This window comes from Dyella sp. A6, from assembly GCF_036320485.1.
GTDB classification, from domain to species: domain Bacteria; phylum Pseudomonadota; class Gammaproteobacteria; order Xanthomonadales; family Rhodanobacteraceae; genus Rhodanobacter_A; species Rhodanobacter_A aluminiiresistens.
In genome coordinates, this window is the sequence record NZ_CP132911.1 from 2061048 (window position 1) to 2118718 (window position 57671).

Annotated in this window: 47 protein-coding genes, 10 tRNA genes and 3 pseudogenes (2 of these 60 cut by a window edge); 23 read left to right on the plus strand and 37 right to left on the minus strand. The window is 64.6% G+C overall.

Annotation, left to right across the window (positions count from 1 at the left end; translation table 11 throughout):
* Positions 1–81 carry the end of a hydroxyacylglutathione hydrolase gene (gene gloB, locus RA164_RS09120; RefSeq protein ID WP_329743522.1) on the plus strand. Its footprint begins 684 nt before the window's first position, so the window shows 81 of its 765 coding nt (coding positions 685–765); its start codon lies off the left edge, out of view; it ends in the stop codon at positions 79–81.
* Positions 78–1337, plus strand: coding sequence for a LysM peptidoglycan-binding domain-containing protein (locus tag RA164_RS09125; RefSeq protein ID WP_329740551.1), 1260 nt, complete (start codon positions 78–80; stop codon positions 1335–1337). Before gloB ends, RA164_RS09125 begins: the two co-directional genes overlap by 4 nt.
* A 121-nt stretch (positions 1338–1458) precedes the next feature.
* Here the strand turns inward: RA164_RS09125 and RA164_RS09130 are convergent, their stop codons facing one another.
* The 8 genes from RA164_RS09130 to tig all read right to left on the minus strand — a co-directional run bounded on the left by RA164_RS09130 (position 1459) and on the right by tig (position 10403).
* Positions 1459–3378 carry a SurA N-terminal domain-containing protein gene (locus RA164_RS09130; RefSeq protein ID WP_329740552.1) on the minus strand — a complete coding sequence of 640 codons (1920 nt, stop codon included), beginning with the start codon at positions 3376–3378 and terminating at the stop codon, positions 1459–1461.
* Positions 3379–3482: 104 nt separating this feature from the next.
* Positions 3483–3559 (minus strand) — tRNA-Asp (locus tag RA164_RS09135).
* 9 nt (positions 3560–3568) lie between these two features.
* Positions 3569–3643 (minus strand) — tRNA-Val (locus RA164_RS09140).
* Between the two features lie 21 nt (positions 3644–3664).
* Positions 3665–3937: an HU family DNA-binding protein gene (locus tag RA164_RS09145; protein WP_017461157.1), complete on the minus strand. Its 273-nt coding sequence runs from the start codon at positions 3935–3937 to the stop codon at positions 3665–3667.
* Between the two features lie 348 nt (positions 3938–4285).
* A complete protein-coding gene (gene lon, locus RA164_RS09150) occupies positions 4286–6820 on the minus strand; it encodes an endopeptidase La (protein ID WP_329740553.1) in 2535 nt (844 codons plus the stop codon).
* Between the two features lie 167 nt (positions 6821–6987).
* Complete coding sequence (gene clpX, locus RA164_RS09155) at positions 6988–8286, minus strand: ATP-dependent Clp protease ATP-binding subunit ClpX (protein ID WP_329740554.1); 1299 nt, start codon at positions 8284–8286, stop codon at positions 6988–6990.
* Between the two features lie 106 nt (positions 8287–8392).
* A complete protein-coding gene (gene clpP / locus RA164_RS09160) occupies positions 8393–9016 on the minus strand; it encodes an ATP-dependent Clp endopeptidase proteolytic subunit ClpP (protein ID WP_329743523.1) in 624 nt (207 codons plus the stop codon).
* Positions 9017–9110: 94 nt separating this feature from the next.
* On the minus strand, positions 9111–10403 hold the full coding sequence (gene tig, locus RA164_RS09165; RefSeq protein WP_329740555.1) for a trigger factor: 1293 nt from the start codon (positions 10401–10403) through the stop codon (positions 9111–9113).
* Between the two features lie 392 nt (positions 10404–10795).
* Here tig and RA164_RS09170 point away from each other — a divergent pair.
* The 4 genes and pseudogenes from RA164_RS09170 to RA164_RS16605 form a co-directional block, all read left to right on the plus strand.
* A pseudogene (locus RA164_RS09170) lies at positions 10796–11059 on the plus strand (KilA-N domain-containing protein); the annotation flags it as partial.
* 50 nt (positions 11060–11109) lie between these two features.
* Positions 11110–11226: pseudogene (locus RA164_RS09175) on the plus strand (integrase core domain-containing protein); the annotation flags it as partial.
* Positions 11227–11281: 55 nt separating this feature from the next.
* Positions 11282–11362, plus strand: a complete 81-nt coding sequence (locus RA164_RS16600) for a DNA-directed RNA polymerase (RefSeq protein ID WP_412731098.1) — start codon at positions 11282–11284, stop codon at positions 11360–11362.
* Between the two features lie 17 nt (positions 11363–11379).
* A complete protein-coding gene (locus RA164_RS16605; protein ID WP_412731099.1) occupies positions 11380–11493 on the plus strand; it encodes a hypothetical protein in 114 nt (37 codons plus the stop codon).
* A 281-nt stretch (positions 11494–11774) separates the two neighbouring features.
* On the opposite strand, the gene RA164_RS09180 is transcribed toward RA164_RS16605, so the two are convergent.
* Together RA164_RS09180 and RA164_RS09185 are read right to left on the minus strand one after the other, a co-directional pair.
* Positions 11775–12227: a hypothetical protein gene (locus RA164_RS09180; RefSeq protein ID WP_329740556.1), complete on the minus strand. Its 453-nt coding sequence runs from the start codon at positions 12225–12227 to the stop codon at positions 11775–11777.
* A gap of 165 nt (positions 12228–12392) precedes the next feature.
* Positions 12393–13501, minus strand: a protein-coding gene (locus RA164_RS09185; RefSeq protein ID WP_329740557.1) for an IS3 family transposase whose coding sequence is annotated in 2 segments (ribosomal slippage) — positions 12393–13240 and positions 13240–13501 — 1110 coding nt in all. Because the reading frame shifts where the segments join, the coding sequence is not laid out codon by codon here.
* Between the two features lie 570 nt (positions 13502–14071).
* Here RA164_RS09185 and RA164_RS09190 point away from each other — a divergent pair.
* Together RA164_RS09190 and RA164_RS09195 are read left to right on the plus strand one after the other, a co-directional pair.
* A pseudogene (locus RA164_RS09190) lies at positions 14072–14586 on the plus strand (transposase); the annotation flags it as partial.
* Positions 14587–15300: 714 nt separating this feature from the next.
* The gene (locus RA164_RS09195; protein ID WP_329740558.1) at positions 15301–16110 is read left to right on the plus strand and encodes a tyrosine-type recombinase/integrase; all 810 of its coding nucleotides are present in this window, start codon (positions 15301–15303) and stop codon (positions 16108–16110) included.
* A gap of 99 nt (positions 16111–16209) precedes the next feature.
* On the opposite strand, the gene RA164_RS09200 is transcribed toward RA164_RS09195, so the two are convergent.
* The 9 genes from RA164_RS09200 to RA164_RS09240 form a co-directional block, all read right to left on the minus strand.
* Positions 16210–16295, minus strand: a tRNA-Leu gene (locus RA164_RS09200).
* Positions 16296–16510: 215 nt separating this feature from the next.
* Positions 16511–16586: transfer RNA gene (locus tag RA164_RS09205), tRNA-Lys, on the minus strand.
* A gap of 14 nt (positions 16587–16600) precedes the next feature.
* Positions 16601–16677, minus strand: a tRNA-His gene (locus RA164_RS09210).
* Positions 16678–16698: 21 nt separating this feature from the next.
* Positions 16699–16775: transfer RNA gene (locus RA164_RS09215), tRNA-Arg, on the minus strand.
* Between the two features lie 23 nt (positions 16776–16798).
* Positions 16799–16875: transfer RNA gene (locus RA164_RS09220), tRNA-Pro, on the minus strand.
* 150 nt (positions 16876–17025) lie between these two features.
* Positions 17026–17102: transfer RNA gene (locus tag RA164_RS09225), tRNA-Arg, on the minus strand.
* A 134-nt stretch (positions 17103–17236) separates the two neighbouring features.
* A complete protein-coding gene (locus RA164_RS09230; RefSeq protein WP_329740559.1) occupies positions 17237–18040 on the minus strand; it encodes an amidohydrolase in 804 nt (267 codons plus the stop codon).
* Positions 18028–19173 carry a pyridoxal phosphate-dependent aminotransferase gene (locus RA164_RS09235; protein WP_329740560.1) on the minus strand — a complete coding sequence of 382 codons (1146 nt, stop codon included), beginning with the start codon at positions 19171–19173 and terminating at the stop codon, positions 18028–18030. Before RA164_RS09235 ends, RA164_RS09230 begins: the two co-directional genes overlap by 13 nt.
* A gap of 41 nt (positions 19174–19214) precedes the next feature.
* Positions 19215–20180, minus strand: a complete 966-nt coding sequence (locus RA164_RS09240; protein ID WP_329740561.1) for a LysR substrate-binding domain-containing protein — start codon at positions 20178–20180, stop codon at positions 19215–19217.
* Positions 20181–20530: 350 nt separating this feature from the next.
* Between RA164_RS09240 and RA164_RS09245 the strand changes: the two genes are divergently transcribed.
* Positions 20531–21226, plus strand: coding sequence for a VIT1/CCC1 transporter family protein (locus tag RA164_RS09245; RefSeq protein WP_329740562.1), 696 nt, complete (start codon positions 20531–20533; stop codon positions 21224–21226).
* A gap of 57 nt (positions 21227–21283) precedes the next feature.
* Here the strand turns inward: RA164_RS09245 and RA164_RS09250 are convergent, their stop codons facing one another.
* Positions 21284–23149, minus strand: coding sequence for a sensor histidine kinase (locus tag RA164_RS09250; protein WP_329740563.1), 1866 nt, complete (start codon positions 23147–23149; stop codon positions 21284–21286).
* Positions 23146–23892 carry a response regulator transcription factor gene (locus RA164_RS09255; RefSeq protein ID WP_329740564.1) on the minus strand — a complete coding sequence of 249 codons (747 nt, stop codon included), beginning with the start codon at positions 23890–23892 and terminating at the stop codon, positions 23146–23148. Before RA164_RS09255 ends, RA164_RS09250 begins: the two co-directional genes overlap by 4 nt.
* A gap of 315 nt (positions 23893–24207) precedes the next feature.
* Between RA164_RS09255 and RA164_RS09260 the strand changes: the two genes are divergently transcribed.
* Positions 24208–24570: a hypothetical protein gene (locus RA164_RS09260; RefSeq protein WP_329740565.1), complete on the plus strand. Its 363-nt coding sequence runs from the start codon at positions 24208–24210 to the stop codon at positions 24568–24570.
* Between the two features lie 150 nt (positions 24571–24720).
* Here the strand turns inward: RA164_RS09260 and RA164_RS09265 are convergent.
* The 4 genes from RA164_RS09265 to RA164_RS09280 all read right to left on the minus strand — a co-directional run bounded on the left by RA164_RS09265 (position 24721) and on the right by RA164_RS09280 (position 27869).
* Positions 24721–24807, minus strand: a tRNA-Leu gene (locus RA164_RS09265).
* 6 nt (positions 24808–24813) lie between these two features.
* A tRNA-Ser gene (locus RA164_RS09270) sits at positions 24814–24903 on the minus strand.
* Positions 24904–25133: 230 nt separating this feature from the next.
* The gene (gene serS / locus RA164_RS09275) at positions 25134–26414 is read right to left on the minus strand and encodes a serine--tRNA ligase (RefSeq protein WP_329740566.1); all 1281 of its coding nucleotides are present in this window, start codon (positions 26412–26414) and stop codon (positions 25134–25136) included.
* A gap of 114 nt (positions 26415–26528) precedes the next feature.
* Positions 26529–27869: a replication-associated recombination protein A gene (locus RA164_RS09280; protein ID WP_329740567.1), complete on the minus strand. Its 1341-nt coding sequence runs from the start codon at positions 27867–27869 to the stop codon at positions 26529–26531.
* A 100-nt stretch (positions 27870–27969) separates the two neighbouring features.
* On the opposite strand from RA164_RS09280, the gene RA164_RS09285 reads away from it, so the two are divergent.
* The gene (locus RA164_RS09285) at positions 27970–31122 is read left to right on the plus strand and encodes a diguanylate cyclase (protein WP_329740568.1); all 3153 of its coding nucleotides are present in this window, start codon (positions 27970–27972) and stop codon (positions 31120–31122) included.
* Between the two features lie 27 nt (positions 31123–31149).
* Here the strand turns inward: RA164_RS09285 and RA164_RS09290 are convergent, their stop codons facing one another.
* The 4 genes from RA164_RS09290 to ald form a co-directional block, all read right to left on the minus strand.
* The gene (locus RA164_RS09290; RefSeq protein WP_329740569.1) at positions 31150–31827 is read right to left on the minus strand and encodes a YoaK family protein; all 678 of its coding nucleotides are present in this window, start codon (positions 31825–31827) and stop codon (positions 31150–31152) included.
* A gap of 6 nt (positions 31828–31833) precedes the next feature.
* Positions 31834–32490, minus strand: coding sequence for an outer membrane lipoprotein chaperone LolA (lolA, locus tag RA164_RS09295; RefSeq protein WP_329740570.1), 657 nt, complete (start codon positions 32488–32490; stop codon positions 31834–31836).
* Between the two features lie 85 nt (positions 32491–32575).
* Positions 32576–34903 (minus strand): DNA translocase FtsK, encoded by a 2328-nt coding sequence (locus RA164_RS09300; RefSeq protein ID WP_329740571.1) that lies wholly within the window; start codon positions 34901–34903, stop codon positions 32576–32578.
* A 32-nt stretch (positions 34904–34935) separates the two neighbouring features.
* Positions 34936–36000, minus strand: a complete 1065-nt coding sequence (ald, locus tag RA164_RS09305; protein ID WP_329740572.1) for an alanine dehydrogenase — start codon at positions 35998–36000, stop codon at positions 34936–34938.
* 201 nt (positions 36001–36201) lie between these two features.
* Here ald and trxB point away from each other — a divergent pair, with 201 nt between their 5' ends.
* The 3 genes from trxB (at position 36202) to aat (ending at position 39111) form a co-directional block, all read left to right on the plus strand.
* Positions 36202–37167, plus strand: coding sequence for a thioredoxin-disulfide reductase (trxB, locus tag RA164_RS09310; RefSeq protein ID WP_329740573.1), 966 nt, complete (start codon positions 36202–36204; stop codon positions 37165–37167).
* Positions 37168–37243: 76 nt separating this feature from the next.
* Positions 37244–38383: a GNAT family N-acetyltransferase gene (locus RA164_RS09315; RefSeq protein WP_329740574.1), complete on the plus strand. Its 1140-nt coding sequence runs from the start codon at positions 37244–37246 to the stop codon at positions 38381–38383.
* Complete coding sequence (gene aat / locus RA164_RS09320) at positions 38380–39111, plus strand: leucyl/phenylalanyl-tRNA--protein transferase (RefSeq protein ID WP_329740575.1); 732 nt, start codon at positions 38380–38382, stop codon at positions 39109–39111. The genes RA164_RS09315 and aat overlap by 4 nt, the downstream gene beginning before the upstream one ends.
* Positions 39112–39123: 12 nt before the next feature.
* On the opposite strand, the gene RA164_RS09325 is transcribed toward aat, so the two are convergent.
* From RA164_RS09325 to RA164_RS09335, 3 genes are all read right to left on the minus strand, one after another.
* On the minus strand, positions 39124–39921 hold the full coding sequence (locus tag RA164_RS09325; RefSeq protein WP_329740576.1) for an HD-GYP domain-containing protein: 798 nt from the start codon (positions 39919–39921) through the stop codon (positions 39124–39126).
* Positions 39922–40011: 90 nt separating this feature from the next.
* Positions 40012–41271, minus strand: a complete 1260-nt coding sequence (gene ispG / locus RA164_RS09330; RefSeq protein WP_329740577.1) for a flavodoxin-dependent (E)-4-hydroxy-3-methylbut-2-enyl-diphosphate synthase — start codon at positions 41269–41271, stop codon at positions 40012–40014.
* Positions 41272–41374: 103 nt separating this feature from the next.
* Positions 41375–43309 (minus strand): acetyl-CoA hydrolase/transferase C-terminal domain-containing protein, encoded by a 1935-nt coding sequence (locus RA164_RS09335; protein ID WP_329740578.1) that lies wholly within the window; start codon positions 43307–43309, stop codon positions 41375–41377.
* 92 nt (positions 43310–43401) lie between these two features.
* On the opposite strand from RA164_RS09335, the gene RA164_RS09340 reads away from it, so the two are divergent.
* A complete protein-coding gene (locus RA164_RS09340) occupies positions 43402–44844 on the plus strand; it encodes a phospholipase D-like domain-containing protein (protein ID WP_329740579.1) in 1443 nt (480 codons plus the stop codon).
* A gap of 55 nt (positions 44845–44899) precedes the next feature.
* Here the strand turns inward: RA164_RS09340 and RA164_RS09345 are convergent, their stop codons facing one another.
* Positions 44900–45511: an NAD(P)-dependent oxidoreductase gene (locus RA164_RS09345; RefSeq protein WP_329740580.1), complete on the minus strand. Its 612-nt coding sequence runs from the start codon at positions 45509–45511 to the stop codon at positions 44900–44902.
* 168 nt (positions 45512–45679) lie between these two features.
* On the opposite strand from RA164_RS09345, the gene RA164_RS09350 reads away from it, so the two are divergent.
* The 4 genes from RA164_RS09350 to RA164_RS09365 all read left to right on the plus strand — a co-directional run bounded on the left by RA164_RS09350 (position 45680) and on the right by RA164_RS09365 (position 50738).
* On the plus strand, positions 45680–46075 hold the full coding sequence (locus tag RA164_RS09350) for a winged helix-turn-helix transcriptional regulator (RefSeq protein ID WP_329740581.1): 396 nt from the start codon (positions 45680–45682) through the stop codon (positions 46073–46075).
* A gap of 88 nt (positions 46076–46163) precedes the next feature.
* Positions 46164–47525 carry an exodeoxyribonuclease VII large subunit gene (gene xseA, locus RA164_RS09355; RefSeq protein ID WP_329740582.1) on the plus strand — a complete coding sequence of 454 codons (1362 nt, stop codon included), beginning with the start codon at positions 46164–46166 and terminating at the stop codon, positions 47523–47525.
* Positions 47526–47647: 122 nt separating this feature from the next.
* On the plus strand, positions 47648–49291 hold the full coding sequence (locus tag RA164_RS09360) for an acetolactate synthase large subunit (RefSeq protein ID WP_329740583.1): 1644 nt from the start codon (positions 47648–47650) through the stop codon (positions 49289–49291).
* Positions 49292–49307: 16 nt separating this feature from the next.
* On the plus strand, positions 49308–50738 hold the full coding sequence (locus RA164_RS09365; RefSeq protein WP_329740584.1) for an aldehyde dehydrogenase family protein: 1431 nt from the start codon (positions 49308–49310) through the stop codon (positions 50736–50738).
* Positions 50739–50822: 84 nt separating this feature from the next.
* Here the strand turns inward: RA164_RS09365 and RA164_RS09370 are convergent, their stop codons facing one another.
* On the minus strand, positions 50823–51587 hold the full coding sequence (locus RA164_RS09370; protein ID WP_329740585.1) for a YdcF family protein: 765 nt from the start codon (positions 51585–51587) through the stop codon (positions 50823–50825).
* Positions 51588–51759: 172 nt separating this feature from the next.
* Between RA164_RS09370 and RA164_RS09375 the strand changes: the two genes are divergently transcribed.
* Positions 51760–52272: a VOC family protein gene (locus RA164_RS09375; protein WP_329740586.1), complete on the plus strand. Its 513-nt coding sequence runs from the start codon at positions 51760–51762 to the stop codon at positions 52270–52272.
* A 126-nt stretch (positions 52273–52398) separates the two neighbouring features.
* Here RA164_RS09375 and RA164_RS09380 read toward each other — a convergent pair whose 3' ends face one another.
* The 3 genes from RA164_RS09380 to RA164_RS09390 all read right to left on the minus strand — a co-directional run bounded on the left by RA164_RS09380 (position 52399) and on the right by RA164_RS09390 (position 56459).
* Positions 52399–52866, minus strand: coding sequence for a DUF3761 domain-containing protein (locus RA164_RS09380; RefSeq protein WP_329740587.1), 468 nt, complete (start codon positions 52864–52866; stop codon positions 52399–52401).
* Between the two features lie 171 nt (positions 52867–53037).
* Entirely contained in the window at positions 53038–54684 is a 1647-nt protein-coding gene (locus RA164_RS09385; RefSeq protein WP_329740588.1) for an alpha/beta hydrolase, read from the minus strand.
* A 119-nt stretch (positions 54685–54803) separates the two neighbouring features.
* A complete protein-coding gene (locus RA164_RS09390; RefSeq protein WP_329740589.1) occupies positions 54804–56459 on the minus strand; it encodes a serine hydrolase in 1656 nt (551 codons plus the stop codon).
* Positions 56460–56633: 174 nt separating this feature from the next.
* Here RA164_RS09390 and RA164_RS09395 point away from each other — a divergent pair, with 174 nt between their 5' ends.
* The 3 genes in view from RA164_RS09395 to RA164_RS09405 are tightly spaced (each overlapping or abutting the next) and all read left to right on the plus strand, a layout consistent with a single transcriptional unit that may run on beyond the window.
* On the plus strand, positions 56634–57056 hold the full coding sequence (locus RA164_RS09395; protein WP_329740590.1) for a guanyl-specific ribonuclease: 423 nt from the start codon (positions 56634–56636) through the stop codon (positions 57054–57056).
* On the plus strand, positions 57053–57487 hold the full coding sequence (locus RA164_RS09400) for a barstar family protein (RefSeq protein WP_329740591.1): 435 nt from the start codon (positions 57053–57055) through the stop codon (positions 57485–57487). The genes RA164_RS09395 and RA164_RS09400 overlap by 4 nt, the downstream gene beginning before the upstream one ends.
* Positions 57484–57671, plus strand: partial view of an RNA-binding S4 domain-containing protein gene (locus RA164_RS09405; protein ID WP_329740592.1) — the 5' portion only. It continues 52 nt past the right edge of the window; 188 of the gene's 240 nt are visible here — the first part of the coding sequence; the start codon lies at positions 57484–57486; the stop codon falls past the right edge of the window. Before RA164_RS09400 ends, RA164_RS09405 begins: the two co-directional genes overlap by 4 nt.

Below are 57671 nucleotides of genomic sequence, written 5' to 3' on the forward strand. Positions count from 1 at the left end.
TGTCAGCAACAGGGCGCGTCCCCAAACGACCGGATCGCCCACTTCGCCGCGCTGCGTGCAGCCAAGGACCAGTTCAAATGACGCGCTACTGGCGGGCTGTCCTGCCGGCTGCACTGGTCGCCTTGATGAGTGCCTGCGCCACGGCACCGCACGTCGGACCATTACCGCTGATTACCCCGCCTAGCACTGCTGTACCGAAGCCGAAGTCGGTGGTCAAGGCGGTGATTCCGTCAGCCATCCAGGCACCGGACATCTGGAGCAAACTGCGCCAGAGCTTTGCCATGGCCGACTGCGATGCTGATGCCGGCATCCTCGCATGGGCTCATCGCTACACGCAGGACCCGCAACACTTCGAAGCCACGCTCCGCGATGCCATGCCCAGACTGGTCTACGTGCAGCAGGTTGCTGCCAGACACGATGTCGCCGGCGAATTCGTTCTGCTGCCCTGGGTCGAAAGCCACTATCAGCCGGTCACCAGCCGGCACTACCAGCATGCAGCCGGCATGTGGCAGATCGTGCCGGCGACAGCGCGCACGATGGGCCTGGAGGTCAGCCGGAGCTACGACGCCCGCTTCAGTGTGCCGGCTGCGACCGATGGCGTGATGACACTGCTCGAACGCTACTACCGGGACCTGCACGACTGGCGTCTGGTCGACTATGCCTACAACGCCGGTGAGTTCGCCGTGCAGCGAGTGCTCAAGCAGCATGGAATGCCACCGGCCGAACCGGTGATTCCAAACCTGCCCGTGCCGCGGATCACCCGCGAGCACCTCACCAAGTTGCTGGCGATTGCCTGTGTCATTCGTGAGCCCGCCCGCTTCCACGTCGACCTGCCGTTGCTGCCGCCCAGCAAGCGGCTAGAAACCGTAACGGTGAAGCACCCGATGCGACTGGAGAAAGTCGCCAAGTACGCCGGCATGCCGTTGCACAAGCTCAAGCACCTGAACTCGGCTTTCCGCGATGGACGGATTACCGCCGCCCATACGCCAACCCGCCTGTTGCTTCCGCGTCAGCATGCAAGGCAATGGCATCGACATGTCGAATTGCAGAACGCCAGGGACGCCGACCTGATCGCTGGCGTCACACCACAACCGCTGCCCCTGCCCTCGCTACCCTCGACCGGTAACGATCCCTCACCCGGGCAACGCGAGCATGCAGCGCCGCTGGCATCCTCCGCACCACCACCGATACGTCGACACACGGTACGTCGCGGTGAAACCTTGTGGGTCATCGCACGCAGGTACGCCGTCAGCGTGCGTCAGATCGAGCACTGGAATCACCTGCGCGGTCACACCATCAAGCCCGGTCAGGTGCTGAAGGTCAGTGCACCGCAATAGCGCGGTTGGTCGTGGCGTCAGATTGCTGCACAGCGACGGCACCACCCCGGACCACATGGCCCTTCTTTTGTGTCTCGATGTCTCGTGTACGGCCGGCGAGGTACAACCGGCGATTCCGCGGTTACATGCGGCTGGCGACGATCTTGATCTTGGTCTTCGCCTTAAGCGCCTTGATGAACGCATCGGTCGCCATGTTGCCGTAGGCGCGCGCCATGCTCATGCGGAGCTGCGCACGGTCGCTGGGGGTGATCTTGGAAAGATCGCCCGGCTGCACCTTGTCCAGCGCAAGCACAGCATAGACGCCGTCGCTGACAGACACGCTCGCGAACTGCGGCTTGCCCGCGGACGGATGCGGCAACAGGAAAGCCTCGGTGCGCACCGGCTGTGGCAGGCTCTGCGCCGAAGGCGACATCGACATGCGCTGCACGTCGTTCGCCGTCTGCACGCTGGCACCAGCCGACTTGGCCACGGCTTGGATGTCGTCGCCCTTGCGCAGGCGTGCCAGCAAGGCATCAGCCTTCTGCTTGGCTGCTGCCACCACACGGTCGTCGAGAATCTTCTTCTGGATGGTGGCACTGACTTCGGACAGCGGGCGTACGGCCTTCGGATTGTGCTGGTCCACACGAACCACCACGGCATCGTCCGGTCCCAGCGTGATCAGGCTGGAGTTGTTGCCCTGCGCCAGCACGTCGTCGGAGAACGCTGCCGCAATGACCTTGGCATTCGCGGCGATACCGCTGCCACCCTTGCGGCTGAACAGCGCGGTCGACTGAAGCGGCAGGTTGAGCGTCTTGGCTGCAGTGTCGAGCGAGCCCGGCGTCTGATAGCTGAGATCGGCCAACTTGCCGGCCACATCGTTGAACTTGCGCGCGCGATCAGCCTTGGCCGCTTCCTGGGCCAGCTGGGCGCGCACTTCGTCGAAGGGCTTGATCTTGGCGTCCTGGATGTCCCGGACGTAGATGATGTGGTAGCCCTCGGGCGACAGCACGGGCTTGGAGATCTGCCCCTTCTTCAGGGCCAGCATCGCGTCCTGGAAAGCAGCGTTGGTCATGCCCTTCTGCAACCAGCCGAGGTTACCGCCCTGGCTCTTTGAACCCAGGTCGTCCGAATCCTTCTTGGCCAGTTCGGCAAAGTTGGCGGGGGTTGCTTCGGCATCGATCTTTTCGGCCTTGGCCAGCGCCGCGCGTTGCTGCGCCGGAGTCGCGTTCTTCGGCACATTGATCAGGATATGCGACACCAGCCGCTGTGCCGGCTGGACGAAGCGGGACTTTTCGTCCTGGTAACGCTTCTTCAATTCAGCCTCGGTCGGCTGCACGTCAAGCTTGACATTGCTGTCGTTCACTTCGACGTACTTCAGCGACACCTGCTCTGGACGCATGAAGTCGCTCTGGTGCGCGGTGTAGTAGGCCTTGATCTGGGCGTCGGTGACCGTGGTGTCGGCCGGCGTCGGACGCGGCAACGTGAAGTACTGCACGTCGCGGCGCTGCAGGCGCAGGTCCAGGTAGCGATCCATGTCGGCGCTGGTCACGACGGCACTGTCGGTGATCGCGTCGGGCAACAGCGACGAGGCCATGCTGTCGGCCATCTGCTGCTGGAACATCTCCGGGGTCATGCCGCGCTCGGCCAGCAGGACCCGGTAGATCTTCGGATCAAACTTGCCGTTCGTCTGGAAGGCCTGGATGTTCGCGATGGCATCGCGCAGCGCGCCATCGGATACCCGCATACCCATGTCGTGATTGGCCTGCAGCAGCAACTGCTGGTCGATCATCGCATCCAGGATTCGGCGCTTGTTATCCGGCTTTTCGAAGGCGGCACCGTCGAAGTGACTACCCTCTTCAGCCATCATCTGCTGCCGGATCTGGTTCATCCGATCCTGGAACTGCTGCTGGGTGATCTCATGTTTGCCGACCTTGGCGACATAGGTCTCGGCAGACGAGCTGAAATAGCCTTCGATACCGAAGAAGGACATGGCAAACACGGCAATGCCCAGCACCACGATGGCTGGCCAGCCCTGCATCTTTTTACCCAATGACTGCAGCATGCATTTTTCCCGCAATCCAACAAACGATGACAGCATCCGGCGCACCGGAAACGATCCGCCTAGCTTAAATGACAAGGGCGCCACGCGGGCGCCCTTGTGAGCTGTGGCGGAGCGGACGGGACTCGAACCCGCGACCTCCGGCGTGACAGGCCAGCATTCTAACCAGCTGAACTACCGCTCCGCACTGTTCTGGTGGGTGCTGTAGGGATCGAACCTACGACCCTCGCCTTGTAAGGGCGACGCTCTACCGCTGAGCTAAGCACCCGAAACCAAGCAGAAGAGCCGCTTAGTTTAGGGCGTCCTTGAGCGTCTTACCAGCCTTGAAAGCCGGAACCTTCGAAGCCTTGATCTTGATCGTCTCGTTGGTGCGCGGATTGCGACCGGTGCGCGCGGCACGCTTGCGCACAGTGAAGGTGCCGAAGCCGACCACCGAGACGTCGTCACCCTTCTTCAGGGCCTTCTGGACGGTCTCGAAGAAAGCCTCAAGCGCACGGCCCGCGTCGGCCTTGGTGAGCTCGGCCTTGTCGGCAATGGCATTGATCAGATCGGTTTTATTCATTGAGTTACTCCCTTAAGCGTAAGCGTATATGCGGCCCGCGTGGTCAGTCTGGGACGAGACGACGCCGCCATTGAAAGGTTGGCTCCCTTGAGGCGCCGCCCCGCGACCCCGCATCGCGAAACTCCCGAAAAGGGGAGCGTGTCGGTTGCGGTGCCCCTTTATACCAGTGCCCCTCAGGCTCCGCAATACAAGCAATACCAACGGTTTCGGCGGTTCAGGCGACATCCGGAAAGCACTTGCAAAGGGCTGCACAAATGCGTACTGCGTCGCTGCAAAACGGGCACCGTGAAAGCTCGTTCGAAGGCTCCGCCCGACTCACTGGTCGGGCGGAGGCATCTATCGATGACCTCAGTGCGTACGCGCCTGGGCCTCGGCACTTTCGTCCGGCGACGCATCCGTCTTTGCCTGTGTATCCAGCGACTTGGCCGGCAATGGCTGCAACGGGCGCTCCAGCGCGATGTCCAGCACTTCGTCAATCCAGCGTACCGGATGAATGTCCAGCGAGCCGGTGATGTTGTCCGGGATATCGGCCAGATCCTTGCGGTTCTCGTCGGGAATGATCACCGTGGTGATGCCGCCTCGATGCGCCGCCAGCAGCTTTTCCTTGAGACCGCCGATCGGCAGCACGCGACCGCGCAGGGTGATCTCGCCCGTCATCGCCACTTCGGAACGTACCGGCACCTTGGTCAGCGCCGACACCAATGCCGTGCACATGGCGATGCCTGCACTGGGGCCGTCCTTCGGCGTCGCGCCCTCGGGCACATGGATATGGATGTCCAGCTTCTCGTGGAAGTCCGGCTCGATACCCAGCGCCGCGGCACGCGAACGCACCACCGAAAGCGCTGCCTGGATCGACTCCTTCATCACGTCACCGAGCTGTCCGGTATTCACCAAGCGCCCCTTGCCGCCGACCACCGACGCCTCGATGCTGAGCAGGTCGCCGCCGACTTGCGTCCACGCCAGACCCGTCACCAGACCGACTTCGTTCTGCTGCTCCTTGCGCCCGAAATCGAAGCGTCGCACGCCCAGGTAGCGATCAAGCGACTCGGCATCGACATGCACGGCACTGGGTGCACGCGTCGCCTTCGATTTGGCCTTGGTCGACTTGACCGCCTTGGCGGATTTCGACGCTGCCTTTTTGGCCGCCACGGGCGCCTTGCCTGGTGCAGGCTCGCCCAGCGTCAGTTGCTTGACCACCTTGCGGCAGATCTTGGAAATCTCGCGCTCAAGATTGCGTACACCGGACTCGCGCGTGTAGTAACGCACGATGTCGCGGATGGCATCTTCGCCAACACTGAGTTCTTCGGACTTGAGGCCATTGGCCTTCAGCTGCTTCGGCAACAGATACTTCTGCGCAATGGCCAGCTTCTCGTCCTCGGTATAACCGGGGATGCGGATGACCTCCATACGATCCAGCAGCGGACCCGGAATGTTGAGCGAGTTGGCGGTGGCGATCCACATCACTTCCGAAAGGTCCAGATCCACTTCGAGATAGTGATCATTGAACGCGTGGTTCTGCTCCGGATCGAGCACCTCGAGCAGGGCCGAGGACGGATCGCCACGGAAGTCCATCGACATCTTGTCGATCTCGTCGAGCACGAACAGCGGATTGCGGCTGCCGACCTTGTTGAGGTTCTGCACGATGCGACCAGGCATCGAACCAATGTAGGTCCGGCGATGACCACGGATCTCAGCTTCGTCGCGCACGCCGCCCAGCGACATGCGGATGAACTTGCGGTTGGTCGCCTTGGCGATCGACTGACCAAGCGAGGTCTTGCCCACACCCGGCGGTCCGACCAGGCACAGGATCGGTCCCTTCATGGTGTTGACGCGCTGCTGCACGGCCAGGTATTCGAGAATGCGTTCCTTGACCTTTTCCAGGCCGAAGTGGTCGGCATCGAGCACCTGCTGCGCCAGGGCCAGGTCCTTGCGCACCTTGGAGCGCTTCTTCCACGGCACGCCCACCAGCCAGTCGAGGTAGTTGCGCACCACCGTGGCCTCGGCCGACATCGGCGACATCTGCTTGAGCTTGCCGAACTCCTGTCGCGCCTTGGCCAGCACCGGCTTCGGCATGCCGGCCGACTCGATCTTCTTCTGCAGGTCTTCGATCTCGTTGGGTCCCTCCTCGCCCTCGCCCAGTTCCTTCTGGATCGCTTTCATCTGTTCATTGAGGTAGTACTCGCGCTGGCTTTTCTCCATCTGCGACTTCACGCGACCGCGGATGCGCTTTTCCACCTGCTGCAGGTCCATCTCGCCATCGACCAGCCCGATCAGCAGCTCCAGCCGTTCACCGACATCAGCGGTTTCCAGCACCCTCTGCTTGTCCGCCATGCGCACGGACAGGTGGGCAGCGATCGAATCGGCCACGCGCGAAGGATCGTCGATGCCCGAGAGGGTGGTCAGCACTTCGGGCGGCAGCTTGCGGCTCTGCTTGACCAACTGCTCGAACAGCGAAATCAGCGTGCGCGACACCACATCCAGCTCGCGCTCCTTCGAACTGTAGACCGACTCGATGATGCGCGAGCGCGCACTGAGCATGCCGCCTTCGCTGTGGTAATCGTCGATCTCGACGCGGGCCTGGCCCTCGACCAGCACCTTGACCGTGCCGTCGGGTAGCTTGAGCAGCTGCAGCACATTGGCCAGCGTGCCAATCCCATGCAGGTCCGTGGCATCCGGATCATCGATGTCCGGGCTCTTCTGGGCGACGAGCAGTATCTGCCGTTCGCTCTCCATCGCGTGCTCGAGCGCACGCATGGACTTGTCGCGCCCCACGAACAATGGGATGACCATGTGCGGATAGACGACCACGTCCCGCAGCGGAAGCACCGGCAGGGCATCCAGCAGCGGAGAAGCGGTAGCGGGGGTTGCGGCGTGTTTTGCCATCGAAAGGATACTCGCGATGTTGGTCGGACTCGCCCCGACACTGCGCCGGGGGCATGCCTACGTCAAGTGGAGGCAGATCGCGCCCACCACAAGTGCTTATCAGGGCACTGAAACGCAGCGGCCCCGGCGCAGAACGCCAGGGCCGCCGGGGTCGACGAAGCGATGGATCAGGCAGCCGCGTCGCTGCCACCGTCACCGATACGCTGCTGTTGCAGGTTGCCGCGATAGATGAGGTAGGGCTCGGCCTGTCCCTCGATGACCGCGTCGTCCACCACGACCTTGCTGACGTGCTCCAGCGAAGGCAGTTCGTACATGGTGTCCAGCAACACCTGCTCGAGAATGGTGCGCAGGCCGCGAGCGCCGGTCTTGCGCTTGAGGGCCTTGCGGGCAATCGCCTGCAGCGCTTCCGGACGGAACTCCAGTTCGGCGCCTTCCATTTCGAACAGCTTCTTGAACTGCTTGGTGACCGCGTTCTTCGGCTCGGTCAGGATCTTCACCAGCGCCGCCTCGTCCAGCTCGTCCAGCGTGGCGACCACCGGCAGGCGGCCGACGAACTCCGGAATGAGGCCGAACTTCACCAGATCGGACGGCTCGACCTCGGACAGCAGCTTGCCGAGATTCTCGGTGCGCTCCTTCGAGCGGACCTCGGCACCGAACCCGATGCCAGTGGTCTCCGAACGCTGCTGGATGACTTTCTCCAGCCCGGCGAACGCACCACCGCAGATGAACAGGATGTTCTTGGTGTCGACCTGCAGGAATTCCTGCTGCGGATGCTTGCGCCCACCCTGCGGCGGCACCGAGGCCAGGGTGCCCTCGATCAGCTTCAGCAGCGCCTGCTGCACGCCTTCGCCCGACACGTCACGGGTGATCGACGGGTTCTCGCTCTTGCGCGAGATCTTGTCGATTTCGTCGATGTAGACGATACCGGACTGCGCCTTGTCGACGTCGTAGTCGCACTTCTGCAGCAGCTTCTGGATGATGTTTTCCACGTCCTCGCCAACATAGCCCGCTTCGGTCAGCGTAGTGGCATCGGCAATCGTGAAAGGCACGTTCAGCAGCCGCGCCAGCGTCTCGGCCAGCAGCGTTTTGCCCGAGCCGGTCGGCCCGATCAGCAGAATGTTCGACTTGGCCAGCTCGACCTCGTCGCTCTTCTGTCGCGACTCCATGCGCTTGTAGTGGTTGTACACCGCCACCGACAACGCCTTCTTGGCGCGCGTCTGCCCGACCACATACTGGTCGAGGGTCTCCATGATTTCCTTCGGCTTCGGCAGCTGGGTACGGCCGGAGGCAGCTTTTTCCTCAAGCTCTTCACGGATGATGTCGTTGCACAGCTCGACACACTCGTCGCAGATGAACACGGACGGACCCGCGATCAGCTTGCGAACCTCGTGTTGGCTCTTGCCGCAGAAGGAGCAGTAGAGAATCTTGCCGCTGTCGTTGGAACGGCCCTGCCGCTCGTCGCTCATGCTGTAATCCTGCTGTCAATCAGTTGCGTCGCGAGAATAGCACAGGGCTCCGCGTCTGCATCCAGACGCGGAGCCCCTCGCGAACAGGGTGGATGAAACCCGCGGATCAGGCCGATTTCACCGTGTCGACGGCGCGCTTGTCGAGCACCTGGTCGATCAGCCCGTAGGCCTTGGCGTCCTCGGCGCTCAGGAAGCGATCGCGCTCCATGTCCCGGGCGATTTCCTCGACCGGCTTGCCCGTATGGTGGGCGTACAGGCCATTCAGACGCTCGCGCAGGTACAGGATCTCCTTCGCCTGGATCTCGATATCCGTGGCCTGACCCTGTGCACCGCCGGACGGCTGGTGAATCATCACGCGGGAGTTGGGCAGCGCGAAGCGCTTGCCGGCCGCGCCGGCCATCAGCAGCAGCGAACCCGCACTGCAGGCCTGGCCGATGCACATGGTGCTGACATCCGGCTTGATGAACTGCATGGTGTCGTAGATCGCCAGACCGGCCGTCACGGCACCGCCTGGGCTGTTGATATAGAAGTGGATGTCCTTGTCCGGGTTTTCCGATTCAAGGAACAGCATCTGGGCCACGATCAGGTTGGCCACATTGTCGTCGATCGGGCCGACCAGAAAGATCACCCGCTCCTTGAGAAGGCGCGAGTAGATGTCGAACGAACGCTCGCCTCGAGCGGTCTGCTCGACGACGATGGGAACCAGGTTGAGGTTCTGGATCTGATCCATTGCCACGGAAGATGCCTCCTAGAGCCAATGTTGTAGTTCCGGGCCTTCGGACCGGAACGCCCTGCGCGACATCCGCCGCACAGGGCATTGTCGATCAGGCGCCAGCCGGACGCATCACCTCGTCGAAGCTCAGGTCGAGCACAGTGGTCTTGGCGTGATCCGCCACCCACTCGGCCACCTGGTCCTCGATCACCCGGCTCTGCAGTCCGGACATGAGTTGGGGGTCGCCGTTGTAGAGTTCAACGACCTTTTCCGGCTCTTCATAGGTGGAGGCGATCGCAGCAAGCTGCTCGGCCACGCGCGTGCGATCCAGCTTGAGGTCGTTCTTGCGGGCAAGCTCGCCCATCAGCAGGCCGGCGATGACCCGCTTGCGGGCCATCGGCGTGGCGGCCTCGATCAACTGCGGCGGAGGCTGCTGCCCCTGCGGCACACTGCCCGCGGCGAGGCTGTTGGCCTCGGACTGGACCATCATGTTCGGCACGTCCAGCGTATCGTGGGCGTTGGCCAGCTTCTCGGCCACTTCCGACTTCAGACGGGCCAGCAGCGCCCCCTTCAGCTCGCGCTCCAGGTTCGCACGGACCTCCTTGCGGAAGTGCTCCAGGTCGCCATCGGCGATGCCGAACAGCTTGACGAACTCGGCGTCGACCTCCGGCAGCTTCGGCTCCTGCACCTTGATGATCTTGAAGGAGACCTGAGCGGTCTTGCCAGCAAGGTTCTCGTTGCGGAAGTCTTCCGGGAAAGCGACTTCGGCTTCGTATGCGTCACCGGCGGCACGACCGGTCAGCGCCTCGTCGAGCGCCTTGAACAGCGTGCCCGAACCCAGCACGCTGCCGGCACGTTCCAGGCCTTCGGCCGGGAAACGGTAGTCGCCGGCCACGGCGCTGTATTCGAACATCACGAAATCACCCGCGACCGAGCCACGCTCGACCGGATCGAAACTGCGACGCTGGGTACGCAGCGTCTCGATCATCTTGTCGATGTCGGCGTCGCTCACCTCGGCCTTCGGGCGCTGGATTTCAAGGCCGGAAACGTCGATCTCGGGGAACTCCGGCATCACCTCGAAGGTAGCGGTGTAGGCGATCTCGCCGTTCTCCGGCTTGCCCGTGGTGTCGATCGAGGGATTCGCCACCGGCTGCAGCTTTTCCTGCGCGAACGCTTCGCGCAACGTGCTGCCGATCAGGTCGGACAACACTTCACTGCGCACCTGGTCACCGAAGCGCTGACGGATCACCGCCACCGGCACCTTGCCCGGACGGAAACCCTTCAGGCGCACGGTACGCCCCATTTCCGCGATGCGCTCGTTCACCTGCGTATCGAACCGCTCCGCCGGGAACTTCACCGTGAGCTTGCGCTCAAGCTTGCCGACGCTCTCAACCGAAACCTGCATGACGTCTCCTGGAATGACCTGTAGTGGCCCTGTCACGGTGCCGCGGCGGCCACGCCGCCCGTAAAACCAAACTTCAAAATCAAGGGATTGGTGCGAAAGGCGGGACTCGAACCCGCACGGGGGTTACCCGCTGGAACCTAAACCATCCCGACCAAACAGCGAATCATAGACTTGGTTATAGAGGTACCGCAACAGGCATAGTCGGGCGGTACCTCGCCCACTTTTCAGGTGCCGCCAAGGTACCACGGTGAGTAAAAGTCGGAGCCTAGGGGGAACGAAGTTCTCCCTCTGAAGATTTCCTAATGACCTCTTAGGTCACCCTCAGAACACCTAACGCCCCCACGCCTCGGCCTCCTCACGGAGCCGGGGCTTTTTCATATGGAGACATCAGAATGACCAAGACCCTCACCTACGCCAATGCCGACTCCAGAACCGTCGCCGCCGTCATCCACTCCACCCCCATCCGTCAGGATGCCGAGGGTCGTTACTGTCTGAATGACCTCCACCAGGCGGCCGGCGGGGAGAACCGACACCAACCTGCCTTCTTCTTCAAGAGGCCGGAAATCGTGGAGCTGATGGCCGAGATCAATTCTTCCCCACAGAAGATTAAGCCCGTCGAGACCTCCAGGGGGCGTTACGGCGGTACCTACGTGGTGGACGACCTGGCCCTGACCTACGCCATGTGGGTACGCCCCGCGTTCCATCCAGCCTGCTGCACGCCCGCACCGAGATTGAACGCTGGCGGCGGGAATACAACGAGGAGCGACCGAAGAAGGCGTTGGGCGGGCTGACACCGGCCGCCTACGCGAAGCAGTTAAAGTAATTCCGGACTCTAAACCGACCCGCTACTCAAAGCGGGGGGACGTCGTCACCTGCCCATCGCCCTCGACGGCTCCTGCAATGGCCTTCAGAACTTCTCGGCCACGCTGCGGGACTCCGTGGGCGGCTCGGTACGCTGAAGCTGCTGGACCTGGGTCTGGAAGACAGCTACGACGCTCGCCGTCAGGGCACCCTGATGCTCAGCAAGTTCGCACTGGGCCACGGTACGCTCCGTGTGGCTTCGGCCATCGAGATCGCCGCCTCGGCGTAACCACCCTAGCCGGGGAGACCTAACCAGTCTCCCCGGCTTTTTTCTACGGAAACTCTGATTTTGCTCGTCATCCCAGCGCACGCCGGGATGCAGCGCCCGCGGACCATTGAGCATAAAGTCATTGGATGGTCAGCTTCGCTGTTGTGAAGCCCTTCCTGCTTGCCCAGCCCTGCGGCTGTCGAAAAGCTCCTCGCAGAGACGAGCAACAAGCCGATTGATCAGACCTTCCCTAAAGCTGGCGCTCTATGGATTGCCGGCTTTCCGGGAACTGCGTGAATTCTTTAATTCCAGGTCGGATACCAAGTTGCACCAGCAAGCGCCCACTCGTCCTCGTACGGCGCCGGTGTTCCGCAGCTTGGCGAGGCACCCCATGGGTATGTGGTGCTGCCAGAACACCATTCCGCCTGCGTGAGTCCATCCGGTGCAACAAAACTAATTATTGAATACGTGTTGTCAACCATAGGCGTGCAATCGACATAGTAATCTGTACTTACTTGAGTGCAACTTGTCGGTTCCTTGCAACCATAAGTTTCTGCTACATGGTAAGGATTTGTTGAACTGACGTTTCCTGCATGTTCAGCAAAGCCATTACAGTACCGAATTTGTTGACCTATGACTTGGCCGCTTGAATTGAAATATCTGACGGAAAGGGCTGATGCGGGCAAGGCCATACTCGTTAGTGGGATCATTAAAATGGCGATAATGGCGAGGATTGCCAGAGGTCTAAATTTCATGTCCCAACTCCTAATTCCGTTTAGCCGCCCGATTGACGGCCTCCCGACTCTACGGTCATGAACAGACCGAAAGAGTGATCCAAAACACATCGCAGTGTAGGTAAAGTACTACACAAAGTCCCTCTAGCCCGTCCACTAGGGCTTATGCTGTCGACTCCCCGTAAATCAGTGCCAAGCTAAATTAGAGGTTGCCGGGTCGTTCTGAAGTCGGAATTCGACGGGCGTGAGCCCGTCGAGGCTGTCGTGGGGAATCTCGTTGTTGTAGTCGGCCAGCCACCGTTCCGCGTGCTCACGTACTTCGGTGAGCGTGCGGAAGATGTACATGTCGAGCACGCCACGGCGGAAGCTGCCGTTGAAACGCTCGATGAAGCCGTTTTGCATGGGCCTGCCGGGCTCGATGAAGTCCAGAGTGATGCCTTTGCGCTCGGCCCATTCGGCCAGCGCCAGTGCGATGAATTCCGGCCCGTTGTCCAGGCGAAGCTTGGCCGGATAGCCGCGCCAGGCCGCAATCCGCTCCAGCGTGCGGATGACACGCGTGGCGGGCAGGTTGAGGTCGACCTCGATGGCCAGTGCTTCGCGACTGAAGTCGTCAATCACGTTGAACGTCCGGAAGCGCCGCCCATCCCACAGGGCGTCGGACATGAAGTCGATCGACCAACTAGCGTTGATCTGCTCGCCAGCCGCCAAGGGCATCGGATGCCGGTTCGGTACACGCTTCTTGCCGCGTCGGCGGCGATTGAGTTGCATCCGGCAATACACGCGCCACACCCTCTTGTGGTTCCACACCAGACCGCGGCGTCGAATCAGCTGAAACAGCTTGCCGAAGCCACGCTCTGGAAACCGTTCCGCCAGTTCAGCGAGCAGCGCAATCACTTCCTCGTCCCGATCCGGTCGGCGGCGGTAACGCGCCGTTGATCGCGACAAGCCCATCGCCGAACAAGCCCGGCGCTCGCTCCAGCCGTAGTGATTCATCAACCACGTCAGCAGCGGGCGCTTGTGCGCCGGGTCTACAACTTTTTTGCAATCAGATCCTTCAGCGCGTGGTTCTCCATCGCCAGCTCGGCATACATCCGCTTGAGCTTGGCGTGCTCCGCCTCGACGTCGCGCAGCCGCTGTATGTCGGACGCTTCCATCCCGCCATACTTGGACTTCCACACGTAGTACGTGGCGTCCGATATGCCCAACTCGCGGCACACATCTTTGACCTGCCGACCGCCTTCGACCTGCTTCAGCGTCGCGACGATCTGACTTTCGGTGAACTTGCTCTTGCGCATCTTCGGTCTCCTTGGGGCTAGTTTGCCCGGAGACCTCCAGTTATGCCTGGATCAAGATTACGGGGAGTCGACAGACCCTCGCAAGACGCCATAGCCTCTCGTGCTGACCGGCAACTATGGCGGCATCGAAGTCAGAGCCATTCTTAAATCTCAGCCTGTCTGTCTGCAACGTGGCGTTCCATATCCTGGACAGAGGAACCAACTCGCCAGCTTGCGAAGCAATGTCAATTATCAAATCCGATAATTCTTCAAGATAAGCAGTCATGCAGATCACCCAATATAGTGATATTTAATAAAAGCAATCATCAACAAAATAATTGCAATCACCTCTCATTTTTGGGAGGCAATACAGCATAGCCATATGACCCGAAACCCGAAACATATAAAATGAAAGAGGAGTAAATGGACCTCACACCGACCACCGAGCTGGAGGCCGTCAACGAGCTGCTGAAGGCAGTCGGCGAGACGCCCATCAACTCCCTCGACAACCTCGTCGTATCGTCGACGTCCCCCCGGTTTTGAGTAGCATGGCCGTTTGGAGTCCAATCCCCCAACCGAAGGAGATTGGACGTGAAAAAGCGCTTTTCCGAAGAACAGATCATCGGCTTCCTGCGCGAGGCGGATGCCGGCCTGCCGATCAAGGAGCTGTGCCGCAAGCACGGCTTCAGCGAGGCCTCCTACTACCTGTGGCGCAGCAAGTTCGGCGGCATGAGCGTGCCGGACGCCAAACGCCTGAAGGAGCTGGAGACGGAGAACACGCGGCTGAAGAAGCTGCTGGCTGAGCAGATGCTTGAGAACGAGGTGATCAAGGACGTCCTGCGAAAAAAACCGTAGGCGCACCGGCCCGACGCGCGTTGGTGCGCCAGATGATCGACAAGGGGCTGAGCGAGCGGTGCGCGTTGCGCGTGGTGGGCATGAGCGCCAGCGCGTACCGCTATCAGGCGCAGCCGGACCGCAACGTGGTGCTGCGACGGCGGATCGTGGAGCTGGCGCAGCGGCACACGCGCTACGGCGTGGGGATGATCCACCTGAAGCTTCGGCAGGAGGGCGGCGAGCCGGTGAACTACAAGCGTGTGGAGCGGTTGTCTGTCCGAATCAAGAATCTTCAGTACGTCGCCGTGATCTACAAGACGCCCACTACAGTCCCCCAGGACGTCTACCGTACCGTCCTGGGGGACTGCACCACCAAGTAGGGCTACCCACGTATCCCCCACACCCCGCGAGGCCCTTCTTGGTGCTAACGGTGAACCTTCCAGGGGCCTCGCGGGACATGAGACTACCCCGGCTGAAATGTTTGCCGAAAATTTCCGTTGGGGCATCAGACTTAGAGCAACGCGCGCCCCCCGTGCCCCCAGGCGCCCGCACACGCGAAAAGGCACTCACCCGCCCGTCCGCGCTTCCTTCTCCAGCCCGCACCGTGGCACCCACAGCGGCACCCGGCCCGCTAAGTGATTGATTGGCCAGCTAGCGCGCTCGATCTGGTATCAAGCCGGCACCACGCATGACCACAGCAGGCACCACGCGACGACTCATGGCCACGACAGGCCACCTTGCGGCCTGCTGCGCGTGGTTGCGTCCGTGCTTTTCCTGATCTGTAGTTTTCGCCAGTCGCCCACAGTCGCCCATGCGTACACGCTGGAAATCCCGGCGCGCACCATCCGAATCCGTGCGGCTGCCTGAGTGCTACCATGAAAACCCTGAAAGGGGCCTTTGACCGCTGCCTGCGCTCTCCTACGGGCTGGCGAGGGCTGAAGTCGAACCACGGCTACGCAATCCTCTGCCGGAAGATGTAGGACGTCATGGGGGCCGACACGCCGTTGTCATCGATCACGCGGCGGGACATCGAGGCGTTCATTACCTACATGCTCGACCGGGAGCAGTCCGCGCCGGCCACCGTGAACAGGCATCTTGCCTGCCTGCGGCGGATGTTCAACATCGCGCTGACGGATGAATGGGAGGATGCCCCTGACCACTTCCCCAAGATCCGCCAGCCCAAGGAGCGCGGTGCCAGGCAATACTTCATGTCCAGCACCGACGAGGGCGCCATCTTCGCCCAGGTGCTCGCGCTCGACACCGTGCGGCTCGGCCCGGAGGGCGGGATACCCCGCAAGAGGGACGCCCACCGCTACTACGTGCTGTTCACGTTCCTGGTCGAGACCGGTCTGCGTCTCGGGGAGGCGCTGGGATTGCAGTGGGTCGAGGTGTCTAGGCCGGAGGGCGGTGACCCCATGCTCAAGCTGTTCCGGCCGGAGGCCCTTAAGACCGGCAAGCCTCGCAGCGTCCCGCTCACTCAGAAGGCGCTGGAGTCCCTTCAGTCCTGCAAGGGGGTCAAGGGCGGCCCGTTCGCTGACCTAGACGCACGCCGGGCACATGACATCTGGACGAGGGCCAAGGCGGCGGCTGGAATCACTCGCCGCGACTGCGTGATCCACTCCCTGCGCCACACCTGCGCATCGCGCCTGCTGGAATCAGGGGTTGATCTGAAGATCGTCAAGGAGTGGCTGGGCCACTCGGTCATCACCACGACGGACGGCTACACCCACCTGGCGACGCATCAGCTCACGGCGGCAGCCGTTGGCCTGGAGAAACTGAGGACTCGCGGTACCTAACTGTCCGATGTTGCAACGCTGGGAGACAGAAAGACGTTTCCGGTTGTAAATTGTTGCGAGTTTTCCAGTTTTAAGTTACTGATTATTCAAGGAATCATCTGGTGCGAAAGGCGGGACTCGAACCCGCACGACACAAGGCCGCTGGAACCTAAATCCAGTGCGTCTACCAGTTCCGCCACTTTCGCATTCCCAACGCCCAGCCGGCCATGCCCGCATCACAGAATCGATGGCTGGCTTGCCAAGCCATTCGCTCCACCCTGCGCACGCCCTTGCTAAGTCGATGATTCCCTTGCACGAAAGCAGGCCATTTTACGGTTGCAAGACCGCGCAGCACAAGCGCATGGAGGCTGTCGCAGATAAAAAAACGAAGGCCCGCGTTGCCGCGGGCCTTCGTCCAGTTTGGTGGGCCGTGTAAGATTCGAACTTACGACCAATTGATTAAGAGTCAACTGCTCTACCAGCTGAGCTAACGGCCCTGAAACTTCAAATTTGGGGTGGACGATGGGATTCGAACCCACGACAACCGGAATCACAATCCGGTACTCTAACCAACTGAGCTACGCCCACCATAAAAACAACACGTTGTAGTGGCGCGCCCGACAGGAATCGAACCTGCAACCGTCGGCTTAGAAGGCCGATGCTCTATCCGGTTGAGCTACAGGCGCTTGGTATCAAGCATAACGCCTGCTGGTCGGGGCAGAGGGATTCGAACCCCCGACATCCAGCTCCCAAAGCTGGCGCTCTACCAGACTGAGCTATACCCCGCCTCGAACTCTTCGACCACTTTCGCTTACCGAAGCTTTCGAATGTTACGGGTGACACTTCGCCCAGTCAATCCGTATCGAAGCACACCGAACTTCAAACTTTCGTCCGGCTCCGCATGCGGTCAACTGCCTGCGGAATACTGCAAAAAAATGGTGCGCCCGGAGAGATTCGAACTCCCGACCACCAAGTTCGTAGCCTGGTACTCTATCCAACTGAGCTACGGGCGCACTGTAAAAACATCTGCATCGACCGCGATCCCCGTTGAGTGGAAAGCGCCGAAGCGAGAGGCGGAATTATTCAGATTCGAGGCTTCTTCGTCAACACTTTTTGCAATTTTTTTTCACTGTGTTGCACGACGCGTTCAACTTGACAGCAACGTAAAGTCGTCCGCATCCATCCATGCCGGGAAGCGTTCGCGATGCGCGAGCAGCGCTGCCGGATCGAAGCGAACTGTTGCCACCTGCTCCTGCGAACCGAGTTCCAGCAACGGCTCGCCCAGCGGATCGATCGCGGCACTGTCGCCGGCATACGGCAGTTCGTTGCCATCGACACCGACACGATTCACGCCGACCACGCAGCAGAGATTCTCGATCGCGCGTGCACGCAGCAAGGTACGCCACGGCTGCCGGCGTGGCGCCGGCCAGTTGGCGACAAACAGCGCAAGGTCATAGTCCATGCCTCCGGCCGCGTTCTCCAGGCGACGGTTGCGCAGCCACACGGGAAAGCGCAGGTCGTAGCAGACCTGCGGCAGGATGCGCCATCCCTTCAGTGTCACGATCAAGCGCTCGCTGCCACTGCCGTAGCGCGTATGCTCGCCGGCCATGCGGAACAGATGGCGCTTGTCGTACTGCTCGTGCGTACCATCCGGCCGCATCCACAACAGGCGATTGAACACCGTGCCGCCCTCGCGTATCGCCAGGCTGCCGCAGATCACCGCGTCCACCTCCGCGGCAAGCGCACGCATCCACGCCACGCCCTCGCCGTCCATGTCCTCGGCACTGACGCCGGTGTCGTTGCTGAACCCGGACAGCAGCGTTTCCGGCAGCACCATCAAATCGCTCTGCCCGGCCGCACTTCGCACCAGGTCGCCGTAGTAGCTGCGATTGGCCGGCGCGTCGTGCCAGCGCGTGGCGCCCTGCACCAGGGTTACGTTCAGAGTCTGCACAGGCGCTCCGCTCCCGCTTCAAGCGTTGCATCGTTCTTGGCAAAGCAAAGCCGCAGCAAACGTGTACCCGGTGGCGTCTCGCAGAACGGCGTCAACGGAATCGCCGCCACCCCGCCATGCACCACCAGCCACTGGCAGAATGCCTGGTCGTCCTCGTCGCGGATCGCCGAGTAGTCCACCAACTGGAAGTAACCGCCCGGCACGTCCAGAAGCTTCAGCCGGGACGGCTTCAGCAGCTCGCGAAAGCGGTCGCGCTTGACCTGGTAGAAAGCCGGCAATTCCAGGTAATGCTCCGGATGGCTGGCGAGGAATGCCGCGAACGCCACCTGCGCCGGGTGAAAGGTGCAGAAGGTCAGGTACTGGTGCACCTTGCGGAATTCGGCCGACAGCGCAGCCGACGCCACCGCATAGCCCACCTTCCAGCCGGTGCAGTGGTAGGTCTTGCCGAAACTGGACACCACGATGCTGCGTTCGGCCAACTCGGGGTGTCGCAGCACGCTCTGGTGCAACGCGCCGTCGTAGACGATGTGCTCATAGACTTCGTCCGACAACACCACGATGCCTGTATCGCGCACGATCTCGGCCAGTTCATCGAGATCGGACGCCGAGAGCACCGCACCCGACGGATTGTGCGGCGTATTGACCAGGATCATCCGAGTGCGCGGCGTGACCGCATCGCGCACCCTCTGCCAGTCGATCGAGAAGTCCGGCACCGTCAGCGGAATGTGTACCGCCCGTGCGCCCTGCAGCTCGATCGCCGGCTCGTAGCTGTCGTAGGCCGGGTCGAACACGATCACTTCTTCGCCGGCACGCACGATTGCCGCGATGGCGGCAAACAGCGCCTCGGTGGCTCCGGATGTGACCGTGACTTCGGTGGCCGGGTCCACCTTGCGTCCATACAGGCGCATGGTCTTGAGCGCGATCTGCTCGCGCAGCGAGGCCAGCCCGATACCTGGCGCGTACTGGTTGCAGCCATCGCTCATGGCGCGGGTAACGGCCTCGCGCAACGCCAGTGGCGGCTCGTAATCGGGAAAGCCCTGCCCCAGGTTCACGGCCTTGTGCTCCAGCGCCAGCTGGCTCATCACGCTGAATATGGTTGTGCCGACCTTCGGCAACTTGGTTTCAATGGGCATCGTGAAGTCGTTTGGATGGCTAAATGGAAAGCCTAGCATGCCTACAGCGGGGCCAGCGGTCGCGATTTGCACACCTCGTGCTCCTGGCGCATGGCCTCCGGCAAGCGTTCGGCAAGGTAGTCCACCAGGGCGCGCACACCAGGCAACATGCCGCGGCGACTCGGATAGACGAAATGCATGGTGCCGTCCGGGGCGCTCCACTCGGGCAACAACACCTCGAGCTCCCCCTGGGCAATGGCCGGCGCGCACACGAACTCGGGCAGCATGGTCACCCCCATTCCGCGCCGCGCCGCCTCCAGTAACACCGCGAAATCACCACTGATCAGGCGCGCCTGAAGCTCGACATTGACGCGCTGCCCATCGGCGTCGATCAGCTCCCATATCTGCGCGCCCTCGTGTTCCTGCATCGACAGGGCGGGCAGGCGCGAAAGGTCGGCGGGCTGTTCCGGGCGACCGTGCGCCTTGAGCAGGACCGGGCTGGCCACCGGCAACACCCGCGACAGGCCGAAGCTGCGCACGATCATGTTCGCGTCGGTATCCAGCTTGGTGCGCACGCGTATCGCCAGATCGATCCCCTCGCTGATCAGGTCCACCCGTCGGTTGGTCGCCTGCACGCGCACCTGCAGCTTCGGGTATCGCACCATGAAGTCCGGCAATACGCGGGCCAGCACGGTCTGGGCGAGCGACACGGGACAGGTGATACGCACCACTCCCCGCGGCTCGGCACGCAGCTCGTCGACGGCCTCCTGTGCCGCGCGAGCCTCTTCCAGCACGGCCCGGCAATGGCTGTAGAAACGTTCGCCGACTTCAGTGACCACGAAGCGCCGGGTCGTCCGTTGCAGCAGGCGCACGCCCAGCCGGTCCTCCAACTGCGCCACCCGCTTGCTCAGCCGGGACTTGGGTATGCCCAGCGCGCGGCCCGCTGCCGAAAATCCGCCGTGGTCCACCACGGCCGCGAAGAAATACAGGTCGTTGAGATCCTGCAACGCCCCGTCGAGTACCGTCATGATGGTTTCCTGGCAAGAATCACGAACAAGGATGTCCGGAAGTTTCTCCCGCCGTCATCGGCCCGGCCTGACGATATGCCAAAAGCCGCTCCGGCAACGCAAACGGACGCACCCGTGACCCGTGAGGCGCCCCCTGACATACCTGTCGCACTATACCTCCAACCCGAAGCGCCCACCCTGCCCCCGGCCAGCATCGCCATCGAGGATTCAGCGCGCAGCATCGCCCGGCAGCAGCATCGTCAGAGCCAGGCTGAAAGCCCTGCGGGATAAGGTTATACAGCCATCGTCGCCGGATGGCCGATGCAGGGCGTACCCTGTATCTGCGCAACATGACGAGAAGGAAGCCAGCCATGTATCACCGCCATCGCGAACGCCATGTCACCGGCCGCATAGGCTGGCTTCGTGCCGCCGTGCTTGGAGCCAACGACGGCATCGTGTCCACCGCCAGTCTGGTGATGGGCGTGGCCGCGGCCCACGCCACCCAGCCCGCCATCCTGATTGCCGGAACGGCAGGACTGGTTGCCGGCGCCATGTCCATGGCCGCGGGCGAATATGTATCGGTGCACTCCCAGGCAGACAGTGAGAAGGCTGAGCTGGAACGCGAGGAGAAGGAACTGGACAGCGATACGGAGGGCGAACACAAGGAGCTTGCCGCGATCTATGTCGAGCGCGGGCTCGACCCGCAACTGGCACGCCAGGTCGCCGAGCAACTGATGGCGCACAACGCTCTCGATGCCCACATGCGTGACGAGCTTGGCATCACCGAGGCACTCAAGGCGCGCCCGCTGCAGGCCGCCGCGGCATCAGCCGCCAGCTTCGCGGTCGGAGCCGCCCTGCCGCTTGCGGTGGCGGCCATGGCCCCGGTCCATGGTCTGCTGGCATGGATCTTCGTCACCGCACTGGTCTTCCTCGCCGTGCTTGGCGGCATCGCCGCGCGCACCGGCGGCGCCAATGTCCGCACCGGCGCCATGCGCATCACCTTCTGGGGCGCATTGGCGATGGCCATTACCACCGGTGTCGGCATGCTGTTCGGCGGTGCCGGCTGACCCCCGGCTCCAGATCAGACATAAGCCCAGCAAGCGTCACTCGACTCGCCGGGAATGTCAGGCACCGGCCTCGGCAGGCAGCGTCCTGCCATCGTTATACGGAATCGACAGCTGCAGGCTCACTCCGCTGCGGGCTGCGGTCTCTATGGTCAGATGGCCACCAAGCCGTGTACCCCTGGCCTTCATGCTGGCCAGCCCGGCGCCTTCCCGGCCCGCTCCCTGTTCAAAGCCGCGCCCATCATCGCGGACATCGATCTGCAGAAAGCCATCGCACCGTCGGGCTTCGATGGTCACCGTCGACGCTCCGCTGTGCTTGAACACATTGGTCAGCGCCTCCTGCAGGAAACGCATGAAATCAAGGCTGCGGGCCGGCCCCAGATAACACGCGTCCAGGCCATCGACACGCCAACAGCTATCGATGTCGGCCAGCAGCAGACGCTGGCTCCAGCGATGCCGCAAGGGGGCCAGCAGATGACCCAGATCGGCCTGGGCGTCATGCATGGTCGTATCGATCACCAGCCGCAGATCGTCACGTAGCTCCTTCAATCGAGTCACCATGCGTCCGGCTTCGGGCGAGGACTGCTGTTCGAGTTCGGCAATGGCACCGACCAGGCTGCCGCCGAATCCGTCATGCAGGTCACGCACTAGGTTCAGGCGTTCGGCAATGCGCGTGTTCGTCAAGGCGAGTGCGTGTTCGCGTGACAGGGTTTCAGATAACTGCGCGGTGGCTGTATCAATCTCACGCAACAGTTCGGCATTAAAGCCCTCGACCCTGCGCATGGCCTGCGAGAATCGCCATGCCACGGCGAACCCCATGCCGACCAGCGTCAACGGCGACGTCAATGCAACGAGGTCGTAGTTGCTGCTGTTTGCCCACTGCATGAACGAAAACAGGTCGAGCACCGAGACCAGCAGTGGAACCAACAGGCAGACCGCGACCACGCGTACATCCACGCGCGGGGTACGCACCGCGTAGACAATGAAGATCACGGTGGATGTGTAGTCCAGGGCAATAGCCGGCAGGACGAGCACGTTACGCCACGGCCCCACGATATGCGGGGCAACCAAAGCGGCCACCAGCGCAAACGCACCGGCCGCGAGCAGCGTGTACTCCGTGCGGCGCCAGCGCAGCCCACAGAAACGCAGCAGGAAAATGCAGAACGTGGTTCCGGAGGCGCAGAACATCGCCGTCACCATGGCCTCCCACGCATCAGTACTGGCAAATGGCCAAGTGCCCGAAGCCACGAAATTCCAGGCATAGCCCGCGCCCAGCAAGGTGGTCAGCGCATACCAGCCGAACAGGCTTTCCTTGCGCCGCAGCAGCCAGAACATCATGAACAGCACGCCCAGCACCAAACTGATCGCAAAGTTGAACAGGTGGATGTAGAAGCGCGAGAACATTTCGCGCCGATACATGGCACCCACCAGACGGGGCGGGCCGAGCTCCACCGTGCCGAACCCGGGCTGATAGTCCGCCAGCCCCGACACGCGCACCAGCAATGTGTTCTCGCCATTGCGCAGCAAGGGCTTGTCGAGCATGAAATACTGCGGCGTGATCCACCGGCGCGAGAGCGGCTCGACCAGGTGGGCATCGCGGTGGACCAGGCTGCCGTTGACCCATACCGCGTCGGCCAGACAGACATAGTCCAGCAGCAGACCGATCGGCTGGTCGGTGCTGGCCTGGTTCCAGCGCAGGCGGTACCACACCACACCATCGTGATGTGGCCAGCGTCGGGTCCATAACTCGGGCAGCGTGACTTTGACCCAGCCCGTCGCCGGCGGTGCATCGGCATACCAGCCGGTGGCGACCGCCTCGGCCCGGACCAGTGTGGCAACCGCCCCGGGTTGCGGCTGCGCATGCAGCCCCAGGCAAACCAGCAGGCCGCACAACAGCAGGCCAAGCCGCCAGGACAAGCGTGTCAACGCAGGATGCCCCGCGCCTTGGCCTCGAACACGGCAGCCGTGCGTGAGTTCACCGCAAGCTTGCGGTAGATGGTCTTGGTATAACCCTCGATCGTGAACCGAGACAAGCCAGTTGATTCGGCAATTTCCCGGTTGCTCAGTCCCTTGCTGACCAACTGAAGAATTTCCTTTTCTCGACTGGACAGCTGGTCCAGCGGGCACTGGTCTGAAGGGCCGCCAGGGCGCGGCCCTGGCAAGACAGGATCCGGCGACAGCAACGCCAGGATGTGTCGCGCCACGAAAGGATCGATCGGAGCTCCGCCACGTTGCACGCTTTGCAGTGCGGCCCGCATTTCCGATGTGTCGGACTCCTTGAAGATGTAACCCGTCGCGCCGGCCCGCAGCGCGGCAAGAACGGTAGTCTCGTCACCCCATGCCGACACGATCACCGAGACGGTATGCGGGTAACGCTCGCTGATCCAGCTCACCAGGTCCACGCCGTTGCCGTCGGGCAGGCCGATGTCCACCAGCACGAAGGCACGTGGCGTGGATTCCAGGAATGCGTGTGCGTCTGCAAGCGTCCCGACGGTGACGATATCGACTGTGTCTCCATCGGCCTGGTTTCCACACACGTCCCGCAACAGGCTCTCCAGATAGCTGCGCGTGGCCGGCATGTCTTCGACGATCAAGGCGGGAACGAGTTCGATGACCGCGGCGTCCGACATGGGGACCATTCCATAGACCGGTAAAGTAGTGACGTCCAATCCTAAGGGCTTTCGCGCACCAACGCGACCGGGAACCGGCGAGCGTCACTTGGCAGCTAGTCGAGCTTCTCGAGGGAATAAGCAGCCAGCCGAAACTGCGCAGGCGATTGGGTTATGTAACCAACGATCCACAGGATTCAGCTAGGCTTCCAGCAAGGAACCAGGTCGCCGCGATCCGGGTACAAACAGGCTAAAGGACAGGGACATATGCCAACGAAAGCACGCTCCTTGATCGCCGTGAGTCTGGTTGCATTGCTGTCCGCCTGCGCTACCGCACCCCAGGTGCCTTGCGGAACCTCACAAGGCATCTGTCCGATGCAGGCCATTGATCGGGCTGCCGCCGCCGCGCCGTATGGCGTCCCCGGGCGCTACACCCTGGTGGTGCGCAGCGTGGGCCATGCGAAGGGGCTGGTCTACCTTGACTCGCAGCGTGACTATCGCGACCAGCGCAACGTCTCCGTCGTGCTCTATCCGAACGCGCAAGCGCAACTGCGTGCGCGCCTCGGCGGTCCCCTTGCGAAAACGCTGGAAGGGCACCGCATCGTCGTCGTAGGCGCCGCGCGTCAGGTGAAGATACTGTTCATGGACAACGGCCACACCACCGGTAAGTACTACTACCAGACCCATATCCCGGTGACCCGCGGCAACCAGGTGACGGACCTGCCGATCCACGGCTGAGCAGTGCCCTTCTGGACGCGCTGATCCTGGCGATCATGGCTGCCAGTGACGCCGTCGCTTTGAGGGATATGCGTCGGAACACCATGCCGATCGGTTCGCAGATTGCGACACCGCCTGGACGACATGGCTGGACTGCATGAGATGACTTGATGGTGCCCGGAGCCGGGATCGAACCGGCATGGGGTTGCCCCCGAGAGATTTTAAGTCTCTTGCGTCTACCTGTTTCGCCATCCGGGCGGATGGTGGCGGAGAGAGTGGGATTCGAACCCACGGTAGGCTTGCACCTACGGCAGTTTTCAAGACTGCTGCCTTAAACCACTCGGCCATCTCTCCGTTTGTCGACAGGCAGGAACCCGAGCCCTGCTGCGCGACGGTTGAACTCGCCCCCTGCAAGGCCGGAAGCATCGGCGCTCGCTGCGTTACATGCTATCAGGAACCGGCCTCGCATCGCGCACGCCTGCGGTCTTGGTGCGGCTGGATGGGATCATTCGCGAACGCAGCCTGCGTACCGACAAACGATCTTGCCGAGTCCCGAGGCATGTAGCCGAAGCCGATGCGCCAACTTATGCGAGGCTGGTCTGCCCGCCCAGATAGGGCTGCAGCGCTTCGGGCACGCTGATCGAGCCGTCCGCATTCTGGAAGTTCTCCATCACCGCCACCAGCGTGCGGCCCACCGCCAGACCGGAGCCATTGAGGGTGTGCAGCAGTTCCGGCTTGCCGGTGGACGGGTTGCGCCAGCGCGCCTGCATGCGACGGGCCTGGAAGTCGCAGCAGTTCGAACAGCTGGAAATCTCGCGATAGGTCTGCTGACTGGGCAGCCACACTTCCAGGTCGTAGGTCTTGGCCGAGGTGAAGCCCATGTCGCCAGTGCACAGCAGCACCTTGCGATAAGGCAGGCCAAGCTTCTGCAAGACGGCTTCGGCGTGCCCGACCATTTCCTCGAGCTGGTCGAACGACTGCTCGGGCGTGGTCAGCTGCACCATCTCCACCTTCTCGAACTGGTGCTGGCGGATCATACCGCGGGTGTCGCGACCATAGCTGCCTGCTTCGGCACGAAAGCACATGGAGTGGGCGGTAAGCCGCATCGGCAGCTCGCCCGCCTCCACGATGGAGTCGCGCACGAGGTTGGTCAGCGCGACTTCCGCGGTGGGGATCAGGTAGCGCGTGGTCTCGGCCACTTCGGTGGAAAACAGGTCTTCGCCGAACTTCGGCAGCTGGCCGGTACCCTGCATGCTGTCGGCATTGACGATCAGCGGAACGTTGCACTCGAGGTAACCGTGCTGGCCGGTCTGCAGGTCCAGCATGAACTGGGCCAGCGCGCGATGCAGGCGCGCCAGCTGTCCGCGCAGCACGGTGAAGCGCGCACCGGAAAGCTTGGCGCCGGCGTCGGCGTCGAGCCAGCCGTGGCGGGCACCGAGGTCGACGTGGTCCTTGACCTCGAAGTCGAAGCTGCGCGGCGTGCCCCAGCGCAGGATCTCCTGGTTGTCGTTCTCGTCCTTGCCCAGCGGCACGGACTCGTGCGGCAGATTCGGAATGCCCAGCGCGATGTCGGCCAGCCGGGCCTGCACTTCGGCCAGTGCCTGCTCGTTGGACTTGAGCTTGTCGCCGATGCCGGCGATCTCGGCCATCAGCGGCGCCACATCCTCGCCCTTGGCCTTCGCCTGTCCGATCGCCTTGGATCGGGTGTTGCGCAGGTTCTGCAGCTCCTGGGTCTCGGTCGCAAGCTGCTTGCGCGAGCCCTCCAGCGCATCGACAGCGGCAACGTCAAGATCGAAACCGCGGGTTTCCTTCAGGCGTGCGGCGGTTTCGGCAAGGCGCGAGCGCAGCAGGGCGGGGTCAAGCATGACGTGATCCGGTGACAAACATGGCGGTCGATTATCGCCGCCCCGCCCCGCTGGCCGCAACGCAGGATGGCTGACCGGGCCACCCCGCGCACGCGCACATGCGGCCGAACCCGCTCAGGATTTGCGGCGAGCCTCGCGGCGGGCGGCACGCAGCGCCTCCAGCTTCTCGCGCAGCTTCAGCTCCAGTCCGCGCTCGACCGGCTCGTAGAACACGGTACCGTCGAGGTCGTCGGGCAGACATTGCTGGTCCAGCGCCACGCCGCCTTCGGCATCGTGGTCGTACTGGTAACCCTTGCCGTAACCGAGCCCCTTCATCAGACGGGTCGGCGCGTTGCGCAGGTGCATGGGCACCTCCAGCGTGCCGGTCTCGCGCACCACGGCCCGGGCCTGGTTGAACGCCTTGTAGGCGGCATTGCTCTTCGGCGCCACGGCGAGCCAGATGGCAAGCTGCGCCAGGCCCAGCTCGCCCTCGGGCGAGCCCAGGCGTTCGTAGGTGTCCCAGGCATCCAGCGCCATGCGCCATGCGCGCGGCTCAGCCAGACCAACATCCTCCACCGCCATGCGGGTCAGGCGACGGGCCAGGTAGAGCGGATCGCAGCCACCATCGAGCATGCGGCACAGCCAGTACACCGCCGCATCAGGGTCGGACGAGCGCACCGATTTGTGCAGCGCCGAGATCTGGTCGTAGAACTGCTCGCCGCCTTTGTCAAAGCGACGGGTGCGATCGGCCAGCACCTGGGTTAGGGTGGCCTCGTCGATGCGCTGGTCCTCGGCCAGTTCGGCGGCGATTTCCAGCAGGGTCAGCGCCCGGCGCACATCGCCGTCCGCCGCCTGGGCGATGGTGTCGAGGGCATCGCTGTCCACCTGCAGCTCCAGCTCGCCCAGTCCCCGCTCGCGGTCGACCAGCGCCCGCGCCAGGGCGGCGGCGATATCGGCTGGCGACACCGCTTCGAGCACGTGCACGCGACAACGCGAAAGCAGGGCCGAGTTGAGTTCGAACGACGGGTTTTCGGTGGTCGCGCCGACAAACAGGATCACGCCCTTCTCGACATGCGGAAGGAACGCGTCCTGCTGCGCCTTGTTGAAGCGGTGGACCTCGTCCACGAAAAGGACGGTGCGGCGTCCCTGCGCGAAGTTGGCTTCGGCTTCGGCCAACGCCTTGCGCACCTCGGGCAAGCCCGAGAGCACGGCCGAGATGGCGCGGAAATCGGCATCGGCATAGCGGGCCACCAGCAGTGCGAGGGTGGTCTTGCCGCAACCGGGCGGCCCCCACAGCACCATGGAATGGATGCGCCCGGCTTCCAGCGCGCGGCGCAGGGCCCGACCGGGCCCGACCAGGCGCTGCTGGCCGACGATTTCATCCAGTGCATGGGGGCGCATGCGCTCGGCCAGGGGCTTCAATGCATCGGGCTCGCCGAAAAGACCCGGCATGTGGTTCGAGGTAGTGGGATGCATGCCCCATCATAAATCGAGACCGGCGACTAGGATGGCCCTGATGGTATTTCGGGGTAATCTTGCCCGAAGCTTGCGCCACTATCTTATGCGCCCATCGAACATGGTTCCCAGCTGGAAGGTGATGGCAGACGCGATGGAGTTGCAGCACCGAAAGCAGCGAACTACCGCCCTGCCTGTGGCACAGGAGCCTGCCCCGTCCCATCGCAACCATGCCGGCTCCCCGGCCACGCGCGCCGTCTCGCTGGCCCGGTGTGCGGCCTGGGCCCTGTTGCTGCTACTGACCATCGCCACCGCGACCGCGCATGCGAAGAACAGCGTCTGGACCCCGTTCATCAGACCCAGGTTTGCGCATATCGGCATCGCCCAAGGGCTACCCGACTCGATCACCACAGCGCTGGCGCAGGATCGGCGTGGCCTGATCTGGATCGGCACCATGGGCGGTCTGGTCCGTTACGACGGCTACCGCATGCAGGTGATCGAACCGACCGCCCACGATGACTCCGGACTGCACGACGCCTATGTCCGTGCACTGCTGCCGTTGCCCGATGGCGGCCTGCTGGTCGGCACCAATACCGGCGGCCTGAGCCGGCTCGATCCCGCCACGGGCCGCTTCCACACCTATGCGCTGCGGGTCGACGGCAGCCTCGACGGCAAGATCTACGGGCTAGCATCGGATCACGCCGGCGGCGTGTGGATAGCAAGCAACGACGGGCTGGATCACCTCGACCTGCGGCACAACCGCATCACCCACGTCGCTACCGGCGCGCAGTTGTCGCAGCGCAATTTCTGCGTCTACCAGGACCGCGCCGGCAACCTGTGGCTGGGCAACAACCGCGGCCTGTTCGTGCGCCGCGCGGGCTCCACCCGCTTCGTCCGCCCGCCGCATCCGGCCGGCGCGGTGGATACGGTGCTCGACGACGAGATATGGGCGATCAGGGAAGACCGCGAAGGGCGCCTCTGGGTCGGCAGCGTGCAGGCCGGCGCGGTGTACCTCGATGCCAAGGGAGACTGGCATACGCTGCCCGGTTTCAGCGGCTACAAGGGGTTGGCACGCCAACCGACGGTGCGCGACTTTCTCGAAGTGGGCGACACCATGTGGATCGCCACGGACGGCAGCGGCGTACTCACCTACACGCCCGGTGCATCGTCGCTACATCGGATCGACCACGACCTGACCCGGCCTTCCTCGCTTCCGGGCAACTCAGTGCGCGACCTGATGGAAGACCGCTCCGGCAATATCTGGGTGGCTACCGATCTGGGCGTGGCCCGGCACGACACCCGCGCCGGCACCGCCTTCGCCATCCTGCCCGGGCTGCATTCCAGTCTCGGGCTGGCGAACAACAACGTCCGCAGCATCCACGTGGATACGCGTGGACGGATCTGGCTTGGCCTGGCCGCCGGCAAGATCGACGTGATCGATCTGCATGCAGGCGACATACGACACCTGCAGCTGCAGGGCCGCCAGTTGAGACGTGACGTCCAGACACTGACCGAATCGCCTGATGGCTCGATCTGGGTGGGTACGCTGGGGGTCGCCAGGATCGACCCGGACCACTTCTCGATCGAGGACTCGGCGATTCCCGCGCTTGATGGCAAACCGGTCCTCAGCCTGCTGAGCCGGGGCGACGATCTGCTGATCGGCACCTACGAAGGCGCCTACCGCTACAACCTCCGCACCCGCGCCCTGCACCACTTCACGCATGAAAAGCACACGCCAGGCAGCCTGCTCAGCAACGTCGTCCGGCAGATCGTGCCGATCGGCAAGCAGATCTGGTACGTCACCACACGCGGCATCAGCATTGCCGACAGCGTGACCCAGGAAAGCGGCTTCCAGAACGTGCAGCACACCCCCGGCGATCCCAGTAGCCTTCCCGGCGACACGGTCAGCGCGGTGACGGAGGACGACGACGGACGCCTCTGGGTAGGTGCCTACGACGGCATCGGTGTGATCGACCATTACAGGCCGGGCGAGCCGCTGCGCTTCCGCCAGATCGATCTGCAGCAGGGCCATGCGAACCGCCACGTCAATGCCGCGGTAGCCGATTCGCAGGGCCATCTCTGGCTGGGCATGCTCAACGGGCTGGCACGGGTCAGCGGACAGACCGGTGAGGTCCGTTATCTCAGCACGCGCGATGGGCTGCACACCACCAGCTACATCTATGCCGCGGCGGCGCGTTCGCTCGATGGTGCCCTGCTGTTCGGAAGCCTCAACGGCCTGACCGTGATCCGTCCGGACTGGCACCCGTCCAGCCCCAACCCGCCTGCTGACCTGGCCGTTACCCAGGCGGTCGAAGGCGGCCGCCCGGTCCCCTCCGGCGACCTTCCCGCCCCCGGTCATCCGATCCGGCTGGGGAAGAAGCGCAGCATGGAGGTCGACTTCGCCCTGCTCGACTACCGCTCGGTATCCAATACCTCCTACAGCTACCGCATGAAGGGACTGGACGAAAGCTGGACCCACATCCCGCGTGGCGGCCTGCCCATCGCGCTCTACAACTACCTGCCCTTCGGCAACTACACCCTGCAGCTGCGGGCCACCACGCACAGTATGCACACGCGCACGGTGGAAACCAGTATTCCGATCATCGTGCCCTCCCGCTGGTATGAAAGGGACTGGTTCAACGCCTTGCTGGCCTTGCTGCTGGGTGGCCTGGTGCTGGGCATGGTGCACCTGCGCACGCTCTACCTGCGCAAGCAGTCCATACGTCTGCAACGGCAGGTCGATGACCGCACGCGCGAACTGCAGGTCGCCAACCAGCGGCTCGCCGAACTGGCCAGCACCGATCCACTGACCGGGGTCTACAACCGGCGTAGCTTCCTGGACCTTGCGGAGAACATCCGCGAACACACCAGCGACGGCAATGCCTGCATCGTGCTGCTCGATCTGGATCACTTCAAGCAGATCAACGACACCTACGGCCATCTCGCCGGTGATGCGGTGATCCGCCACGCCATCAACTCTATCCTCAGATACTGTCGCCAGACCGATCTCGTGGGCCGCTACGGTGGCGAGGAACTGATCGTCTGCTTGCCCAACACCACGCGCGAGTCCGGCCTCCAGTTCGCCGAGCGCATCCGTGCGAACTTCGCCGCGAGCAACACCCGCCACGAAGATGTGATGATCCGCTCGACAGCCAGCTTCGGCGTAGCCGCCTATCACAGCGGCGAGTCACTGGAGCAGTGGATTTCGCGCGCCGACCACGCGCTGTACCAGGCCAAGCACGCCGGCCGCAACCGCAGCCTCGCCGCATCCTGAAACAGCGCCCCGTACTCCCGCCCTGGTTCAGGCCGTCCGCCCTAGGAACAGGTGGCGGTAAAGCGCATACACGACGCCGACCACACCCGTGATGGTGGCCGGAATCAACAATACCCGTTCGCGCATCAGGGCATACCCGAAGGCGCCCAGCGCCGATCCGGCGATGAAATTACCCGCCACTAGCAGGCAGACATGGATACGCAGCATGTCCACATCGACGCCACGCAGACGCTGCCCGATGTAGATGCCGAGGTCGGTGAAGATGCCCGACACATGTGTCGTGCGGAACGTGGCGCCGCTATAGGTGCTGACCATGGCGTTCTGCAGGCCGCAGGCACCGACGGCTAGATAGATGCCCACGACATTGTGGCGGTGGATCAGCGAGGTGGCAGCAAACAGCAGCAGCGATTCGAGCACCAGCACCACACCGTAGCGGCGACCGAGCTCCAGCGTCCGCTGCTGCACGATGAAACCACTCGATGCCGCCCCGACCAGAAACGACAGGATGGTCAGCCCCCAGTGCAGCACCTCGCCCACGTCGCCCCGGGCCAGCGACATGCCGAGCTGGGTACTGGTGCCGGTGAGATGACTGACCGGCTGGTGCCGGAAACACAGGTAACCCACGGCATTGATGCTGCCGGCGATCAGAGCCAGCAGGCCACCGCCGAACCAGGCCCAGCGCGGCAACTGACGCAGGATCGGCATGAAGCGTCAGTCTTTCAGCGGCTGCGTGGTCAGCACCGGCACATCGCCGATCACGTCGGCATCCTTCGGCGGCATGAAGCTGAAGGTCTGCGGCGGAATGGCCACGTTGCGCTTCAGGTCCGAGAACCGGATGTCAGTGGTCGAGCCAAGCTGGTCCCGGAATATCATGCGCGCCAGCCCGTGGGCATCGAACCCGAGGTCGGCGAAGGCGAACTGCGGGTCCTTCGCGGTGGACGTCAGCCGCAGCCATTGCAGGCCATCGCGCTCGCCCTCCTCGGTCACCTTGAAGCTCTTGTCGAGCAGCGAGACATCGGTCAGCACCGTCAGCGGGCTGTGTGCCTCCTCGACACTCTGCTTGCGCACCGTGACCTGCTCCAGCGACGGGTCGTACAGCCAGACGCGGCGACCATCGGCCACGATGACCTGCTTGTACGGGGTCTGCGTGTCCCAGCGGAACTCCCGCGGCGCTTCCAGTGCCAGGGTGCCGGAGCTGGTCTGGCCCGACTGGCCATCGGCATTGGTCAGGGTCTGGGTGAAGTGCCCGGTCAGCGAATGCAGGCCCTTGGCGAAGGCGTCCAGGCGCGCGCGCGCCGGGCCGGCCGACTGGGCCAGCACCGCGAGCGGGAAGAGACATGCGGCAACGACGATCGGTAGACGTTTCATGGTAACCAGGGGGAAGTGCGGTCCGTGCATTGTAAGCGCTGCGGCTTAACCGATCGCCCACCGGCGCCGGCCCTGCCCGCCAGGCTCAATGCTTGGGCGGGGGTGGTGCCAGCACTTCGCGGTTACCGTTGTGCTGCGGGGCGCTGACCACGCCTTCGGCCTCCATCTGCTCGATCAGCCGCGCGGCGCGGTTGTAGCCGATGCGCAGGTGCCGCTGCACGCCGGAGATCGAGGCGCGCCGGGTCTGCGTGACGATGGCCACGGCCTTGTCGTACAGCACCGCATCGGCGTCGCCGCCCTCTTCGCTGTCCTGCGGCAAGCCCGACTCATTGATGAACTTGCCGTCGGCGGTGGCCTGCACTTCCTCGAGCACACCCTCGACGTACTGCGGCTCGCCCTGCGCCTTCAGCCAGGCCACCACGTTGTGCACCTCGTGGTCGTCGACGAAAGCGCCGTGCACGCGTTCGGGCGTGGCCGTACCCGGCGGCAGGTAAAGCATGTCGCCATGACCCAGCAAGGCCTCGGCGCCGGACTGGTCGAGAATGGTGCGCGAGTCGATCTTGCTCGACACCTGGAAGGCGATGCGGGTGGGGATATTGGCCTTGATCAAGCCAGTGATCACGTCCACCGACGGGCGCTGCGTGGCCAGCACCAGGTGCACACCGGCGGCGCGCGCCTTCTGCGCCAGGCGGGCAATCAGCTCCTCGACCTTCTTGCCGACGATCATCATCATGTCGGCGAACTCGTCGATGATGACCACGATATTGGGCAGCGGCTCCAGCGGCTCGGCCACCAGGTTCGGCATCTCGGGATTGGGACGGAACAGCGGGTCCAGCAGCGGCTGCCCCTTGTTCTCTTCTTCACGGACCTTCTTGTTGAAGCCGCCCAGATTACGCACGCCCACGCCGGCCATCAGCTTGTAGCGGCGTTCCATCTCGGCCACGCACCAGCGCAGTGCGTTGGCCGCCTCCTTCATGTCGGTGACCACCGGCGCCAGCAGGTGCGGGATGCCCTCGTACACGGAGAGCTCTAGCATCTTCGGGTCGATCATGATCAGGCGAACGTCCTTGGGACTGGCCTTGTACAGCAGGCTCAGCACCATCGCGTTCACCGCCACCGACTTGCCCGAACCGGTGGTGCCGGCTACCAGCAGGTGCGGCATCTTGGCCAGGTCGGCCACCACCGGGCGTCCGCCGATGTCCTTGCCCAGCGCCAGCGCCAGCGGCGACTTCATCTGGTCGTACTTGTCCGAGCGCAGGATCTCCGACAGGTAGACGATCTGCTTGCGGGTGTTGGGAATCTCCAGGCCGATCACGTTCTTGCCCGGAATCACGTCGACCACGCGCACGCTGACCACCGACAGGCCACGCGCGATGTCCTTGTCCAGGCTGGACACCTGCGACCCGCGCACGCCGGCTGCCGGCTCCAGCTCGAAGCGGGTGATCACCGGGCCGGGATAGACGCCGACCACCTTGGCCTCGATGCGGAAATCCTTGAGCTTCAGCTCGACCTGGCGCGACAGCACCTCCAGGGTCTCTTCCGAATAGCCCGGCCCCTGCTCCGGCGCTTCGTCGAGCAGCGACAGCGGCGGCAATTCACCCGGCGCGGACGCTCCGGTGAACAGCGGGATCTGGGTTTCCACGCGGGCACGCTCGCTCTTCGCCACCGGTGCCACCGGTGCCTCGATGCGTACCGGCTCGCGCTTGGCCTGGCGTACCGCCTCGACCTTCTTGACCACTTCGCGCTCGGCGCGTGCCTGGCGCGCGGCCAGCCGGTCGGGCATGGCGCGCAGGCGGCCACCCAGCCATGCCGCCACCTGCAACACGGCCTGCCCGGTCCAGTCCATCACCTTGAACCACGACAGCCCGGTGGCCAGCGTCACCGCGATCAGGAACACGGCCAGCAACAACAGCGGTGCGCCTTCGTGACCGAAGGCACGCCCCATGCCGTAGCCCACGGCATGCCCGATCACGCCGCCGGCACCTTCCGGGGCCATCGCGCTCTCGGGGAAATTGAGCGTGCACAGGGCCGGCGCAGTGAAGAAGAAGAACACCGACCCGGCCAGCCGCATCGACGACTCCCACGGGTGCGCGTTTCTCTCGCCGTGATGGCGCAACACCTGCACGCCAAGGAACAGCAGCAGCAGCGGGAAACAATAGGCCACGCCACCGAACAGGTAACGCAGCAGGTCCGCGACATACGCACCGACGGTGCCGCACAGGTTGTGCACCTGCGCCGATGCCCCCGCATGCGACCACCCCGGATCGGCGGGGTTGTAACTGGCCACACAGACCAGCAGGAACAAGGCCAGCGGCAGCAGCAGCAGCGCGCCGGCCTCGCGCAGGCGGCGCTTGAGCTCGTCGCTCAAGCCCGCCTTTTCCGTGTTTTTCCTTGCGTTTGCGCTACGCGGCACCGTGGTCGCTTTCCTCTTGAACCCGGGAGCGATTAAACCACGCCCTGCAAGGCCGGATGCACCAGCTTGCCGCCGTCCACGTTGATGCCCTTCTTCAGCGGCTCGAACTCGCGCCATTCATTGCCGCCCGCCAGACGCTGCACATACGGCAGGATCGCGGCCGAAATGGCCAGCGACGAGGTCTGCGGCACCGCGCCCGGCATGTTGGTCACGCAGAAGTGGGTCACGCCGTGGACGTCGTAGGTCGGCTCGGCCCAGGTGGTCGGACGCGAGGTCTCGAAGCAGCCGCCCTGGTCGATCGAGATGTCCACCACCACGCTGCCCTTCTCCATCGACTTGATCATGTCTTCGGTGAGCACGCGCGGCGCCTTGGCACTGGGGATCAGCACCGCACCGACCACCAGGTCGGCATCGCGCACTTCCTCGGCCACGCTGGATTCGTAGGCGTACAGGCCGGTGACGTTCGGGCCAAGCTGGCGCATGGCTTCCATGCGGTCCGGACGCTTGTCGAACACCACCACGTTGGCACCGGCCTCGGCCGCCAGCGCAGCGGCATTGCCGCCGGCGACGCCCGCGCCCAGCACCACCACCTTGCCGCGCGGCGTGGCCGCCATGCCGCCCAGCAGCTTGCCCTTGCCGCCCTGCGGACGATGCAGCAACGTGGTGCCGATCTGGGTGGCGATGCGACCGGCGATCACCGACATCGGCAACAGCAGCGGCAGCGCGCCGTTCTCTTCCACCGACTCGAACGCCACACCGGTCAGGCCGATGTCGAGCAGGCTCTTGGTCAGTGCCGGCTCGGCCGCCAGGTGCAGATAGCAGAACAGCAGGTGATGCTTCTTCAGAAGGGCCAGATCGCCGGCGATCGGCTCCTTCACCTTCACTATCAGCTCGCCCGCCTCGTACAGCGCGGCGGCATCCGGCACGATCTTGATGCCTTCCTTGATGTAGGCCTCGTCGGAGAAGCCGCTCTTCTCGCCGGCGCCGGCCTGGATGAACACCTCGTGTCCGCGACGCACCAGATCGGCGGCGGCGGCGGGAACGAGAGCGACACGCCCTTCGAGGGTCTTGGTTTCAGAAGGAATACCGATACGCATGGGGAAGCATCCTGTGGGATATGCACGTTGAAACGCCACAACGGCCGGGCCGCTGCAGTGGTATCGACCGCTGCGCCTTGAATCGGCTGCCGGACTTCCCCATTCTTTCGGGTTCCGGCGCTTTCCGGGCACGGAGGTAACCCCGCGCGACCGGGCAGCGAATGGCCGACCAGGCTGACAGCAAACCCAAGGATTATACGCATGAGCACCACCACCAAACACTGCCGCCTGCTGATCCTCGGCTCCGGCCCCGCCGGATACACGGCGGCGGTATATGCCGCCCGCGCCAACCTCAAGCCGACCCTGATCACCGGCCTGCAGCAGGGTGGCCAGCTGATGACCACCACCGAAGTGGACAACTGGCCGGGCGACGTGGAAGGCCTGCAGGGCCCGGCGCTGATGCAGCGCATGGCCGAACACGCGGAACGCTTCAACACCGAAATGGTGTTCGACCACATCCACAGCGTGGACCTGAAACAGCGCCCGTTCCGCCTGAAGGGCGACTCGGGCGAGTACACGGCCGACGCGATGATCATCGCCACCGGCGCCACCGCCAAATACCTCGGCATCGCCAGCGAGGAGAAGTTCAAGGGCAAGGGCGTGTCCGCCTGCGCCACCTGCGACGGCTTCTTCTTCCGCGAGCAGGAAGTGGTGGTGGTGGGTGGCGGCAACACCGCCGTGGAAGAGGCGCTGTACCTCTCCAATATCGCCAGCAAGGTCTACCTGGTGCACCGCCGCGACAAGCTGCGCGCCGAGAAGATCATGCAGGACAAGCTGTTCGAGAAGGCCGCCGCCGGCAAGATCGAGCTGGTCTGGAACCATGTGATCGACGAAGTGCTGGGCGACGACTCCGGTGTGATCGGCGTGCGCGTGAAGGACGTCAACGGCAGCGCCACCCGCGACATCGCGGCCACCGGCTTCTTTGTGGCGATCGGCCATACCCCCAACACCGGCATCTTCGAAGGCCAGCTGGACATGCGCGACGGCTACCTGAAGATCAAGAGCGGGCAGGAAGGTATGGCCACCATGACCTCGACTCCCGGCGTGTTCGCCGCCGGCGACGTGGCCGACCACGTCTATCGCCAGGCGATCACCTCGGCCGGCTTCGGCTGCATGGCCGCGCTGGACGCCGAGCGCTGGCTGGAGCAGCAGACGCCAGCCGTTTGATCCCGCCCACGGCCGGCGTGCCCGTACAGGCGCGCCGGCCACCCCATCACGGGACCACCACGGGACCGAGCACCACATGCCGCTGGCCGCACGCTTTCATGCCCGTATCGGGGAAATCCCCCAGGCCGACTGGGACGCCCTGCACGACGGCCGCTCGCCCTTCGTTGCGCATGCCTTCCTGCAGGCGCTGGAGCATGCCGGCTGCATCCGACCCGAATGGGGCTGGCAGGCGCACCATCTGGGCCTGTACGAAAACGGGCGACTGGTCGCCGCAGCCCCGCTGTACCTGAAGGGCAACTCGCATGGCGAGTTCGTGTTCGACTGGAGCTGGGCCGCCGCCTATGAGCGTGCGGGCGGCGACTATTATCCCAAGCTGCTCAACGCCATCCCCTATTCGCCAATTACCGGGCCGCGCCTGCTCGCGGGCGCCGGCCCGCTGGCGCCAGTCCTGCAGCGCGCGCTGATACAGGCCATGCGCGATGAGGCTGATCACCTGGGCCTGTCGTCCGTGCATGCCAATTTTCTTCCCGATACGGACGCCGAAGCGTTCGACGAGGACTGGCTGTGCCGCACCGACGTCCAGTTCCACTGGCATAACCTGGGCTGGCACAGCTTCGACGACTTCCTGGCTGCGCTCAATCACAAGAAGCGCAAAAACATCCGCCAGGAACGGGCACGGGTCGCTGCCACCGGTCTGCAGCTCGAATGGCGCGCAGGCCACTCGCTGGATCTGGACGAATGGCGCCGGGTCCATGCCTTGTACCAGGCCACGTTCGACGCCAAGGGCAACCATGCGGCACTGACGCCCGCCTTCTTCACCGGCCTGCGCGACATGGGCGAAACCGCGCAGCTGGCGCTGGCCCGCGACGGCGACACACTGGTCGCCATGGCGTTGTTCCTGCGGGGCACCGACACGCTCTATGGCCGCTACTGGGGTGCCATCGAGGAAGTTCCGGGCCTGCATTTCGAGCTGTGCTACTACCGCGGCATCGAATACGCCATCACCCACCAGTTGAAGCGCTTCGAGCCGGGTGCGCAGGGGGAGCACAAGCTAGCCCGGGGCTTCCTGCCGGTACGCACGCATTCGCGGCACTATCTGGCCGATGAAGGTTTCCGTTCCGCCGTGCACACCGCGCTGCTGCGCGAAGCGGAAGCCATCGACGACTACGCCGACGAACTGGCGTCGCATAGCCCCTACGCGGACCGTAGCCGATGATCCGGCTGCCTCAGCTGGATCTCGCCCGACCCGATGCGTTTCCAGACCCATCGCACGCGCTGGCCGAACCGAACGGACTGCTCGCCTTCGGCGGGGACCTCTCGGCTACACGCCTGCTGGCCGCCTACACGCGCGGCATCTTTCCCTGGTACGGCCAGGGGCAACCGGTCCTGTGGTGGTCGCCCGATCCGCGCTGCGTGTTCGACGTGGCCGCACTCCACCCCAACCGCAGCCTGCGCCGCATGCTGGCGCACAGCCCCTGGCAGTTCAGTGTCGACCACGCCTTCGGCCAGGTGATCGAGGCCTGCGCCGCGCCACGCGGAGACGACGACGGCACCTGGATCGTGCCGGACATGATCGACGCCTATGTCCGGTTGCACGCGCAGGGGCATGCCCACAGCGTGGAAGTCTGGGACGGCACACGGCTGGTCGGTGGCATCTATGGCGTCGCGATCGGCCGACTGTTCTGCGGCGAATCGATGTTCAGCCGCGAAAGCAACGGCTCGAAAGTTGCCCTGATGGCTCTGGCATCGTGCCTGCGCCGGTGGGGATACCCGTGGCTCGACGCGCAGGTGAGCAATCCCCACCTGCTGTCGCTGGGCGCACTCGAAATGCCACGCCAGATGTTCCTGGACCATGCCACCCGCTGTACCGGCATGCCGCCCGATCCGCAGGCCTGGCGCACGCAGCATCGACAACCGGTCGCGGCACTGCTGCCTGACGCCTGATCCGGCAGCGCGCTAGGCCAGCGCCTTCAGTTCGTCGTAGTGGCCCAGGAACAGCTCGACCAGTTGCGGGTCGAGCTGCTGGCCGGCGACGCTGCGCAGGTGATCGAGCACTTCATCTTCCGGCCATGCCGGCTTGTAGACGCGGGCACTGCTCAGCGCGTCCCACACGTCGACCACGCTGAAGATCCGGGCCGCCAGCGGAATGGCCTCGCCTCGCAGTCCCTGCGGGTAGCCCTCGCCGTCCCAGCGCTCGTGATGGCAGTACGGAATGTCCACGGCGTCGCGCAGGAAGTCGACCTGCAGCAGCATGTCGCGACCGATCCGCGGATGGGTCCGCATCACCGCGATTTCGTCGGCATCGAGCTTGCCCGGCTTGATCAGGATCGCATCCGGCAACGCCAGCTTGCCGATGTCGTGCAGCAGCGCGCCGAAACGCAGGTCGCGCAAGGCCTTGCCTTCCAGCCCGACCAGCCGCGCCATGCCCTCGGTCACGCGCATCACCCGGCTCGAATGGTCGCCGGTTTCCTTGTGACGGGCATCCATCGCGCTGACCAGCACCCGCAGCGACTGCTCGTTGCCCTCCAGCAACTTGCGGTTGACCGCGCTCATCCGGTGCACGGTATGCCCGATCATCCCGTACAGCATGACGCCCGTCGCCAGCACGAACAGCCAGCCCTTGGCACTCTGCAGCGAGGTCAGGTGACGCGGATTGTGCACCAGTGCATCCAGTACCAGGTCGGACAGCCAGATCCATATCGCGGAAATGACGACATAGGTGATGGTGGTGCGCAGTTGCGGACTGATTGTCAAGCTGAGGACCCTGAATCGTGTGCGCTGGTTTCGCGCATCCGCCCATTCTGCCATCGGGTCAAGGGCTTTCGACGTGGACTGCTTCGCGGTTTAGCCCGCTCGCGGCGCGTATTTGCGGGCGACGTAGGCGTCCAGCAGGCCCACGAATTCCGAGGCGATGTTGTCGCCGCGCAGGGTCATCGCCTTCTCGCCGTCGATGAACACCGGGGCGGCCGGCGCCTCGCCGTTGCCCGGCAGGGAAATGCCGATGTTGGCGTGCTTGGATTCGCCCGGGCCATTCACCACACAGCCCATCACCGCCAAGGTAAGGTTTTCCACCCCGTCGTATTTCAGCCGCCACAGCGGCATCTGTTCGCGCACATGTTCCTGCACGGTCTTGGCCAGCTCCTGGAAGAACTCGCTGGTGGTGCGGCCACAGCCCGGGCAGGCAGTGACCAGCGGGGTGAACGAGCGCAGTCCCATGGTCTGCAGCAGTTCCTGCGCCACGATCACTTCGCCGGTGCGCGACGCGCCGGGCTCGGGCGTCAGCGATATGCGGATGGTGTCGCCGATGCCTTCCTGCAGCAGCACCGCCAGCGCCGCGCTGGAGGCGGTGATGCCCTTGGAACCCATGCCCGCCTCGGTCAGGCCCAGATGCAGGGCATAGTCGCAGCGCCGGGCCAGGTCGCGGTACACCGCGATCAGCTCCTGCACGCCGGAAACCTTGCACGACAGGATGATCCGCTCATGTGCAAGGCCGATCTCCTCGGCCTTGGCGGCGGAGTCCAGCGCCGAACGGATCAGCGCCTCGCGCGCCACGTGCGAAGCGTCCCAGGGTTCGGCACGCTTCGCGTTCTCGTCCATCAGCACGGCGACCATGCTCTGGTCCAGCGAGCCCCAGTTGGCGCCGATGCGCACCGGCTTGCCGTACTGGATCGCCTTCTCGATGATCGCACCGAACTGGGCGTCGCGCTTCTTGCCGAAGCCCACGTTGCCGGGGTTGATGCGGTACTTCGCCAGGATCTCGGCGCAGGCCGGTTCCTGTTCCAGCAACTGGTGCCCGTTGTAGTGGAAGTCGCCCACGATCGGCACCTCCACGCCCATCATCGTCAGCCGCTCGGCGATGCGCGGTACCGCCGCCGCCGCCGCCGGCGTGTTCACCGTGATTCGCACGATCTCGGAACCGGCACGTGCCAGCTCGGCGATCTGCTTTGCGGTGCTGACCGGGTCCTCGGTATCGGTGTTGGTCATCGACTGCACCACGATGGGCGCTCCGCCACCGACGGTGACCTTGCCGATCTGCACGCCGACGCTGGCGCGACGCGCGGCCGGCTCGGCGGGACGCGGCTGCTGGGATGAAAGCTGGTTCATGGATCGATGACCGGAATGCTGCGGGCCACGGCTGGTGGCGATGCGCGCAAGGATAACCGATCCACCCTGCGGCACCGTGACACCCCGCCACCGCCAGAGTGGATCAGCGGCGCAGTGCCGCCAGCAGAAGCCTCTGTTGCAGGCGCTCGGACAGGTTCACGGGTGACTGCAGCTGCATGCGTGCCAGTGCGGCTTGCTCGCCCTCCGCCGCATCGCCGGGACGCAGCAGGCGTCGCAGCAGCCCGAGTCGACCGCGCCAGCTCGCGCTATCGGCCTGCAGTTGCTTGAGCACCGGCAACAGGCGCTGCTCCAGCGCATCGAAATCGCTGCCGAACGGGAACGCCGGCAGCCAGCCCTTGCTGCGCAGCGGCCCCAGCTGCTGCAGGTGCTCGGGCGTATGTCTGCGCCAGGCATCGGGAATGCGGAAGTCCAGCGACAGCTTGCCGTGCGCCTTGGCCTCGGCACTCAACGCATCGAGGAAACGCGCATCGGCCACGGCAAGCATCGCCGCCACGCATTCGGCATCGCTCTTGCCGCGCAGGTCGGCCACGCCGTACTCGGTCACCACGATGTCGCGCAGGTGACGCGGAATCGTGGTCTGGCCATAGTCCCAGCGGATATTGGTATGCACGCTGCCGCCGGCCTCGCGGGTCGCCCGCAGCATCAGGATCGAGCGCCCTCCGGGCAGCTCGTGCGCCATCGCCACGAAGTTGTATTGCCCGCCCACCCCGCTGACCACATGGCCGTCGTCCAGCGTGTCCGAGGCCACCGCGCCCAGCAGGGTCGCGATCATGCCGGTGTTGAAGAAGCGCGCGCCCCGCCGCTGCAGCGCGGCCAGCGGCTGGTGGTCGCCGTAGAGCTGGTTGACGTTGGAGACCCGGCACATGTCGATGGCATCGGGGTCCGCCGCCTCGACCTCGGACAGCCACTCGTACAACTCGCGACTGCCCAGGAAGAACGCACCGCGCAGGTAATGTCCACCAGGCACGTCGGCAGGCAGTCGCCCGACGGCTGCGGCCCGTTCCAGCGCCATGTTGTCCCAGCTGCGGCGCTTGAGGATGCCGGCACGCTGCAGGTGCATGAAGCCGTCCATCACCATCTCGCTGGCGCCGTACAGCCCGGTGACAAACGGCGTCAGCCCGCCGACGTGGCCTGCGACGGCATGGGTGGCGCCCTTGCCGTCCAGCGTCACCAGTGCCGCGCGCCAGGCCGTATTGTCCTGATGGCGCAGCAACAGCGCCTTGACCAGCGCGTCGGACAGCGCGCCGATGCCGATCTGCAGGCAGCCGCCATCCTTGACCAAGGCACTGGCATGCAGGCCCAGCGCGTATTCAGCCAGCCCCACCGGCTGGCGCGGCAACGCGAACAGAGGGGGCGACGAGGGCGGTGCCAGTTCGAGATCGAAGAAGTCCTCGGCCACCTCGGCATGACCACTCAGATAAGGCAGCTGCGGATGCACCACTGCCACGCACAGCGGCCGGGCCCGGCCGGCCGCCTTCTGCCGATCGAGGAAGTCCAGCGTCAGGTCCGGGTTGCACGACAGGCTGTAGCGCACGCCCGCCGGCGTCTCGCGCCGCGCCACCAGCTGCACCAGCAGGTTGATGTCCTGCTCCACCAGATCACGCGCCACGTGGGTGTAGTTCTGGCTGATGTAGCTGCACTGCGCACTGCCCGAGTGCAGCATCATGCCGGACTGCATGTAGAACTCGTGCACCGCCACGTTCGGCGGCAGGGCATCGCGGGCCTGGTCCAGCGCATACTGCGGATCGACGCAGTCGGCACCGAAATGCCGCTCCAGGAACGGCTCGAGAAAACGCCCCTCGAGCCCTGAACCCGGTTGGGGACGTGTCAGCGACAACGCGGTGTACAGCGTCATCGAGCGCCAGGTGTCGTCGCGCACCAGCCGGTAGAGCGCATTGAGCAGACCGTGCGGTTTGCCCAGTCCCAGCGGCGCGGCGATGCGCAGATCGGCGCCGAGGCGCTCGGCGATCAGCCGCGCGCAGGCCGAGGTGTCGGTCAAGCGTTGGTCCTGCAACATGCGGCGATCATGCCAGAAGCAGCGTGTGGGCCATGCATGCGTGATGTCCGTCCGCACGATTTCCCTCCGCATGCTTGCCCTACACTCGCGGCATGCCTGCCTCACCCCTGACTGCCGCCTCGCCGTTCCGCCTGCTGGCCGAACAGGCCCTGAGCCGCGCCGCCGGTGCGCCGCTGATCGACGGCAACGCGGTCGAACTGCTGATCGATGCCGAAGCGCACTACGCCGCCTGGCTGGCGGCGATCCGGAGCGCACGGCATCGCGTGCTGCTGGAGAACTACATCATCCGCAACGACGAAATCGGCCGTGCCTTCCGCGACGCGTTGACCGAGCGGGCCCGCGACGGCGTCGCGGTGGCCGTGATCTGCGACTGGATGGGTGGCCTGGGACAGGCCAACGCGGCCTTCTGGCGACCGCTGCGCGCGGCCGGTGGCGAGGTACGCATCTTCAATCCGCCGCAACTGGGACGGCCGTTCGGATGGATCAGCCGAGACCATCGCAAGACGCTGGTGGTGGACGGCAGGCATGGCTTTCTCTCCGGCGTATGCATCAGCGCGAAATGGCTGGGCGCACCGAAACGCGGCGTCCCGCCCTGGCGCGACACCGGGGTCGCCATACATGGCCCGGCCGTGGCCGAACTCGAGGCCGCCTTCGCCGACAGCTGGGCCGCCACTGGCCCCGCCCTGCCCGATCGCCTGCGCGGTCACCCGCCCCTGGAGGCGGCCGGCGACGTGTCGCTGCGACTGATCGCCACCCAGCCCGCCACCGCCGGCATGTACCGGCTGGACCAGATGATCGCGGCCATGGCGCGTCGCAGCCTGTGGCTCACCGATGCCTACTTCGTGGGCGTGGCGCCGTATGTGCAGGCACTGGCCGCCGCAGCCCGCGATGGCGTGGACGTGCGTCTGCTGGTACCCGGCAGCAGCGACATTCCAGTGGTGGCAGGACTGTCGCGCGCCGGCTACCGCCCGCTGCTCAAGGCCGGCATCCGCGTGTTCGAGTGGAACGGCTCCATGCTGCATGCCAAGACCGCGGTGGCCGACGGCCAGTGGGCCCGCGTAGGCTCGTCGAACCTGAATTTGGCCAGTTGGCTTGGCAATCGCGAAATCGATGTCGCGGTGGAAAACGCCGGCTTCGCCAGCCAGCTCGCCGAGCAGTACGAGCGCGACCTGGAAAATGCCACCGAGATCGTGCTGTCGCCACGTCGCCGACGCGGCGAATCCGTGCGCAGCAGCACCCACCGACCGCCTCGCCCGCGACGCAGCGGCGGCAGCTCCGGTCGCGCTGCCGCCGGTGCCTTGCGTATTGCCAATACCGTTGGCGCGGCGCTCGCCGACCGCCGGGTGCTCGGCGACACCACCAGCGGCCCGCTGCTGGGCGGCACGGCGCTACTGGTGGCGCTTGCCGTGGTGGCGTGGCTGTGGCCCGCCGTGGTGGCCTGGCCGCTTGGCCTGCTGGCCGCCTGGCTGGCACTCAATCTGGGCGTGCGCCTGTGGCGACAATACCGCCGCAAGCGGCAACGCCGCGCCACCTGAGCGCGGCCCCGCCGATCATCGCGGCTCTGCCGTGATCGCCCGCCCCGACAAGGCGTCAATAGCCTACGGTGAAGCGCCGGCGTGAATGTCGTGGATGCTCGATCTCGTCCGCCATCGCGATGGCGTAATCCTCGAACGAGATGCTGCTGCCGCTGGCCGTGCTGAGCAGTTGGTCGGTGCCAACGCGGAATGTGCCGGTGCGCTCGCCCGGCACGAACAGGGCCGAAGGCGAAAGGAAGGTCCAGTCGAGATCGTCGACGGCCTTCAGCCGGTCGAGGAACACCGCGCCCTGCAGTGCCTCCTGCTTGTACTGGGCCGGGAAATCGGGCTGATCGACCAGCCGCTGTCCTGGTGCAACCTCCAGACTGCCTGCGCCACCCACGACCAGAAAGCGTTTCACGCCTGCGGCGCGCACCGCACCGGTCAGCCGGTCGAAATCGCTGTCGAGGAACTTCACCGAGCTGATCACTGCGTCGTGCCCGGCAAGCAGCGCGGCCAGGGCCGCCTCGTCGCCGATGTCACCCTTCAGAGCGACGACGCCCGGCCACGCCTGGATTTTTTCGGGATGACGGGCGATCGCCGAAACGCGATGACTGCGGTCCGAGAGTTCCTTGAGAATGCGCGTGCCGACATTGCCGGAAGCGCCAATGAGTGCGATGTGTGCCATGGTCTTTACCTGTGGATCTGCATGATTGAGGTTTGCATCGACAATAAGGTCTAGAAACTAGACCTTTGACATCAGGCAAGGTATATAGCGCCCTGGGTCTTTACAAGACGTCACGGCCAGGTGATCAGGTCAGCCCGGCGTGACCATGGCGTCGTGGAGCGCCGCACCATGCATCAGGACACACCCGACACTGCCCCCTACGCGTTCGCACAGCCGTGCCCGATCCGCGATGTGCTGGACCGGATCGGCGACCAGTGGAGCCTGCTGATCCTGCAGGCGCTCGATCCCGGCACACTGCGCTTCAGCGAGCTGCAGCGGGAGATCGCCGACATCTCCAAGCAGATGCTCGCCAAGACCCTGCGCAGCCTGGAGGAAGACGGCCTCGTCAAGCGGACCCTATATCCGGAAGTGCCGCCACGGGTCGAATACCGGCTGACCGATCTCGGTCGCTCCTTCCTGGTGCCCCTGAAACAGCTCACCGACTGGGCGAACACGCACCATCGGGCCATCTGCGAGGCACGCGACGACTACGGCGCCAGGAAAGACCGCCATCGGAGTGGCTGAACCGGCCGCGACACCCCGTGAGAAAAGACATGCATAACCATCCGCAAGCGCTTGTTATCCAAACAGGCCATGCTAGGCTGCAAGGTCCATGCACGCCCCTGTCGACCAGCCCGCACCACCCCGCCACATCCTGACCCCCAGCGCGCTCAACCGGCTGGTGCGCGACCTGCTGGAAGACGCGCTGCCGATGGTGTGGATCGAGGGCGAGCTGTCGAACGTGGCGCGCCCCGCCTCCGGCCATCTCTACTTCACCCTGAAAGACAGCGGCGCACAGGTGCGCTGCGCCATGTTCAAGCCCAAGAGCAGCTGGCTGAAGTTCAGGCCCGCCGACGGCATGCAGGTGCTGGTGCGCGCCCGGGTCGGGCTTTACGAACCGCGCGGCGAGTTCCAGCTGGTAGCCGAGCACATGGAACCGGCCGGCGAAGGGGCATTGCAGCGCGAGTTCGAACACCTCAAGGCACGCCTCGATGCCGAGGGCCTGTTCGACCCTTCGCGCAAGCGCGCCCTGCCCCGCTTCGCCCGGCGCATCGGCGTGATCACCTCCGCCACCGGCGCCGCGATCCGCGACGTGCTGAGCGTGATGGCCCGTCGCTGGCCGCTGGTCGAAGTGGACGTGCTGCCGGTACCGGTGCAGGGCCGCGAGGCACCGCCCGCGATCGTCGCCATGCTGCGCAAGGCTGCGGCAAGCGGCCGCTACGACGTGCTGCTGCTGACCCGCGGCGGCGGTTCGCTGGAAGACCTGTGGGCGTTCAACGACGAGGCCGTGGCCCGTGCCATCCATGCCAGCAAGGTACCGGTGGTCGCCGCAGTGGGCCACGAGATCGACTTCAGCATCGCCGACTTCGTGGCCGACCTGCGCGCGCCCACGCCCTCGGCGGCAGCCGAGCTGCTGGTACCCGACGCGGATGCACTCGAACGTCATCTGCACCAGTTGCGCCAGCGCCTGGCCACCCTGCTGCAGCGACGGCTGCAGGGTCAGGGCCAGCGCGTCGACCATCTGCTGGCCCGCCTGCAGTCGCAGCGCCCGCAGGCACGGCTGGCACGCGACCGCGAACGCCTGCAGCACCTGCGCGAACGCCTGCTCGCCACCTTCGTCCGTGCGCGGCAGAACGAGCGGATGCGACTGCAACGCCTGCACGGCCGGCTGCTGGCCCAGCATCCCGGACAGCAACTGCGGATGCAGCAGCAACGGCTCGAGGAACACGCCCAACGCCTGCGTCAGGCCATCGGACACCGGCTCGACCACGACCGCCTGATGCTGCGCCAGGCCGCCCGCGCACTGCACGCGGTCAGTCCGCTGGCAACGCTTGAACGGGGCTACGCCATCCTGTTCGACAACGAAGGCAAGGTCCTGCGCTCGGCCCTGCACGTCGCCGAAGGCACTGAACTGCGCGCACGCCTGGCCGACGGCGAACTGAACCTGCGCACCGGCAAGAACCCGACTGCCTGAAGCGGCTGGCAACAACTCAACCCGGTGATCCCATAGCGACGACTCACGTCGCCTGAACACCGGCTCGCGCATCCTTCGTGGCCTTGCATCACACGCGATGCGCTTCTGGAGGAGCTCCTGGCATGAAGGCAGCGGACCTGTTCGTGAAGGCCCTCGAGGCCGAAGGCGTACGACGCATCTTCGGCGTGCCCGGCGAGGAAAACCTGGACCTGGTCGAAGCCCTGCGCGAGTCCAGCATCCAGCTAATCATCACCCGCCACGAACAGGCTGCCGGGTTCATGGCCGCCACCTGGGGCCGGCTCACCGGCGAGGCCGGCGTCGCGCTGGCCACGCTAGGCCCGGGCGCGACCAACCTGGTGACCGCCGCGGCCTACGCCCAGCTGGGCGCGATGCCGATGCTGATGATCACCGGACAGAAACCGATCCGGACCCATCGCCAGGGCCTGTTCCAGCTGGTCGACGTGGTCGACATGATGCAGCCGCTGACCAAGTACACACGCCAGCTCGTTTCCGCCGCGACCATTCCCGCACGGGTACGCGAGGCCTTTCGCCGCGCCGAGGAAGAACGTCCCGGCGCGGTGCACCTGGAGCTGCCCGAAGACATCGCTCGCGACGATGTGGACGAAGTGATTCTGCTGCCCACCGAGTACGCGCGACGCCCCTCGCCGGACGATGCCGCGCTGGTGCAGGCGGCCGAGGCGATCGGCGGCGCGAAGCACCCGATCCTGATGATCGGTGCCGCGGCCAACCGCCAGCGTACCGCCGTGGCACTACGCGCCTTCGTGGACAAGCTGGGCATGCCGTTCTTCACCACCCAGATGGGCAAGGGCGTGATCGACGAGGAACACCCGCTGTGGCTGGGCAATGCGGCGCTGTCCGACGGCGATTTCGTGCACCGGGCCATCGACGCGGCCGACGTGATCATCAACGTCGGTCACGACGTGGTGGAGAAACCGCCGTTCTTCATGCACAAGGGCCGGCGCACGGTCATCCACATCAACTTCTCGTCGGCCGAGGTGGACACCGTCTACTTCCCGCAGATCGAGGTGGTCGGCGACATCGCGCACACGGTCGAACGGCTCACCGACGCGCTGGAACCTCAGGCACACTGGGACTTCAGCTTCTTCGACAAGGTGCGCGACGCATTCCACGCGCAGCTTGCCGGACACGCAGACGATCCGCGCTTTCCGATGCACCCGGTGCGCGTGGTGGCCGACACCCGGCGCGGCATGCCTGACGACGGCATGCTGTGCCTGGACAACGGCATGTACAAGATCTGGTATGCCCGCTACTACCATGCGCGGCAGCCCAACACCGTGCTGCTGGACAACGCCTTGGCCAGCATGGGTGCGGGGCTTCCCTCGGCGATTGCGGCGAAAATGGTCCACCCGGAACGCCGGGTGCTGGCGATCTGCGGCGACGGCGGCTTCATGATGAACGCACAGGAGCTGGAAACGGCGGTGCGGCTGAAGCTCGACCTGGTGATCCTGCTGCTGCGCGATGACGCCTACGGCATGATCCGCTGGAAACAGGGCGAGATGGGCTACCCCGATTTCGGCATGGTGTTCAGCAACCCCGACTTCGTCGCCTTCGCCCGCGCGCATGGCGCGCACGGACACCGCCCGGCCACCGCCGACGACTTCCTTCCCACGCTGCAGCGGGCCTTCGAAAGCGGCGGCGTGCACCTGATCGACCTTGCCATCGACTACACCGACAACCACCGCGTGCTCAACGAGGAGATCCGCCAGTTGAGCGCGGCGCTGTGAAGCCACGGAGATATCCATGCTGAAAAAGAACTACCCCTATTACCTTGCCAACCGACCGGTAACCTCGAAGGACACGATGGACGTGCTCGACAAGTACAGCGGCAAGGTCGCCACCCGCGTGGCGGTGCCCGACGCGAAAGCCGCCGAAAAGGCGATCGCCGCCGCCGTCAAGGCAACGGCGCCGATGCGTGCGTTCAAGCCATGGGCACGACAGGCGGTGCTGCAGCACTGCGTCGAGCGTTTCAGCAAGCGCCGCGACGAACTGGCCGAAGCGCTGTGCATCGAGGCCGGCAAGCCGATCAAGGACGCGGCCGGCGAAGTGACCCGGCTGATCGAGACCTTCCGCATCGCCGCCGAGGAATCGGTACGCATCAACGGCGAGACGCTGAACCTGGAACTGGCCGGTCGGCTGGACGGTTACCACGGCTACACCAAACGCGTACCGCTGGGCCCGGTGTCCTTCATCACTCCGTTCAACTTCCCGCTGAACCTGGTCGCGCACAAGGTGGCACCCGCGATCGCGGCCGGTTGCCCGTTCGTGCTCAAGCCCTCCGAGAAGACGCCGATCGGCGCGCTGATCATCGGCGAGATCCTGGCGGAAACCGACCTGCCACGGGGCGCGTTCTCGATACTGACCCTGGATGGCCGGCACGCCACGCCGCTGGTCGAGGACGAACGGCTCAAGCTGCTTTCGTTCACCGGCGGACAGATCGGCTGGGACCTGAAGGCGCGCGCCGGCCACAAGAAGGTCACTCTGGAACTGGGCGGCAATGCCGCCTGCATCGTCGACGCGGACCAGGCCGCGAAACTGGACCACGTGGTCCAGCGGTTGATCTTCGGCGCGTTCTACCAGTCCGGGCAAAGCTGCATCGGCGTGCAGCGCATCTATGCGCACGCCGACATCTACGAGGCGCTCAAGCGCAAGCTGGTCGCGGCAACGAAGAAACTCAAGGCCGGCGACCCGAAGGACAAGAGCGTCTTCCTCGGGCCAATGATCGACGAAGCCGCGGCCGAGCGCCTGCACGGCTGGATCCTGGAAGCGAAGAAGGCGGGCGGCAAGATCCTCTGCGGCGGCAAGCGCAAAGGCAACATGCTGGACGCCACGCTGATGGAAAACGTGCCCACCGACGCGACGGCCAACCGGAAGGAAGCCTTCGGCCCGTTCGCGCTGCTGGCCCCGTTCCGGAACTTCGACGAGGCCGTCGCCATGGTCAACGACTCGGATTACGGGCTGCAGGCCGGCATCTTCACCGACAGCCTGACCCATGCCATGCGGGCGTGGGACGAGCTGGAGCAAGGTGGCGTGGTGGTCAACGACATTCCCAGCTTCCGCGTCGACAACATGCCCTATGGCGGCGTCAAGCTCTCGGGACTGGGGCGCGAGGGCGTGCGCTACGCCATCGAGGACATGACCGAGCTGCGCCTGATGGTGATGCGCCAGGGCTGAGCATCGGCCGGATGTGCACCAGGCGCAGGCGGCGCCTGGTGCTGACGCGCATGCGCAGGCGAGCGGGCCCGATGCCGACCCGGCTTACCTGCTGCCGGTCAACGGCGGCAACGGCGGTGCGTTCCAGCCCATCCACTCGTATTCGTAGTAGCGCGCTATGCCAAGGTATTCATGCAGGGCAACGTCGCACGCGGCCAGATTCCAGGCCAGCGGCCAGAACGACACGATGGCCGACACGTGATCGGCGACCACCGGCACCGGTCGGATGCCGAAGTGGGCGAAGTACAACAGGCTGCGGCGCATGTGCACGCCCGAGGTGACCAGCACCACTTTCCGCGGCGCCCAGGCCTGCAGCAACGGCCGGCTGAATTGTGCGTTCTGCCAGGTATTGCGGCTTTTCGACTCCAGTTGCAGGTCCTGCGCCGGAACGCCCAGGCTGCGCAGCACGCCCGCATAGACTGTCGCCTCGGCCACATGGTGGTGCTGGCTATCGCCGCCGCTCACCAGCAGCAGGCATTGCTGCCCGCTGGTCTTGCAGGACCGGTACAGGGCCGCCGCCTTCACGATGCGGCCATAGGCAAACAGGGTCGGTTGCGGAGCCGCCCCCCGCTGTAGCTCGGTCCCCGCGCCCAGCAGCACGATCGCATTGCGCTGCTCCCACGCCGGTGCGGTGACGGCCGCATACGGACGTTGCAGGCCCTGCAGCAGCCAGCGCGGCAGCGGACCGCATGCCGCCAACAGGAACAATGCAGCCAGCACACCAACCAGACCCCAGGCCCATCGGCGCCGGTGCAGCCAGGCGAGCAGCGCGGCCAGCGCGAGTCCAACCACAAACAAAGCAAGCACCATTGATGTCTCGTCCTTAACACCCGCCGCCCAGCCTACCCCAGCCGTCTTTCGTGTGGGTGACTTCGCCCCCTCACCTGATTACGCACTTCCAGGAAACGCTGTGATGACGAAATCGCCATTGGGTGACGCCATGACCGTACCCACCTGATCGACATCATCAGAGAACGCCATCGTGAATACGTCGATCCCACTCCGAATGCTGCTACCGCTGCTCAGCGCAGTGTTGCTGGCGCTGGTGGTATGGCCTGCCCATGCCGCCCCGCTGGGCGACAGCGGCTACATTGCGATGCAGGTCCCCAACCTGCCCCGCGCCACGCGATTCTTCCAGGACGTCATGAACTGCGCTCCCGTCGACCCCGACGCCGACACCTACGGACAGGTCCTGCTGGAATGCGGCAACGGCACCGTCGTGTCGCTGACGCGCACAAACACCCGAACCGGCATGCAGGCAAAGGCGCCGGTAGAGGTGCTGTCCACCGACAACGCGATCGCCACCGCCACATGGCTGCGTGCCAATCACCTGCGTATCGTGGGCCGGCCCCAGCGGCTCGCCGACAGCGCGGACACGGACGAAATCGTGGTCACTTTCCTGACCCCGTGGGGGCAACCGCTGCGACTGGTCAGCCATGTCCGTGCAGTGCGTGCATACCCCATGCATGGCGACGAGCGGCTCGCCGCCCAGTAGTCATTGCCTCCGTGTCGTCGGTGCAGGCATCGCCCGCCTCCGCATGCTGACGACCAGACCCCAGACGCACATCGGGCCGGCACATGGCCGGCCCGATGGACTTTCATCACGAAGATTTGCCGGCGATCAGGCCGAACAGCTCTTGCCGCGCGGTCCGTGGTAGCCCTTGGCCTTGGCATCGGCCTCGGACATGTAACTGCCGTGGCGCGTGCGTCCGTACCATTTGTCGCCCTGGCAGTGGTAAACCTTGCTGCCCTTGTTGACCCATACCTTGCCGGCCCCGCCACCCGGTGCGGCTTCGGCGGCCGGACGAGTCCAGGCCATCGAGCGCTTGCCCTTGCTTGCCGCCTTCCTGGACGTGCTGGCGACCGGCTCGGTTGAAGCCGCTTCCGACCCGGCCGCAGCGTCTGTCATGGCCGCGAACCAGGTCTTCACGCCCTTGTGGCCACGGCAGGCACCACGTTTGCCCGAATGTGTCGTGTAGCTGCCATCGCGACACTGACCGGTGGCTCCGGCCGGGGCCTGCTGCGCATGAACGTTGGGCACGGCCAGCAGCACAGCGGACAACGCGACGATGAATGCGAATGCTTTCATTGCGACTTCTCCTCCATGGATTCCATGTCACCGCGACGGCTGACGCACGTGACCGCAGGTACGTGCCTGCATGCGTTCCGTCGCAGGGTCCGGGCACCCGTCGACGCGGGTGCCCGTGGTCATCACTATGGAAAAAGAACCGTGTATCGTCGAGTCGGCCGCTGCCTACACTCAGGGCGCAGGCATGCCCACGGGCTTGAGCTTGGAATGCGGACGCGCAACGGCGTACATCGCCCAGCTGATCTCTTTCAGAAGCCCATTGCGGTCCTTGCCGATTCGATACAGATCGAAGTGCGTGCGGCCGGGGATGAAGCGGATGTCCGACTTCGCATGCAGGCTGTCCAGCACCGCCTTCAGCTTGTGCGCGGCACCGTCCAGGTAGAAGGTGTCGGCGGTGCCCACGTACAGGTGGATCTTGCCGTTGAGGTACGGCTTGAGCTGGGCCCAGTGGTGCTGCAGGCGGTAGGCGATGTCGTAATGGTCACGCCAGTAGTCCACCACGACCGGATTCACGTCGCCGGTATCGCGGTTGAACATCTGCTCCGGCCGGCCACCCTTGCCCTTGGGCGAGAACACCCATTCGAACGAAGCCATCTGGCCGCCATACGGACCCATCACGCGTTCGAGCTGGGCGAACTGCTTGAAGGTGGCCAGCACCTTGCCGTGGTCGCGCACCAGCGGATACGGCGTGCCGTCGGGACGGTAGTAGACATTGGCGTGCGGCGCATACAGGTCCACGCCGGTGAAATCATGGAAGTCGCTGGGATCGGGCGAGGTCGACCAGGTGCCGCCGAAGATCTTCGGGTAGCGCGTCTGCAGCCACAGCGTGGCCCAGCCACCGGAAGAATGTCCCTGCAGGAAGCGACCGCTGGCACGGGCGTCCATGCGGTAGTGGGCCTCCAGGTGCGGGATCAGCTCGGTGGTCAGCGCATGCCCCCATGGCCCGTTGTTCACCGAGTCGGCGAACTCGTGGGTGCCGGTGGGGCTGGACTCGTCCAGGAACACCCAGATCATCGGCGGCATCTGGCCCTTCGCCATCGCCGCATAGACGCTGACCAGGGTCCCGATCACGCGGTTGTTGTTACCGCCGAATCCCTGCGTGTAATAGACCACCGGCCAGGTCTTCTTCGCATGCGCGTCGTAGTTGGGCGGCAGCAGCACGCGCCCGCGCATGTGGATCGGACGTCCCCAGAACGCGGTGAGCGAGGGGCTGGTGAAATCGATCTCGCGCGCATGCGCACGTGCGGCCGGCAAGGCCTGGCGCATCGCCGGCGTCGCCCAGCGGCCAAGCGTCCACGGATCGTGTGCGGGCAGCGTGCGGTCCAGGCTCAGGGTGGGGATCGAAGCCGCCGGCAGATGCAGCTTGACCACCTTGCTCAGCAGGTCGCCGGCGTCGCGTCCGCTGTAGTTGTAGTCATGGTGCACGTCGAGCACCGCCTGCACGTAGTAGTCGCCCGGCGGCAACGACGACCAGCCCGCCGGAAACGCGGTGCGGTCGACGTCGATGTCCACCGTCTGCCCCGGCACGATGCGGCTGACCTCGCGGGCGGCCACCGACGTCTTGGTGGGGAAGAACGGGCTGGTGTCCACGTCATCGACGCTGGTCTGGCCGCGCTTGCTGGCCTCGGCCTCGGCATCATTCGCATCCTGCGCAAACAGCAGCAGGCGACCCGACTCGGGCTGCTTTTCACTGCCGCCCAGCTGGATGTGAAAATACTCGTGTGCAGGAACGGTGGACGCCTGCTGCCGCGCAGAGGCGGTGCTACCCAGCAGCAGTCCGCAACTCAGCAGTGCGGTGATCAGGTGGTGTTGACGCATGACATGGCTCCCTTGGCTTTCGGCCGGTGGCACCCCTCGGCACCCAGTACGACCAGCGTGAACATGTGTAGTGAATGTGCGCCATGCCGATCACGACCGGCGTGGCGCAGGATCGTCGCTCAGTTGCCGTTGTCCGCCGTTGTCACCGGCACCGGACGCAGATCCTGGAAATCAAAACTGAAATCGGTGCGCGGCGAGACCGGCTTCATGCGTATGTCGCGCACATGGCCATCGGCATCCAGCGCGAAGTCGACGAACGCATCGGCATTCAGCGAACGGTCGTCCCAGTGCACGATGAAGCTGTCGTGCTGCCAGTGTGTCAGCGTGCCCACCAGCTGCCGGGTATGACTGAAACGCATGCGCAGCTTGCCGTGAACGTCGCTGATCACGATGTCGCCGTACCACGGGTCGCGATAGGTGCCGGCATAGTCGGCCAACGGCAGCGATGGCCGGCTGTGCTTGTCGCGTGCGGCCTCGTGTTTCGCCCAACTGTCGTCGGCATTGGCATCGAACGCCTTCACCGCCCTGTCGTACACCGCCACCCAGTCGGTCTTGTGCTGCGGGTTCAGGTAAGCGTCGAGCACCCGGTAGGTGACCGCGTTGAATGCAGCCCCGGACTGCATGTTGGTCAGCACGACCACGCCCAGATGCAGCTTCGGCACCATCGTCACGCGGCTGACGAAACCTGGCCAGCCACCGGTATGCCACACCAGTTTCTGCCCCCGGTAGGTGCTGAGGAACCAACCTTCGCCATAGCCGTAGAACTCCGGCACCAGCGGCGCCATCGCCGGAATGATCGGCTTGCCGATCGGGATCGGCGTGAGCATCGACCACATCGCGCGATGACTCTTTTCCGAGAACAGCTGCCCGCCTCCCGGTAGCTTGCCGCCGGCCAGCTGCACGTTCATCCATTTCGCCAGGTCGTGCACGCTGGCGTAGATGCCGCCGGCGCCCGGATCGTTGAGCCAGGCCATCGGCGGCACCGGCCTGATGTCCTTGAAGTTGTACGGCGCATGGCCGGTAGCCACGTCCATGCCCGGCTTCAGGTAGGTGCAGTCGACCAGCGACTCGTTCATGCCGACCGGTTTGAAGATGTGGTCGCGCACGAAGTCGGCGTAGCTTTCCCCCGACACCTTCTCGATCACCAGGGTCGCCACGGCGAAAAGAATGTTGTCGTAGGCGTAATGCCCGCGGAAGCTGTGCTTGATCGGCACCCGTGCCAGGTGCTGCACCACCTGCTTCGTGGTGTAGCTGGTCGGCGGCCAGTACAGCAGGTCGCCGGCTCCGAGGCTGAGGCCACTGCGATGCGCCAGCAGGTCGCGCACGCGCATTTCGTGCGTCACGTAGGTGTTGGACATGCGAAACCACGGCAGGTAGTCGATCACCCGCGCATTCATGTCCAGCTTGCCCTCGTCGGCCAGCATCTGCAGGGCCGCGGCGGTGAAGGCCTTGGTGTTCGAGGCGATCGCGAACAAGGTGTGCGCGTCCACCCTGGCCGGCTGGCCCAGCTCGCGCACGCCGTAGCCTTTTTCCAGCACCACCTTGCCGTCCTTGACGATGGCCACGGCGATACCCGGCACCTTGAAGGTCTTCAGGGTCCGGTCGACATAGGCTGTGAAGTCCTGCAGCTGCGCTGGCAGGGCTGCCTGCGTCACTGCCGGTGCGGCGGCCGGTGTGGCCTTCGTCTGTGGCTGCGCCCAGGCCGGCGCTGCGGCGGCACTCGCCATGAGAGCTGCGCACACGGCATGGCGCAGGGAAAGAGATCGCAGGAACATCCGGGCCCCGGTCGAGATGATATCGGCTCACTATCACCGCAAAGCGCCATGGACACCAGCGCTGGAAGTCACGTCCGCCACCGCCACGGCAGGTAATGGCACGTCAGCCAGTTCAGGTGCCGGGCGATTAAAATGCGGCCACCCGCCTGTGGGTATCACGGATCGATTCATTCCATGCGCATGCACAAACCTCTGAGCCTGCTTGGCCTGGCGCTCGTCGCCCTCGCGCTGCTGTGGCAACGCCACGCCGCCACGCCCAGGCCTGCCGATGTCCAGGTCTACTCCGCGACACGGGCATCTCCGACCGCCGGCAACCGCAACCTGCCCAGTTACCTGCCGCCGCAGGCCGTCGAGACCCTGGCACTGATCGCCAACGACGGACCATTTCCGCATCACCAGGACGGCGTGGTGTTCGGCAATTACGAAAGCCTGCTGCCGAAGGAACCACGTGGCTATTACCACGAGTACACGGTGGAGACGCCAGGAGCGCACAATCGCGGTGCACGGCGCATCATCACCGGCGGCACGCCGCCCGTGGTGTACTACTACACCGACGATCACTACCGCAGTTTCCGCCGCTTCACGTGGCAGCCATGACAACGCACGACACCGCACTCGACCTGACCCGCCCCGCCCACAACGGCGTCTACTTCGTGGACGAGGCTGACCTGGACGCACTCGCCACCAGTGCCCGCCGCGAAACCCTTGGCGTGGGCCGGATCGACCTGGCCGGCTGCCTCGACAAGGACACGCTGCTGCAACGCATCGCCCACACCCTGTCGCTGCCTGCCAGCTTCGGCTACAACTGGGACGCACTGGCCGATTGCCTACGCGACCCCGCATGGAACCCGGGCTGGGGTCTGGCACTGCTGTTCGGGCACGCCGACGCACTGCGCCAGGCCAGCGCGGTGGACTTCGACATCCTGCTCGGCATCCTCGACGATGCCGCCACCTTTGCCCAGGACGAGGAGCTGCCGTTCTTCGCCTTTCTCGCCCTGCCCGAACCGGAACAGCCGCTACCCGCATGAATACCGAACGACTCGTCTTCGAACTCGACCACGGTCGCGACCACGTCGAACTCAACCAACTGCTCAAGCTCGCCGGCCTGTGTGACAGCGGCGGCGCCGGCAAGGCCATCGTGGCCAGCGGTGCGGTCAGCGTCGACGGACAGCAGGAACTGCGCAAGACCTGCAAGATCCACGCAGGTCAGCG

What these genes read in the sequence shown, in the direction of transcription:
- RA164_RS09125 (WP_329740551.1), top strand. Translation starts at nt 78, where the DNA reads ATGACGCGCTACTGGCGGGCTGTCCTGCCGGCTGCACTGGTCGCCTTG.
- RA164_RS09130 (WP_329740552.1), bottom strand. Translation starts at nt 3,378, where the DNA reads ATGCTGCAGTCATTGGGTAAAAAGATGCAGGGCTGGCCAGCCATCGTG.
- RA164_RS09145 (WP_017461157.1), bottom strand. Translation starts at nt 3,937, where the DNA reads ATGAATAAAACCGATCTGATCAATGCCATTGCCGACAAGGCCGAGCTC.
- lon (WP_329740553.1), bottom strand. Translation starts at nt 6,820, where the DNA reads ATGGCAAAACACGCCGCAACCCCCGCTACCGCTTCTCCGCTGCTGGAT.
- clpX (WP_329740554.1), bottom strand. Translation starts at nt 8,286, where the DNA reads ATGAGCGACGAGCGGCAGGGCCGTTCCAACGACAGCGGCAAGATTCTC.
- clpP (WP_329743523.1), bottom strand. Translation starts at nt 9,016, where the DNA reads ATGGATCAGATCCAGAACCTCAACCTGGTTCCCATCGTCGTCGAGCAG.
- tig (WP_329740555.1), bottom strand. Translation starts at nt 10,403, where the DNA reads ATGCAGGTTTCGGTTGAGAGCGTCGGCAAGCTTGAGCGCAAGCTCACG.
- RA164_RS09180 (WP_329740556.1), bottom strand. Translation starts at nt 12,227, where the DNA reads ATGAAATTTAGACCTCTGGCAATCCTCGCCATTATCGCCATTTTAATG.
- RA164_RS09195 (WP_329740558.1), top strand. Translation starts at nt 15,301, where the DNA reads ATGGGGGCCGACACGCCGTTGTCATCGATCACGCGGCGGGACATCGAG.
- RA164_RS09235 (WP_329740560.1), bottom strand. Translation starts at nt 19,173, where the DNA reads ATGCCCATTGAAACCAAGTTGCCGAAGGTCGGCACAACCATATTCAGC.
- RA164_RS09240 (WP_329740561.1), bottom strand. Translation starts at nt 20,180, where the DNA reads ATGACGGTACTCGACGGGGCGTTGCAGGATCTCAACGACCTGTATTTC.
- RA164_RS09245 (WP_329740562.1), top strand. Translation starts at nt 20,531, where the DNA reads ATGTATCACCGCCATCGCGAACGCCATGTCACCGGCCGCATAGGCTGG.
- RA164_RS09260 (WP_329740565.1), top strand. Translation starts at nt 24,208, where the DNA reads ATGCAGGCCATTGATCGGGCTGCCGCCGCCGCGCCGTATGGCGTCCCC.
- serS (WP_329740566.1), bottom strand. Translation starts at nt 26,414, where the DNA reads ATGCTTGACCCCGCCCTGCTGCGCTCGCGCCTTGCCGAAACCGCCGCA.
- RA164_RS09280 (WP_329740567.1), bottom strand. Translation starts at nt 27,869, where the DNA reads ATGCATCCCACTACCTCGAACCACATGCCGGGTCTTTTCGGCGAGCCC.
- RA164_RS09285 (WP_329740568.1), top strand. Translation starts at nt 27,970, where the DNA reads ATGGTTCCCAGCTGGAAGGTGATGGCAGACGCGATGGAGTTGCAGCAC.
- RA164_RS09290 (WP_329740569.1), bottom strand. Translation starts at nt 31,827, where the DNA reads ATGCCGATCCTGCGTCAGTTGCCGCGCTGGGCCTGGTTCGGCGGTGGC.
- lolA (WP_329740570.1), bottom strand. Translation starts at nt 32,490, where the DNA reads ATGAAACGTCTACCGATCGTCGTTGCCGCATGTCTCTTCCCGCTCGCG.
- ald (WP_329740572.1), bottom strand. Translation starts at nt 36,000, where the DNA reads ATGCGTATCGGTATTCCTTCTGAAACCAAGACCCTCGAAGGGCGTGTC.
- trxB (WP_329740573.1), top strand. Translation starts at nt 36,202, where the DNA reads ATGAGCACCACCACCAAACACTGCCGCCTGCTGATCCTCGGCTCCGGC.
- RA164_RS09315 (WP_329740574.1), top strand. Translation starts at nt 37,244, where the DNA reads ATGCCGCTGGCCGCACGCTTTCATGCCCGTATCGGGGAAATCCCCCAG.
- aat (WP_329740575.1), top strand. Translation starts at nt 38,380, where the DNA reads ATGATCCGGCTGCCTCAGCTGGATCTCGCCCGACCCGATGCGTTTCCA.
- ispG (WP_329740577.1), bottom strand. Translation starts at nt 41,271, where the DNA reads ATGAACCAGCTTTCATCCCAGCAGCCGCGTCCCGCCGAGCCGGCCGCG.
- RA164_RS09335 (WP_329740578.1), bottom strand. Translation starts at nt 43,309, where the DNA reads ATGTTGCAGGACCAACGCTTGACCGACACCTCGGCCTGCGCGCGGCTG.
- RA164_RS09340 (WP_329740579.1), top strand. Translation starts at nt 43,402, where the DNA reads ATGCCTGCCTCACCCCTGACTGCCGCCTCGCCGTTCCGCCTGCTGGCC.
- RA164_RS09345 (WP_329740580.1), bottom strand. Translation starts at nt 45,511, where the DNA reads ATGGCACACATCGCACTCATTGGCGCTTCCGGCAATGTCGGCACGCGC.
- RA164_RS09350 (WP_329740581.1), top strand. Translation starts at nt 45,680, where the DNA reads ATGCATCAGGACACACCCGACACTGCCCCCTACGCGTTCGCACAGCCG.
- xseA (WP_329740582.1), top strand. Translation starts at nt 46,164, where the DNA reads ATGCACGCCCCTGTCGACCAGCCCGCACCACCCCGCCACATCCTGACC.
- RA164_RS09360 (WP_329740583.1), top strand. Translation starts at nt 47,648, where the DNA reads ATGAAGGCAGCGGACCTGTTCGTGAAGGCCCTCGAGGCCGAAGGCGTA.
- RA164_RS09365 (WP_329740584.1), top strand. Translation starts at nt 49,308, where the DNA reads ATGCTGAAAAAGAACTACCCCTATTACCTTGCCAACCGACCGGTAACC.
- RA164_RS09370 (WP_329740585.1), bottom strand. Translation starts at nt 51,587, where the DNA reads ATGGTGCTTGCTTTGTTTGTGGTTGGACTCGCGCTGGCCGCGCTGCTC.
- RA164_RS09380 (WP_329740587.1), bottom strand. Translation starts at nt 52,866, where the DNA reads ATGAAAGCATTCGCATTCATCGTCGCGTTGTCCGCTGTGCTGCTGGCC.
- RA164_RS09385 (WP_329740588.1), bottom strand. Translation starts at nt 54,684, where the DNA reads ATGCGTCAACACCACCTGATCACCGCACTGCTGAGTTGCGGACTGCTG.
- RA164_RS09390 (WP_329740589.1), bottom strand. Translation starts at nt 56,459, where the DNA reads ATGTTCCTGCGATCTCTTTCCCTGCGCCATGCCGTGTGCGCAGCTCTC.
- RA164_RS09395 (WP_329740590.1), top strand. Translation starts at nt 56,634, where the DNA reads ATGCGCATGCACAAACCTCTGAGCCTGCTTGGCCTGGCGCTCGTCGCC.
- RA164_RS09400 (WP_329740591.1), top strand. Translation starts at nt 57,053, where the DNA reads ATGACAACGCACGACACCGCACTCGACCTGACCCGCCCCGCCCACAAC.